Genomic DNA, 54,520 nt, shown 5'->3' with positions numbered 1-54,520 from the left:
TCCACCGTCACCGACTTGGCCAGGTTGCGCGGCTTGTCCACGTCGGTGCCGCGCGCCAGCGCGGCGTGGTACGCCAGCAGCTGCACCGGGATGGTATGCACGATCGGCGACAGGATGCCGACGTGGCGCGGGGTGCGGATCACGTTGACTTGCTCGGATTCGCCGAAGCGGCTGTCGGCGTCGGCGAACACGTACATCTGGCCGCCGCGCGCGCGCACTTCCTGGATGTTGGACTTCACCTTTTCCAGCAGGCTGTCGTTGGGCGCGATCACCACCACCGGCATGTCGGCGTCGACCAGCGCCAGCGGGCCGTGCTTGAGCTCGCCCGCCGGGTACGCCTCGGCGTGGATGTAGGAGATTTCCTTGAGCTTCAGTGCCCCTTCCAGGGCAATGGGGTAATGCACGCCGCGGCCGAGGAACAGCGCATGCTCCCTGGCCGCGAACTGCTCGGCCCAGATCGCGATCTGCGGTTCCAGGTTGAGCGCGTGCTGGACGTTGCCGGGCAGGTGCCGCAGCGCTTCCAGCAGGGCGGCTTGCTGGTCCTCGGGCAGGCGGCCGCGCAGCTTGGCCAGGGTGGCGGCCAGGGTGAACAGCGCCACCAATTGCGTGGTGAAGGCCTTGGTCGAAGCCACGCCGATCTCGGCGCCGGCGCGGGTGTAGTGCACCAGCCGGCTGGCGCGCGGGATCGCGCTTTCGGGCACGTTGCAGATCGCCAGCGTGCGCTCCTGGCCCAGTGACTTGGCGTACTTGAGCGCCTCCATCGTGTCCAGGGTTTCGCCCGACTGCGAAATCGTGACCATCAACTGCCTGGGGTTGGCGACCACGCTGCGGTAGCGGTACTCGCTGGCGATGTCGACCGCGCACGGGATCCCGGCCAGTGCCTCGATCCAGTAGCGCGCGGTCAGGCCGGCGTAGTAGCTGGTGCCGCAGGCCAGGATCTGCACCGCCTCGATGTCGCCCAGCACGGCGCCATCGCGGTCGTTGAACAGCTCCGGCCCGAACGCGCCGTTGTCGATCAGCGCCTCGATGCTGTCGGCGATCGCGCGCGGCTGCTCGTGGATTTCCTTCTGCATGAAGTGCCGGTACGGGCCCAGCTCCAGCGACGCCAGCGACACATCGGAGACGTGCACCTCGCGCTGCACCTGGCTGCCGTCGGCGGCGTACACCTGCACGGCGTCGCGGCGCAGGTCGACGGTGTCGCCTTCCTCGAGGAAGATCACGCGCCGGGTCGACGACACGATCGCCGACACGTCCGAGGCGACGAAGTTCTCGCCCTCGCCCAGGCCGACCAGCAACGGGCAGCCCATGCGCGCGGCGACCATGCGCCCGGGCTCCTTGCGGCTGACCACGGCCAGCGCGTAGGCGCCGTGCAACTCGCCTACGGTGCGCTGCAGGGCATGCAGCAGGTCGTCGCCTGCCTGCAGGTGGTGATGGATCAGGTGGGCGATGACTTCGGTGTCGGTCTGCGACTCGAACACGTAACCCAGCGCGGCCAGGCGTTCGCGCTGGGCCTCGTGGTTCTCGATGATGCCGTTGTGCACCAGCGCCACGCCGTGGCTGGTGTGCGGGTGCGCGTTGCCTTCGGTGACGCCGCCGTGGGTGGCCCAGCGGGTGTGGCCGATGCCCAGTTGCCCGTGGAAGCCTTCGGCCTGCGCGGCGGCCTCCATTTCCGCGACGCGTCCGGTGCGGCGCACGCGGCGCACGTCGTCGCCGACCACGACCGCGATCCCGGCCGAGTCGTAACCGCGGTATTCGAGCCGCTTCAGGCCCTCGATCAGGACCGGGACCACATCGCGATCCGCGATCGCGCCGACGATGCCGCACATGGCAGGGAGTTCCTTGCAGGGATGGGCCAGTGTAGCGGCTGGCCGCGGCGTCCGGCCGTCCGGCGGACGTGGCCGGCGCGTCCGCCGGACGCCCAGCGCCGCCGCTTTCCCTTTACTGATCAATCGCTTGCAGGTTGGCACGCGATCTGCTTTGGAACCACTGACAAAGTCAATCGAGCCCCGCTGCATGAGCATCCGCGATACCTCCGCCCAGGACCGCCCGGTCGCCACCCCCGCGTCGCAACGCGCCGGCAAGCGCCGCGGCTGGCTGTTGGCCGGCGGCATCGGCGCGGCGCTGCTGTTGCTGGCGGCGTGGCTGCTGTCGGGCTGGAGCGCCGGCAGCCGCTCGATCGACGTCGCGCGCGTGCGCATCGCCGAAGTGAAGCGCGGCGACCTGGTGCGCGACATCTCCGCCGATGGCCGCGTGATCGCCGCCAACAGCCCGACCCTGTACGCGATCGCCGGCGGCACGGTAACGCTGCACGTGGTCGCCGGCGACGTGGTCAAGCAGGGCCAGGCGCTGGCCGAGATCGACAGCCCGGAACTGCGCAGCCGGCTGGCGCAGGAAGAGGCGACCCTGGCCAGCGTCGAGGCCGAGGCCAGCCGCGCCGCGCTCGACGCGCAACTCACCCGCTCCAGCGCGCGCAAGCTGCTCGACCAGGCGCAGATCGAACGCCAGGCCGCGCTGCGCGACCTGGAACGCAACCAGCGCGGCTTCGACGGCGGCGCGGTGCCGCAGGTCGAGGTCGCGCGCGCGCAGGACGACCTGAAGAAGGCCGAGATCGGCCTCGCCCACGCGCGCGAGGATTACGGCCTGCAGGGCGCCGGCGCCGGGCTGGACACCCGCAACAAGCGCCTGCTCGCCGACCGCCAGCGCGCGGTCGTGGCCGAGATGCAACGCCAGGTCGACGCCCTGACCCTGCGCGCGCCGTTCGACGGCCAGGTCGGGCAGGTGCAGGTCGCGCAGCGCGCCAACGTCGCCGCCAACGCGCCACTGCTGGGCGTGGTCGACCTGTCCAAGTTCGAAGTCGAGATCAAGGTGCCGGAGAGCTTCGCCCGCGACCTCGCCATCGGCATGCCGGCGCAGCTGACCAGCGGCAGCGGCCAGCCCTTCCCCGGCGAGGTTTCGGCGGTGTCGCCGGAAGTGGTCAACGGCGAAGTCGTCGCGCGCCTGCGCTTCAAGGACAAGCAGCCGCCGGGCCTGCGCCAGAACCAGAGGCTGTCGGCGCGGATCCTGCTCGACACCCGCCACGACGTGCTGATGGTCGATCGCGGCCCGTTCCTGGAACAGGGCGGCGGCACCAGCGCCTACGTGATGGATGGCGACAGCGCGGTCAAGCGCCAGATCCGCACCGGCGCCAGCAGCCTGGGCGCGGTGGAAATCCTGGAAGGCGCGCAGGAAGGCGACCGCATCGTGGTCTCCGGCAGCGACCAGTTCGGCGACGCCGAGCGCGTGGTCATCAACTAATCCGCAATAGAAGACAACCGAGGAAGCCCCCATGCTCGAGATGCAACAGGTCAGCAAGGTCTATCGCACCGAACTCGTCGAAACCCACGCCCTGCGCGCACTCGACCTGCACGTGCGCGAAGGCGAGTTCGTGGCCGTCACCGGGCCCTCGGGTTCGGGCAAGACCACCTTCCTCAACATCGCGGGCTTGCTGGAAACCTATACCGGCGGCACCTACCTGCTCGACGGCCAGGACGTCAGTGGCCTCTCCGACGATGCCCGCAGCAAGCTGCGCAACCACAAGATCGGCTTCATCTTCCAGAGCTTCAACCTGATCCCGGACCTCAACCTGTTCGACAACTGCGACGTGCCGCTGCGCTACCGCGGCATGGCCGCGGCCGAGCGCAAGCGCAGGATCGAGGAAGCGCTGGGCCAGGTCGGCCTGGCCTCGCGCATGAAGCACTATCCCGCCGAGCTGTCCGGCGGCCAGCAGCAGCGCGCCGCGATCGCGCGCGCGCTCGCCGGCAGCCCGCGCCTGCTGCTGGCCGACGAGCCCACCGGCAACCTGGACTCGCAGATGGCGCGCGGCGTGCTCGAGCTGCTGGAGGACATCAACGCCCGCGGCACCACCATCGTCATGGTCACCCACGACCCGGAGCTGGCGGCGCGTGCGCAGCGCAACGTGCACATCGTCGACGGCATGGCCACCGACCTGAGCGTGGAGCCGAGCCTGCACCGGCTGGCAACCGCGTCGCTGGCCGAAGCGCAAGGTTGAGGAGGCCGCCATGTTCGCTTACTACTTCGACCTGGCGCTGCGCAGCTTCCGCCGCAACAAGGTCCTGACCGCACTGATGGTGCTGGCGATCGCGCTGGGCATCGGCGCCAGCATGACCACGCTGACGATCTTCCACGTGCTCTCCGGCGATCCGCTCCCGCAGAAGAGCGACCAGCTGTTCTTCGTGCAGCTCGACGCCGCGAACATGGATGGCTACAACCCCGGCGAGGAACCGGAGGAACAGGTGACCCGGTTCGACGCCGAGGAACTGCTGCGGCAGAAGCGCGGCGACCGCCAGGCGATGATGACCGGCGGCAGCGTCGCCATCGAGCCGCAGAAGCAGGGCCTGGATCCGTTCTACGCCGACGCCCGCTACACCAGCGCCGACTTCTTCCCGATGTTCGACATCCCGTTCCTGCACGGTGGCGGCTGGAGCGCCGAGCAGGATGCGCGCCACGCGCGCGTCGCCGTGATCTCCAAGGCGCTCAACGACAAGCTGTTCGGCGGCGGCAACAGCGTCGGCAAGCCGGTGCGTTTCGGCGGCACCGAGTTCCAGGTGGTCGGCGTGCTCGACGAGTGGCGCCCGGTGCCGCGCTTCTTCGACCTCAACTCGGACCGTTACGGCGAGGCCGAGCAGGCATACGTGCCGTTCTCCACCTCGCGCGACCTGAAGATGGACCGCAACGGCAGCATGAACTGCTGGCAGTCCGGCGCCGACAGCACCGATCCGGAAGGCGAAACCGGCGTCAACGCACCCTGCGTCTGGATCCAGTACTGGGTCGAACTGGGCAGCCCGGCCAAGGTCGCCGACTACCGCCAGTACCTGGTCAACTATTCCGACCAGCAGCGCGCGGCGGGACGCTTCCTGCGGCCGACCAACGTGCGCCTGCGCAGCCTGATGGAATGGCTGGACTTCAAGCGCGTGGTGCCCAACGACGTGCGCATGCAGGTGTGGCTGGCGTTCGGCTTCCTGCTGGTGTGCCTGCTCAACACCGTTGGCCTGCTGCTGGCCAAGTTCATGCGCCGCGCCAGCGAGATCGGCGTGCGCCGCGCGCTGGGCGCGTCGCGCCGGGCGATCTTCGCGCAGTGCCTGGTGGAGGCCGGCACCGTCGGCCTGGCCGGCGGCATCCTCGGCCTGGGCCTGGCCGAGCTCGGGCTGTGGGCGGTGCGGCAGCAGCCCACCGGCTTCTCCGAGCTCATCCACCTGGACCTGGCGATGCTGGCCACCACCTTCGTGATCGCGATCGTCGCCAGCGTGCTCGCGGGCCTGCTGCCGGCCTGGCACGCCTGCCAGGTCACGCCCGCCATCCAGCTCAAGTCGCAGTAATCACCGGAGAACCGACATGGAACTGCGCCCCATCCTTTCCACCCTGCGCCGGCACAAGACCGCCGCCGCGCTGATCGTGCTCGAGATCGCACTGAGCTGCGCGATCATCTGCAATGCGATGTTCCTGATCGGCGGCCGCCTGGAGCGGATGGACCGCCCCAGCGGCGCCGCCGAGGACGAGATCGTCCGCATCCAGATCGCCGGCATCGGCCAGAGCGACAACGCCGCGGCGCTGACCAGTTCCGACCTGGCTGCGCTGCGCGCGATCCCCGGCGTGAAGTCGGCCAGCGTCACCAACGAGGTGAACTTCGGCAACAGCTCCTGGAACAGCGGCGTCACCCTGGCCCCGGAGCAGCGGCAGTCCTCGCTCAACGCGACCACCTACCTCGGCGACGAGACACTGCCCACGACCATGGGCTTGACCCTGGTCGCCGGGCGCTACTTCAACGCCGACGAGATGGTGGACTGGGATGCGTTCAACAACCCGGGCGCCAACCTCGCGGTGCCGGTGGCGATCATCACCAAAGACATGGCCGACAAGTTGTGGCCGGGGCAGGACGCGCTGGGCAAGACCTTCTACAGCTGGGGCGAGGGCGGCACCCGCGTGGTCGGCGTGGTCGACAAGCTGGCGCGCCCCAACGAGCAGGGTGGCCCGGAGGCCTACTACTACTCGATGCTGCTGCCGCTGCGGGTGCCGTTCAACGTCGGCGGCAACTACCTGCTGCGCACTTCGCCTGAGCGTCGCGCCGAAGTGCTGGAGGCGGCGGTGGAGGCGTTGGAGCGCAACGGTCCCAGCCGGATCATCCTCAAGCAGCAGACGCTCGAGGAAATGCGCCACGATTTCTACCGCCAGGACCGCGCGATGTCGTGGATGCTGGTGATCGTCAGCGTGCTGCTGCTGGTGGTGACCGCGCTGGGCATCGTCGGCCTGGCCAGCTTCTGGGTCGCGCAGCGCACCAAGCAGATCGGCGTGCGCCGGGCGCTCGGCGCCACCCGCGGCCAGGTGCTGCGCTACTTCCAGCTCGAGAACTTCGTGCTGGCCACGGCCGGCATCATCATCGGCATGCTGCTGGCGTACGCGCTCAACCAGATGATGATGTCGAAGGCGGAACTGCCGCGATTGCCGGCGGTGTACCTGCCGGTCGGCGCCCTGGTGCTGTGGCTGCTGGGCCAGCTGTCGGTGCTCGGCCCGGCGCGGCGCGCGGCGGCGGTGCCGCCGGCCGTGGCCACGCGCAGCGTGTGACGAGGCGACCCGCATGGACGACCTGCCGAACCTCCTGCTGGTGCTGCTGCTGGGGCCCTTGCTCGCGCCGGGGCGGATCGACGCCCTCCTGCGCGCGGGCTGAGCGCCAACCCGGAACGGGCGCTGCACGGCGCCCGCCCGGAACGGTATAAGGACGCCATGCCCACCATCCTGGTCATCGACGACAACCCCGCGGTCGCGACCGCGCTGGAAACGCTGTTCTCGCTGCACGACATCGATACCCGCGCCGCGAGCGACCCGGAGGCCGGGCTCGCGATGCTGGAGCGCGAGCCGATCGACCTGGTGGTGCAGGACATGAACTTCCGCGCCGACACCACCTCGGGCGAGGAAGGCGTGGCGCTGTTCGGCCAGATCCGCGCGCGCCACCCCGACCTGCCGGTGATCCTACTGACCGCCTGGACGCACCTGGAATCGGCGGTCGACCTGGTCCGCGCCGGCGCCGCCGACTACCTCGCCAAGCCCTGGGACGACCGCAAGCTGCTGGCCGCCGTCAACAACCTGCTGGAGCTGTCGGAAACGCGGCGCGAACTCGCCCGCCATCGCGAAGGCGCGCAGCGCCGCCGCAGCGCGCTGGAACGCGACCACGACCTGCGTGGCTACGTGTTCGCCGATGCCGCCAGCGAGCGCGTGCTGGCGCTGGCCTGCCAGGTGGCGCGTTCGGAACTGCCGGTGCTGGTCACCGGACCCAATGGCGCCGGCAAGGAGAAGATCGCCGAGATCGTGCACGCCAATTCGCTGGTCAAGGACGGGCCGTTCGTCGCGCTCAACTGCGGCGCGCTGCCCGGCGAACTGATCGAGGCCGAGCTGTTCGGCGCCGAAGCCGGCGCCTACACCGGCGCGCAGCGCGCGCGCGAGGGCAAGTTCGAGGCGGCCGATGGCGGCACGCTGTTCCTGGACGAGATCGGCACGCTGCCCGCCGCCGGCCAGGTCAAGCTGCTGCGCGTGCTCGAGAGCGGCCGCTTCCAGCGCCTGGGCAGCAACAAGGAGCGCCAGGTCAAGGTGCGCGTCGTCAGCGCCACCAACGCCGACCTGCCGGCGCTGATCCGCGCCGGGCAGTTCCGCGAGGACCTCTATTACCGGCTCAACGCGATCGAGCTGGCATTGCCGCCGCTGGCCGAACGCCCGGACGACATCCTGCCGCTGGCGCGCCATTTCCTGCCGCCCGGCAAGCAGTTCGGCGACGACGCAGTGCGCGCGCTGCTGGCGCATCGCTGGCCCGGCAACGTGCGCGAACTGCGCAATGCCGTGCAACGCGCCGCCCTGCTGGCGAAGACCGCGACCCTGGGTGCGGGCGACCTGGGCCTGCCGGCGTCGGCAGCGGCTGGCACGGCTCCGCTCGCCGGCGGCGACGAACCCGACCGCGCCACGATCGAAGCCGCGCTGGCACGCAACGGCGGCATCCTGGCCCAGGCGGCAGCGGAGCTCGGGCTGTCGCGGCAGGCGCTGTACCGTCGCCTCGACCGCCTCGGGATCGCGCGCCCGTGAACCTGCGCAATGCGACGCCCGCGCACATCCGGCCCGGCCACCGCCAATGATGCGCTGGCGCCAGCGCCTGCCGTTGAGCCTGGTGTTCGCCGCGCTGGCGCTGGTGTACGCCGCGCTCGCGGAGGCGCTGTCGCTGCTGCTGTCGCGCTGGCTCGAAGGCGCATGGGCCGCGCTACTGTCGGTCGCGTTGCTGGCGCCATTGCTCCTGTACCACGTGCGGCGCGCGTTCGCACCGATGAATTCGCTGTTCCGCGCGCTCGCCGGCAGTGTCGCCAGCTATCGCGACGGCGACTTCGGCTTCGGCCTGGCCTGGAGCGGACGCGGCGAACTCGGCGAACTGGTCGCCAGCCACAACGCGCTCGCCGAGACGCTGCGCGAACAACGGCTCGCGCTGGTGCAGCGCGAGCTGCTGCTCGACACCATGGTGCAGAACACGCCCGTGGCGATGCTGCTGGTGGATCCCTCGCGACGGGTGGTCCACGCCAACCTCGCCGCGCGCAAGCTGCTCGGCGACGGCCGCAAGCTCGAAGGCCAGTCCTTCGACGCGCTGCTGGCGAACACCCCGGAAGCGGTGCGCGAGGCCTTCGAGCGCGGCGGCGACGGCATGTTCACCCTCGGCGACGAGAACGACGTCGACAACGGCAACGAGGACATCTACCACCTCGCCCGGCGCCACTTCCGCCTCAATGGCCGCCGCCACGAGCTGGTGCTGCTGCGGCAGCTGACCGCGGAACTGCGCCGGCAGGAAGTGCAGACCTGGAAGAAGGTGATCCGGGTGATCAGCCACGAGCTCAACAACTCGCTGGCGCCGATCGCCTCGCTGGCGCATTCGGGCGCCGAGCTGCTGCGGCGCGGGCAGCTGGAGCGGCTGCCCACCGCGCTGGCCACGATCGAGGAGCGCGCGCGCCACCTGGAAGGCTTCATCCGCGACTACGCGCGCTTTGCGAAGCTGCCGGCACCGCGGCTGGAATCGGTGCCCTGGGATCGGTTCCTGGCGCAGCTGCGCACGCAGGTGGAATTCGTCGCCGAGGGCAGCTTCGCCGACCACATCGGCCGCTTCGACGTCGCCCAGCTGGAACAGGGCCTGTTGAACCTGCTCAAGAACGCGCACGAATCCGGATCGCCAGCGCATGAAGTCAGGCTGGCCCTGCGCCGGGCGTCCGGCGGCTGGCGCATCGACGTGCTGGACCGCGGCCAGGGCATGAACGAAGCGGTGCTGGCCAACGCGCTGCTGCCGTTCTATTCGACCAAGCGCAACGGCACCGGGCTGGGCCTGGCGCTGGCGCGCGAGATCGCCGAAGCCCACGGCGGCCGCATCGCACTGCTCAACCGCGACGGCGGCGGCTTGTGCGTGTCGCTGGTGCTGCCCGACTGACGACGGCCGCGGCGCGCGGTGCGCCCCACGCGCATCAACCGAAGTGGGCGGGACCGACCGCGGCCGGCTGCGGCTGAATGAAGTATTCGTGCAGGTATTTCTCGCCTTCGTCGCAGAACGCGGTGACCACGGTCGCCAGCTCCTTGAACCGCTCGCGCACGCGTTTGGCGGCCAGCAGGTGCGCGCCCGAACTCGGGCCGCACAGCAGGCCGTGGGCGCGCGCGAGGTGGCGCATCGATGCGATCGCATCGTCGCTGGACACGGTCAGCACCTCGTCCACCAGCCCGGCGTTGCGCTGGAAGATGCCGGGCACGAAGCCGTCGGAGATGCCCTCGATGTCGTGGGTGCCGATCTCGCCGCACAGGATCGTGCTCGACTCGCTCGGCTCCATCGCGAACAACCGTACCCGCGGATTGACCGCGCGGAACGCCTGCCCGACCCCGACCAGGGTGCCGCCGGTGCCGACCCCGAGCACCAGCGCGTCCGGCAGCCGGCCATCGGGCAGCTGGCGCAGGATTTCCTGCCCCAGGACCTGCCGGTTCTCCTCGATGTTCCACTCCGACTCGAACTGGCTGGGACAGAAATGGCCCGGTTGCCGGCCCAGCTCGCGCGCCCGGTCGAGCGCGGCGTTGACGTGGAAGTTGCCGCAGAACAGCACCTCCGCCCCGAATGCGCGCGAGATCGCCACGCGCTCGCTCGACAACCCTTCCGGCATCACCACCAGCATCCGGTAACCCTTGACCGCGGCAACCATCGCCAGCGCGTTGCCGGTGTTGCCGCTGGTGGCCTCGACGATCGTGTCGCCGGGCCTGAGCATGCCCGCCTGTTCGGCGCGTTCGATCATGTAGCGGGCGATGCGCGCCTTGATCGAGCCGGAAGGATTGAGGAACTCGAGCTTGGCGAACACGCCTTCGACTTCCAGCAACGGGGTGTCGCCGATGGCATCGAGGATCGAGGATGAAACGCCCTGGTAACGCACGGGTTGCATGGCTGTGCTCCGTAGGTTCAGGTCGCGGGCGTGGGGTGCGCGTGCTGCATGGCGTCCAGCGCCAGCGCCGAATGCGCGTAGGCGCCGCCGGCGCGCATTTCCGCCGCGACCCAGATGGCTTCCATGACCTGCTGCGCGGTCGCACCGTGCCTGATCGCCGCCCGCGTATGGCCCTTGATGCAGTACGGGCACTGGGTCACATGCGCCACCGCCACCGCGATCAGTTGCTTGGTGACGGTCGGCAGCGCGCCTTCGGCGAACACGGCGGCGCTGAAGGCCGCGAAGGCCTGCTGCGGACCGGGCGCAAGTTCGGCGCGCCGGCGCGCGATCTCCGGCGTGGCCTGCGGATAGACGGGATGGTGTTCCACTGCACTGCTCCTCTGCGGGCGCGGGCGATCGCTGCCGGGCCCGCGGCGCGCGGCGCCTGCGTCGTGGTTCGTGTCGATCCCGCGGTAACGGCTCCCCGCACTATCCGCCTGGCGCGTCGCGGCCGTCCTGACGTGGATCAAGCGCGTGGCGCGCCGCCAGCGTGTCCGACGCAGCGACGCGACGGCGCCGTGCCTACTTCCTTTGCGGGCGTCGCCAGCCGGCCAGTGTTTCCTGGCGCCCGCGCGCGATCGTCAGCTTGCCTTCCGGCGCGTCCTTGGTGATCACCGAGCCGGCGCCGATGGTGGCGTCGCTGCCGATCGTGACCGGCGCCACCAGCGACGAGTTGGAGCCGATGAAGGCGCCGTCGCCGATCGTGGTGCGCGACTTGTTGACGCCGTCGTAGTTGCAGGTGATGGTGCCGGCGCCGATATTGACCTTGCCGCCGACCTGCGCATCGCCGAGATAGGCGAGGTGGTTGGCCTTGCTGCCGGTGCCGAGCACCGCGTTCTTGGTCTCGACGAAGTTGCCGACGTGGACGCCGTCGGCGAGCACCGTCCCGGGCCGCAGGCGCGCGAACGGCCCGATCGTCGCCGCGCCTTCGGTGCGCGCACCCTCCAGGTCGCAATGCGCGCGCAGCAGCGTGCCCGCGGCCAGCGCCACGTCGCGCAGGCGGCAGAACGGGCCGATGCGGACGTTGTCGCCGAGCGCGACCTGGCCTTCCAGGACCACGTCGACATCGATCTCGACGTCGCGCCCGACGCTGACCGTGCCGCGGATGTCGACGCGCGCCGGATCGGCGAAGCGCACGCCCTGCGTGCAGAGCACGCGCACGGCGCGCAACTGGAATGCGCGTTCCAGCTGCGCCAGCTGCCAGGGATCGTTGGCGCCCTCGGTTTCCATGGCGTCGTCGACGATCACGATCTCGGCCGGGCTGAACTCCGCGGCCGCCTGCGCGAACACGTCGGTGAGGTAGTACTCGCCCTGGGCGTTGTCGTTGCGCAGCGCCGCCAGCCAGCGGCGCAGGGCCGCGGCATCGGCGACGATCACGCCGGTGTTGGTGATGCGGATCGCGAGTTCGTCGTCGCTGGCATCCTTCTGCTCGACGATGCGGGCGACGTGGCCCTCGGCGTCACGGACGATGCGGCCGTAGCCGGCCGGATCGGCCGGTTCGGCGGCAAGCACCGCCAGCGCGCCGGGTGCGGCCAGCAGCCGCTGCAAGGTCGCGGGAGTGATCAGCGGCACGTCGCCGTACAGCACCAGCACGCGGGCGTCGTCCGGCACCGACGGCAACGCCTGCTGCACGGCATGGCCGGTGCCCTGCTGTCGTGCCTGCAGCGCCCACTGCAGGTCCGCCTGCCCGGCGAAGGCCGCGCGCACCTGTTCGCCGCCGTGGCCGTGGACGACATGGATGGCGGCCGGTCGCAGCATTCGCGCCACCCCGATCACGTGCGCCAGCATCGGCCGCGCCGCGATCGGCTGCAGCACCTTGGGCAACGACGACTTCATCCGCTTGCCTTCGCCGGCGGCGAGGATCACGACATGCAGGGGAGCGGGCATCGGCATTCCAGCGGCAACGATAGCGGGATTCTAACGGCGGCCGCTGCTACGATGCGGGCACCCGCCCAGACCGGCCCCGCGATGCCCGACGCCGCCCACCCGACCCCGCGCGAGCGGTACGCGCCATGAGCCTGGGCCGGCATGCGCGGCACTACCTGCTGATCGGCGGCGTGCAGTGGCTGGTGGACTGGGGCGTGCTGGTGCTGCTCAGCCACTGGGGCATGGCGGTGGAACCGGCCAACGTCGCCGGCCGCATCGCCGGCGCGCTGCTGGGCTACTGGCTCAACGGCAAGCTCACCTTCGCCGGCGACGACACCGCCATCGGCCGCACCCAGCTACAACGCTTCGTGCTGATGTGGCTGGGCACGACCGCGATCAGCACCTGGTCGATGGGCACGATCGACGCCTTCGCCGGGCTCAAGTGGGCATGGCTGGCGAAGCCGGGCGTGGAGTTCGTGCTCGGGGTGATCGGCTTCGTGCTGTCGCGGCACTGGGTGTACCGGAAGTAAGCCAGCCCGGGGGGCGACGGCTGGGTGCGGCGAAGCCATGGTGAAGGGTGCCGCGTTTCTCCGGACGTGCATCCGCTGCAGGCGCACGCATATGCCCGCAACAAAGAAAACGCCAGCACGAGGCCGGCGTTTCCAGTCGGGCGAGTCGCGCGCGAACCTCAGTGTTTGAGGTTCTTGCGCAGCCGCTCCAGCGCCTGCAGTTGCGCGGTCACCTCGGCCAGGCGCTGTTGCGCCTCGGCCACTTCCATCGCCTCGCCGCGGTGGGCGAGGATGCGTTCGGCTTCGGCCTTGGCCGCCAGCACCGACGCTTCGTCGATGTCCTGGGCACGGATCGCGGTGTCCGCCAGCACCGTCACCACCTGCGGTTGCACCTCGAGGATGCCGCCGGAGATCGCGAAGTCCAGTTTCTCGCCGCCCGGCAGCGTGACCACGACCTTGCCCGGCTTGAGCCGGGTGATCAGCGGCGCGTGCTTGGGCGCGATGCCGAGTTCGCCGAGTTCGCCGGTGGCCACGACCATCTCGGCCTCGCCGTGGAAGATCTCGGCCTCGGCGCTGACGATGTCGCAACGGATGGTGGATGCCATAGGTAAACGCCTTTCAACCGTGTACCCCTCTCCCGCTTGCGGGAGAGGGCAGGGGTGAGGGTGGGGATCCGGCGAAAAGCCGGACCCTCACCCTGACCCTCTCCCGCAAGCGGGAGAGGGAACAAGACTCAGCCGGTGATCTTCTTGGCCTTCTCGATCGCCTCTTCGATGCTGCCGACCATGTAGAAGGCCTGCTCCGGCAGGTGGTCGCATTCGCCGTCGACGATCATCTTGAAGCCGCGGATGGTGTCCTTCAGCGGCACGTACTTGCCCGGCGAGCCGGTGAACACTTCGGCGACGTGGAACGGCTGGCTGAAGAAGCGCTCGATCTTGCGCGCGCGCGAGACCGCCTGCTTGTCCTCTTCCGAGAGTTCGTCCATGCCCAGGATCGCGATGATGTCCTTGAGCTCCTTGTACTTCTGCAGCGTCGACTGCACGCGGCGCGCGGTGTCGTAGTGCTCGTTGCCGATCACGTTCGGATCCAGCTGGCGCGAGGTCGAGTCGAGCGGGTCGACCGCCGGGTAGATGCCCAGCGAGGCGATGTTGCGCGACAGCACTACGGTGGCGTCGAGGTGGGCGAAGGTGGTCGCCGGCGACGGGTCGGTGAGGTCGTCCGCGGGTACGTACACGGCCTGGATCGAGGTGATCGAACCGGTCTTGGTCGAGGTGATGCGCTCCTGCAGCACGCCCATTTCCTCGGCCAGCGTCGGCTGGTAGCCCACCGCCGACGGCATGCGGCCGAGCAGCGCCGACACTTCGGTGCCGGCCAGGGTGTAACGGTAGATGTTGTCGACGAACAGCAGCACGTCCTTGCCCTTGCCGGACGCGTCCTTCTCGTCGCGGAAGTACTCGGCCATGGTCAGCCCGGTCAGCGCGACGCGCAGGCGGTTGCCCGGCGGCTCGTTCATCTGGCCGTACACCATCGCGACCTTGTCGAGGACGTTGGAGTCCTTCATCTCGTGGTAGAAGTCGTTGCCCTCGCGGGTACGCTCGCCCACGCCGGCGAACACGGACAGGCCGCTGTGCGCCTTGGCGATGTTGTTGATGAGCTCCATCATGTTGACGGTCTTGCCGACGCCGGCGCCGCCGAACAGGCCGACCTTGCCGCCCTTGGCGAACGGGCACATCAGGTCGATCACCTTGATGCCCGTTTCCAGCAGCTCGTTGGCCGCGGCCTGGTCCTCGTAGGACGGCGCGGCGCGGTGGATCTCCCAGTGGTCGGAGGCCTGCACCGGGCCGGCTTCGTCGATCGGCCGGCCGAGCACGTCCATGATCCGGCCCAGCGTGCCTTCGCCCACCGGCACCGAGATCGCGCGGCCGGTGTTGTCGGCCACCAGGTTGCGCTTGAGGCCGTCGGTGGAACCCAGCGCGATCGTGCGCACGATGCCGTCGCCCAGCTGCTGCTGGACCTCCAGCGTGATCGCGGTGTCCTGCACCTTCAGCGCGTCGTACACGCGCGGCACGCTCTCGCGCGGGAACTCGACGTCGACGACGGCGCCGATGATCTGGACGATCTTGCCCTGGTTGTTGGTCATCGCACTATCCTCAAGAACCGATGTTTTTCATTTGGAAGCCCGTACACGGATGTGCGGGCTCTTGCGGAGGGATCCGCATAACGTTCAGACCGCCGCGGCGCCGCCGACGATCTCGGAGATTTCCTGGGTGATCGCCGCCTGCCGGGCCTTGTTGTAGACCAGGTTCAGGGTGTCGATCAGCTTGTTGGCGTTGTCGCTGGCCGCCTTCATCGCCACCATGCGCGCGGCATGCTCGGAGGCGATGTTCTCCAGCACCGACTGGTACACCAGCGACTCGATGTAGCGGGTCAGCACGTGCTCGAGCACGGTCTGCGCATCGGGTTCGTAGATGTAGTCCCAGTCGTGGCGCGCGACCGCGGTTTCCGACGGCGCCAGCGGCAGCAACTGGTCGAAGGTCGCGCGCTGGGTCATGGTGTTGACGAAGTCGTTGTAGCTCAGGAACACCTTGTCGATCGAGCCGGCGCTGTAGGCGTCGAGCATCACCTTGATCACGCCCACCAGCTGCTCGACCCGCGGCTGGTCCCCCAGGTGGGTCACCGAAGCCAGCATCTCGACCTTGATCCGGCGGAAGAACACCGACGCCTTCTGGCCGATGGTGACGACATCGACCTCCACGCCCTGCTCCTGCCACTTGCGGATCTCGCCCAGCAGCTTGCGGAACAGGTTGTTGTTGAGGCCGCCGGCCAGGCCGCGGTCGGAGGAGACGATGATGTAGCCGACGCGGCGGATCTGCTCGCGCTCGACCAGGTACGGATGCTGGTATTCGGAGTTCGCCTGGGCGAGGTGGCCGATCACCTGCTTCATCGCGCGCGCGTACGGGCGCGAGGACTTCATCCGGTCCTGCGCCTTGCGGATCTTGGAGGCGGAGACCATCTCGAGCGCGCGCGTCACCTTGCGGGTGTTCTGCACGCTCTTGATCTTGGTTTTGATTTCGCGTCCGCCTGCCATCTCTCTTCTCTTCGTTCGTCATCCCCGCATCGGCGGGAATCCAGCGACTTCGCTGTCCAACGTCCATGGACTCCCGCTTGCGCGGGAGCGACGGGGCCGCCTTACCAGCTGCCGGTGGCCTTGAACTCTTCGATGCCCTTCTTGAACGCGGCCTCGATGTCGTCGTTCCAGTCGCCGCTCGCGGCGACCTTGCCCATCAGCTCGCCGGCGGTGTTGGCCATGTGCGCGTGCAGGCCCTGTTCGAACGCGCCGATCTTGGCGATCGCCACGTCGTCCATGTAGCCCTTGTCGACCGCGTAGATCGACAGCGCCTGTTCGGCCACCGACATCGGCGCGTACTGCTTCTGCTTCATCAGCTCGGTGACGCGCTGTCCGCGCTCGAGCTGCTTGCGGGTGGCGTCGTCCAGGTCGGAGGCGAACTGGGCGAAGGCCGCCAGTTCGCGGTACTGCGCCAGGGCGATGCGGATGCCGCCCGACAGCTTCTTCATGATCTTGGTCTGCGCCGCGCCACCCACGCGCGACACCGAGATGCCGGCGTTCACCGCCGGGCGGATGCCGGCGTTGAACAGGTCGGTCTCGAGGAAGATCTGGCCGTCGGTGATCGAGATCACGTTGGTCGGCACGAACGCCGACACGTCGCCGGCCTGGGTCTCGATGATCGGCAGCGCGGTCAGCGAACCGGTCTTGCCCTTGACGGCGCCGTTGGTGAACTGCTCGACGTACGCCTCGGACACGCGCGCGGCGCGCTCCAGCAGGCGGCTGTGCAGGTAGAACACGTCGCCCGGGTAGGCTTCACGGCCCGGCGGGCGGCGCAGCAGCAGCGAGATCTGGCGGTAGGCGACGGCCTGCTTGGACAGGTCGTCGTAGATGATCAGCGCGTCTTCGCCGCGGTCGCGGTAGTACTCGCCCATGGTGCAGCCCGAATACGCGGCGATGTACTGCATCGCGGCCGACTCGGAAGCCGACGCGGCGACCACCGTGGTGTAGGCCATCGCGCCGAACTCTTCCAGCTTGCGCACGATGTTGGCGATCGTGCTGTTCTTCTGGCCGATCGCCACGTAGACGCACCTGATGCCGGAATTCTTCTGGTTGATGATGGCGTCGATGGCGAGCGCGGTCTTGCCGGTCTGGCGGTCGCCGATGATCAGCTCGCGCTGGCCGCGGCCGATCGGGATCATGCTGTCGACGGACTTGTAGCCGGTCTGCACCGGCTGGCTCACCGACTTGCGCCAGATCACGCCCGGGGCGATGGTTTCCACCGGCGAGCTGGTCTTGGCGTCGATCGGGCCCTTGCCGTCGATCGGCTCGCCCAGCGCGTTGACCACGCGCCCGAGCAGTTCCGGGCCGGTCGGCACTTCCAGGATGCGGCCGGTGGTCTTGGCGACGTCGCCCTCGCGCAGGTGCTCGTAATCGCCCAGCACCACCGCGCCGACCGAATCGCGCTCCAGGTTCAGCGCCAGCGCGAAGGTCGCCGCGCCGCTCTCGGACACGGGCAGTTCGATCATTTCGCCCTGCATCACGTCGGCAAGCCCGAAGATGCGCACGATGCCGTCGGACACGCTGGTCACGGTGCCTTCGTTGCGCGACTCGGCGGCCAGGCCGACCTTCTCGATGCGGGTCTTGATCAGTTCGCTGATTTCGGACGGGTTGAGCGTGGTGGTAGCCATCGGTGTTTCCCTTGTGCCGGCGTTGCCACCGGCGTTGCGTAAGTTGTTAGTTGGCCAGCGCCGCTTGCAGGCGCTCGAGCTTGCCCTTGAGCGATCCGTCGATGACGACGTCGCCGGCGTCGATCACGGCGCCGCCGATCAGCGACGCATCGACCGCGGTCTCGACCTCGACCTCGCGGCCGAAGCGCCGCTTCAGCGCGGCCTTGATGCCGTCGAGCGCGGACGCCGGCAGCACCGTCGCCGAGGTCACCGTCGCCTTGACCACGCGCTCGGCCTCGCTGCGCAGTTCCTCGTACAGGCCGGCGATCTCCGGCAGCAGCGCGAGCCGGCGGTTGTCGGCCAGCAGCGCGAGGAAGCGCGCGAACGGCGCGCCCGCCGCGTCGCCCTGGCCCGCGGCCGGCGACAGCAGCGCGACCGCATCGGCGTCCGCCAGCTTGGGGTCGCCGAGCAGGTGCGCGACCCGCGGGTCGGCCGCAACCTGCGCGGCGAAACCCAGCGCCTGCGACCACGGCGCGAACGCGCCCTCGTCGCGGGCGATGCCGAAGGCGGCGCGCGCGTAGGGACGGGCGAGGGTCAGTGCCTGCGACATCGGTCAGCCCGCCTCGGCCGAAAGCTGCGCGGCCAGCTCGTCGAGCAGCGCCTTGTGCGCGCTGGCGTCGATCTCGCGCCGGAGCAGCTTCTCGGCGCCGGTCACCGCGAGCACGGACACCTGCCTGCGCAGGTCCTCGCGGGCGCGGTTGGCGGCGGCGTCGATCTCCGACTGCGCCAGCGCCTTCTGCCGGTTGGCCTCGGCGACGGCGTCGTTCTTGGCCGTGTCGATGATCTGGTTGGCGCGCTGGTGGGCCTGGTCGATGATCTCGTTGGCCTTGACCCGCGCGTCCTTCAGCGCCTCGTTGACCTTGTCCTGCGCCTGCGCAAGGTCCTTCTGGCTGCGATCGGCGGCGGCCAGGCCTTCGGCGATCTTCTGCTGGCGTTCCTCGATCGCACCGATGATGTGCGGCCAGCCGAATTTCATCACCAGCCACGCCACCGCGAAGAACGCGAGGCCCTGAATGACGAGAGTGAGGTTGGGTAGCATTTGCGCTTGCTCCTGGTGCCGGCGGCGTGGCCGCCGGCGATGCCTGAACCTGTTGCGGACGGCTGCGGCGGGATCAGCCGGCCAGCGAGCCCAGCAGCGGGTTGGCGAACAGCAGCAGCAGCGCGATCGCGACGCCGATCATCGGCACGGCGTCGAGCAGGCCGGCGACGATGAACATCTTGGTCTGCAGCATCGGGGTCAGCTCCGGCTGGCGCGCGGCGCCCTCGAGGAACTTGCCGCCGAGGATGGCGAAACCGATCGCGGTGCCGAGGGCGCCGAGGCCGATCAGCAGGCCGGCCGCGATGACGGTGAACTTCAACACTTCAGCGATGAGGGCTGCGTTTTCCATGGTGTACTCCGGTGAAATCGAATGGCTGGTGCTACGGGTGGATGGGAAGAACGAAAGCGGATTCCGGTGGCGGCGCGTCAGTGGCTCTCGGCCGACATGCTCAGGTAGACGATGGTGAGCATCATGAAGATGAAGGCCTGCAGGGTGATGATCAGCACGTGGAACGCGGTCCACATGAAGCCGGCCACCAGCTGCATCGGCGCCATCGCCCAGGTCAGGCCGCTGGACAGCGATGCGCCCAAGGTCATCAGCGCGATCAGGATGAAGATCAGCTCGCCGGCGTACATGTTGCCGAACAGTCGCAGCGACAGGCTGAGCGGGCGCACGCCTTCCTCGATCATGCGCAGCAGGAAGTTGGCAGGCGCCAGCGCGATCTTGCCGACGGTGCCCTCGGCATGGAACGGCGCGGTGAAGATTTCCTTGGTGAAGCCGGCGACGCCCTTGTGGCCGATGCCGAACACCTGGATCAGCAGGAACACCGCCAGCGACAGGCCGAAGGTGGTGTTGAGGTCGGCGGTGGGCACCACGCGCAGGTAGGCGTGGGCCGGATCGTGGCCGGCCGCGACATGCCCGCTGGCCCATGCCCAGGGCAGGAAGTCCACCGGCAGCATGTCCATGAAGTTCATCAGGAACACGAGGCAGAAGATCGTGATCGACAGCGGCGCGATCAGCTTGCTGCGGCCGTGGAAGGTCTCGCGCACCAGGCCGTCGACGAAGCCGACGATGATCTCGACCAGCGCCTGGAACTTGCCCGGAACGCCGGCGGTGGCCTTGCGCGCGGAACGGATGAAGAAGAACAGGAACAGCAGCGACAGCACCAGGGTGAAGAACAGGGTGTCGACGTTCAAGGTCATGAACGCGCCATCGCCCACGCTTACCTGCAGGTGGTGCAGGTGGTGGTTGATGTATTCGGTCGAACCGCCCGTTGCCGGTTCGGACGCCGCAGTGATGGATTCAGTCGGGTTCAACGCTGCCGCCTCTGTGTATTCATTTGCACCGCCAGCAGGTAGGCGAGCATTCCCGCCGCCAGTCCCGCCAGGAGCGGAAGCGGTGGCAGCCGCAAGGGCCCCAGCGCTACCACGACCACTACCAATGCCACGACCCACTTGCCCAGCGTGCCGAGCAGCAACCGCGCGAACGCGGCCCCTGCCGGCTGGATCCCGCCACCCAGCGCCACCGCGGCCGCCAGGCCGTTACCGACCAGCATCGCGATGCCCCCCACCGCCGCCGCCAGCCCCTGCCTCGGACCAGCCGCAGCCAGCGCCAGCAGCGCGACCAGCAGCGTCACGACGGCCTGGATGGCTACCGCGCGCATTGCTGCGCGGCGACCCGTGGCGATGGGATCGTGCACGCGCGTCTCGTTGGGCTGAGGAGGTTGGCACCGGTGGCCGCGTCAAAACGGCTCCGCTAAGCCGCAAAATTATAGCAGGCAGGGAAATTGGGCGGCAACCGCCGCCAGGCTGCCGGTGCCGGCGTGCATGCGCCCGGCGATCGGCCCCTGGAGCCCTGCCCGGCACCGAGGCCAATGCCGCGGAACCTTTGCCGGATCGGCCTGTCCATCCTTGCCGAGGCCTGCTACTCCTTCCTCGTCGAACTCGCAGCAGGTCCCCAGGAGCCCCGGTCGCAAGGCCGGGGCTTCGCCTTTCCGGCTCCCGCCTGGTCGCGCCCGGGCGCGCGGCCTGCCGGGCGCCCCGGGGCTGGTCGCTGTCCGTCGCGCGGATTGCCCGCGGCGGCCGCTACGGCTTGCGCGGAATGTAGAGGTCGGTGATCGTGCCCTCGAACGCCTCGGCCGCCATTCCCACCGATTCCGACAGGGTCGGATGCGGATGGATGGTGTGGCCGATGTCGGCGGCCTCGCAGCCCATCTCGATCGCCAACGCAATCTCGGCGATCAACTCGCCCGCGTGCACGCCGACGATGCCGCCGCCGATGATCCGGTGGCTCTGCGCGTCGAACAGCAGCTTGGTGGAGCCCTCGGTGCGGCCCAGCCCGATCGCGCGGCCCGATGCGGCCCACGGGAACCTGCCCACTTCGATCGCCAGGCCCTTGGCCCTGGCTTCGGCCTCGGTGACGCCGACCCAGGCGATCTCGGGATCGGTGTAGGCCACCGACGGGATCACGCGCGCGACCCACTCGCGCTTCAGGCCGGCGGCGACTTCCGCGGCCAGGTGGGCTTCGTGCGTGGCCTTGTGCGCGAGCATCGGCTGGCCGACGAGGTCGCCGATGGCGTAGATGTGCGGCACGTTGGTGCGCATCTGCGCGTCGACCCCGATGAAGCCGCGCTCGTCCACGGCGACGCCGGCCTGTTGCGCGTCGAGCTTGCCGCCGTTCGGCGCGCGGCCGACGGCGACCAGCACGCGGTCGTAGGTGTTCGCGGCGGGGATGCTGGCGCCCTCGAACGCGCATTCGATGCCCGGCTTCGTCGCCTTCGCGGCGACAACCTTCGTCTTCAGATGCACGGCGACGCCCTGCTTCTTCAGGCGATCGGCGAGCGGCTTGACCAGGTCCGCGTCGGCGCCCGGCATCAGCTGGTCCATGAACTCGACCACCGTCACCTGGCTGCCGAGCGCGCGGTACACCGTCGCCATCTCGAGGCCGATGATGCCGCCGCCCACGACCAGCAGCGACTTCGGCACGTCGGCGAGCTCGAGCGCGCCGGTCGAATCGATGACGCGCGCGTCGTCCCACGGGAACATCGGCAGGCGCACGGCCTGGGAACCGGCGGCGATGATGCACTGGGTGAAGCGCAGCAACTGGGTCTTGCCGCCTTCGACGGCGACCTCCAGCTCGTTGGCGGACACGAATTTCGCCGTGCCCCGCACCACGCGCACCTTGCGCTGCCTGGCCATGCCGGACAGGCCCTTCGTGAGTTGCCCCACGACCTTGTCCTTGTACGCGCGCAGCTTGTCGAGCGCGATCTTCGGCTTGCCGAACTCGACGCCGTAGTCGCCCGCATGCGCGGCCTGCTCGATCACGTCGGCCGCGTGCAGCAGCGCCTTCGACGGGATGCAGCCGACGTTGAGGCAGACGCCGCCCAGCGCGGGGTAGCGTTCGACCAGCACCGTGTCGAGGCCGAGGTCCGCGGCGCGGAACGCGGCGCTGTAACCGCCGGGGCCGGCGCCGATCACGACCATGGCGCATTCGATGTCGGCCTTGCGGCCGCTTGCGGCCGCAGCCTGCGGCGCGGGGATCGCGGCTGCACTGGTGGCCGGTTGCGCGGCGGGCACCGCGCTGGACACAGGCTTCGCGGGCGTGGCCGGAGCGGTGTCTGCCGCATTCGCCTTCCCCGGCGCGGGCTGCGCGGCTGCCGGCTTCCCGGCCGGTGCCTGCGCCGATGCCCCTGCGGCCTCGAGCACCGCGATCACGCTGCCCTCCGACACCGCGTCGCCGGGCTTGACCTTCAGTTCGCGGACCACGCCGGCGTCCGGCGACGGCACTTCCATGGTCGCCTTGTCCGATTCCAGCGTGACCAGGCCCTGGTCCCTGGCCACCGTGTCGCCGACGGCGACCAGCACTTCGATCACCGGCACGTCGTCGTAGCCGCCGATGTCCGGGACCTTGACTTCAATCGCGGATTTTCCAGTTGCGCTTGCCATCGCCGCGCCGCCTTACAGCATCGCCCGGCGCAGGTCGCCGAGCAGCTGCGCGAGGTGGGCGGTGAAGCGCGCCGCGGCGGCGCCGTCGATCACGCGGTGGTCGTAGCTCAGCGACAACGGCAGCATGAGGCGCGGCATGAATTCCTTGCCGTTCCACACCGGCTTCGGCGCCGACTTCGACACGCCCAGGATCGCGACTTCGGGTGCATTGACGATCGGGGTGAAAGCGGTGCCGCCGATCCCGCCCAGCGAACTGATGGTGAAGCAGCCGCCCTGCATCTCCGCCGGCCCCAGCTTGCCTTCGCGCGCCTTGGCCGCGAGTTCGGCCGTCTCGGCGGCGATCTCCATCACGCCCTTGCGCTCGCAAGCACGCACTACCGGCACGACCAGGCCGGTCGGGGTGTCTGCGGCGAAGCCGATGTTGAAATACTTCTTCAGCACCAGGCGCTCGCCATCGGGTTCGAGCGAGCTGTTGAAATCCGGGTACTTCTGCAGCGCGGCGACGCAGGCCTTGATGATGAAGGCGAGCATCGTCAGCTTGGCGCCGTTGCCCTTGGCGATCGCCCTGGCGTTCTCGTCGTTGAGGGCGACGCGCAGCGCCTCGAGCTCGGTGATGTCGGCATCGTCGTGCTGGGTGACGTGCGGGATCATCGCCCAGTTGCGCGACAGGTTCGCGCCGGAAATCTTCTGGATGCGGGTCAGCTGGCGGGTCTCGATCTCGCCGAATTTGGTGAAATCGACCTTCGGCCACGGCAGCAGGTCCAGCCCGCCACCGCCCGCGACCGCGCCGGCCCCGGCGCCGCCCTGCAGCGCGGATTTGACGAACTTCTGCACGTCCTCCTTCGAGATCCGGCCGCCGCGCCCGCTGCCCTGCACGCGCGCCAGCTCCACGCCGAGCTCGCGCGCGAACAGCCGCACCGCGGGGCTGGCGTAGGGCACCTTGTCCGGCAGCACGGCCTCGGCATCGAAGCGCACCGGGGGCGCCGAGGGGCCGGCCGCGGCGATCGACGCCTGGGCCAGCCTGTCTGCCTGCGCAGGGACCTGGACCGGCGGCACCTGGGTGCCGGTTTCGGCGGCGGGAGTCTCCCGCGCGGGCGCCACGGGTTCGGCCCGCGGCGGCTCGGCGGCGCCGCCCTTGGCCGGCGACGCGGCCGCGGCCGGCTGCTCGCCGGCGGCGGCCTCGGCCGGCTCGATCAGGGCCACCACGCCGCCTTCGGAGAGGCTGTCGCCGACCTTGACCTTGAGTTCGCGGACCACGCCGGCGAAGGGCGCCGGCACCTCCATCGTCGCCTTGTCCGATTCCAGCGTGACCAGGCCCTGGTCGGCCGCGACCGTATCGCCAACCGCGACCAGCACCTCGATCACCGGGACGTCGTCGTAGCCGCCGATGTCGGGGACGCGGGCTTCCTTCAACTCGGCCATGGCGGACGGGACCTCGATGCGATGGGCCGACTATTGTGGCCGGGTCGGGCGGACGACGCCAACGCGCGCGCCGCCGTGGTCCGCGGCGGGATTGCTGCCCAAGTTGCCGCACGACGCGGTTCCGGCGCCCGTCCGCGGCAGCGAATGCGATCACAGATCGGGATATCGGCCGGTCACAGATCCGGAATGCGCCTTCCGCGGGACGCTCCGGCCATCACAGTTCGACGACTTCGCGCTGGCACATCCTCCCCGGAAACCGATGATGGAATCGTTTCCAGCAGCCATGGGAGGGCTCTGGCATGAAGACCTCGATGAAGGTGTCTTCCATCCTCGGCAGCGGCCTGCTGGGCCTGCTGCTGGCGACCCCGGCCGGAGTAGCCACGGCCGAGACGGCGCAGGCCAGCTTCGGCGCACACGCCCGGGTGCTGGTGGCCAACCAGCCCGGACTCAGCGCCACCCTGCCCCTGCCCGTGCCCGGCCACCTGCTGCAGGACGATGCCCGTGGCCGGCATTACGTGTTCGAAGGCGCGCTCGACAACGCGCGTGCGTTCTACCGCCAGCGGATGGACGTGCTGGGCTACGAACTGGTGGCCGAGACTGGGGCCGGCGCCACTGCCGTGGACATGCATTTCCGCCGCGGCAACGACGAGCTGACGCTCGTCACCCTGCGCGCAGCGATCGGCTCGGCGCCGACCCGGGTCGACCTGCGCGCGATGCGGCGTTGAGCCCGCGCCGGTCTGATCAGCGCGCCGGTCCGATCAGAACGTCACCGAGACATTGATGCTGTCGCTGTAGCTGCCGAACGCCGCATCCAGTCCCGGCGCGATGCGCCCGTAGAGCGGGACCCGCGCCTGGAATTCGCCGCCACCAATGGGCGAGGTGGATCCCGCGCCGGCCTGCGTCCCGCCGCTGCCATTGCCGAAGACGATGCTGCGCCCCGGATCCAGGTAGAGGTTGTAGGCCAGGACCTGGCTGCCGGACTGCATCTGCCGCGGCAGGTACGAACCCCCGGCGCCGCGATCCAGTTCGACCCGGACCGCCACATTGTTCTTGTCGCAGATGACGTCGATGCGGCCGGCCGCGTCCAGCGGCAGCGCGCTCAGCGGATCGTAGGTGCCGAAGGCGATCTGGGCGGCCGAGGTATCGACGCGGCAATCCGCATCTCTGGCCGCCCTCGCGGGCCACGCCGGCGCCAACGCGCATGCGGCCAGCAGCAATGCAGGCGCGAGCGGGCCCGGCCAGCGGCGGTCGTGGCCGGCGCCTGGTATCCCGGCGCGTTGGCTCACGACAATGGCTGTCGTGTTCATGGCTCCTCCGTGCACACGACCGGCTGCAGCCGGGTCACGCCAGGCGCCAGCACCGGCACCTGCAACGTGCAGCGCGCGCGCGCGCCGGCATCCAGTTCGACCTCCAGCGCGTACGCGCCCGGCTCCACGTCCTCGATGTAGTAGCGGGCGCTGGTGCCGATCCGGGTCGCGTAGTCGTGCACCGCGCCGCGCAGGTGCAGGGTGGCGGCGCCCGCCTGCGGCAGGCGCAGGCTGCCGGCGATCGCGCGCAACGGCCGTGCCTGGAACGCCACCACCGCGCCGCCGTGGCGCGGCACCGCGACGGTCATCGCGTCGGGGCCGGTGTTCCAGTCGGCCGGCACGTCCTGGTCGTCGTAGCCGATGCGGTTGGGGTAGTACGGCAGCAGGTCGCGCACCAGCAGTTCGCCAGCATCGTCGGTGATGCCGACCGGCAGGTTCTCGCGCCGCACCTGCACCCCGGCCAGGCCCGGCACGCGCACCAGCGCGAAGCCGTTGTCGACCGGCGGCGTGGCGAACGCGCGCCCGCCGATCGCGACCAGCGCGCCGCCCAGCAGCAGGCTGGCCTCGCTGTCGCCGTCGGCATCCTGCACGCTCAGCGCGTAGCGCCCGTGGCGCCCCTGGTATTCGCCGCGCGCAAAGGCGTACTGCGCGCCGTCGCGATGATCCAGGCTGGCGCTGTAGCCGAAGCCGGTGGCGGTCGGGCGCGAGCGGTTGGCGTCGATGCCGTAACCCCAGCCACTGGCGTCATGGCGGCTGCCGATGTTGAGGTTGTCGCGCCCCAGCGCGAGGCTGACGCCCAGCTGCGCGACGGTGTCGCGGCCGGCATCGCCGTCGTTGCGGGCAACGGCGAAGTACATGCGCGCACCGACGCCCAGGCGCAGGCTGGCGTCGAGGCCGTAGCGGGTGTCGTCGCCGGCATCGAACCAGCGGTTGCGGTTCCAGTGCAACTGCAGCGACAGGCGCGCGTTGGGCGACCAGCCGATCGCGGCGAAGGCATCGCCACGCGGCTGCCGCAAGCGGCCGATCGTGTCGCCGACGAGGTTGTCGCCCAGGCGGCGATAACCGCGGTCGTAGCGACGCACGCCCAGCGACCAGCCGGCGACGCGGTTGCTGTAGCGGTAATCGAACGCGGCCGCGCCACCGCCGTCACCGAACCCCGGGCCGTCGCTGCGCGCCAGCGAGGCCGACAATTCACCCACGGGCAACCGCAGCGCCGCCTGCGCGCCGAGGTTGCGCAGCTCGCGGTCGGACTCGGCGCGGACGCCGACCGTCACCGCCTGGTTGAGGCCATGGCGCCAATAGCCGGCCAGCACCGCATCGTCGCGATAGCGGTCCTCCAGCGGCGACGGCCGCATGCGACCCAGTCGCAAGGCGTATTCCGACAGCCCCGGCGCCAGCAAACCGGAGGCGCTGTAGTACGAGGCGCTGGACAGTTCGCGGGTGCCCCCGAACGGATCGCGCAGCACCAGTTCCACGTCGTTGCGCCCGGGGCTCAGGCCCAGGCCCTGCAGCGAGAACGGCCCCGCCTGCAACGGCTGGCGCCCGACCAGCACGCCGTTGGCGTAGATCTCGACCGTGCCCGGCGCCTGCAGCACGCCGTCCAGGTATGGCTGCGGGAAGGTGATCAGGAATGGATCCAGGTCGAACGCACGCGCCACGCCGACCCCGCCGAGCAGCGCACTGCCGCCGAGCGGGTCCGGGCTCAGCGCGTACTGGTCGCCGAACGTCCACCGCCGCAGCGTGTGCGGCTGGTCGAATTCCAGCCGGGTGAGCCCGCGCCGCCAGCCGCCGTCGCCCCGCCACTGGCCATCGCCGCGCAGCGCCCACGGCCCGCGGCTGAGCGCGCCATCGACGAACAGGTTGCGGGCGTCGCGGCGGCTGCCGATGTTGGCGGCGTAATCCAGCACCGCGCTCCAGTCGCGCATGCCGTCGACCTGCGGCGGCGGCGCATGGAAATCCGCGCGCTGCAGCGGCAGGGCGCTGGCCGGGCGCTGGATGTCCAGGCGCAACAGGGCGCGGTCGATGGCGACCCGGGTGCCGTGGCCGATGGCATCGGCAGGGACGAAATCGCGGCCGTCGATCCGCTGCGTGGCGACGCCCGCATCCAGCTGCACGCCGGCCTTGCGCAGCGCCGCGCTTTCCACCAGCACCTGCGGACCGCGCACCAGCACCACGGCGATGCCGTCGCAGGCGTCGTCGACGCAGACGTCCAGCAGCAGCGTTTCGGTGTCCGCCGACGCCTGTCCGGAGGGAGCCTGGCCGCGGGAGGATTGCGGCGGGGACGATTGCGCCGGCGAGGGCCCGGCCAGCAACATGCCGAGCGCGAGCGCCAGCGGCCGCTTCACGGCGTGCAGTGCCCCGGCTGCAGCGGCAGGCGCAGCTCGCTGCCGGTCTCGTCCAGGTGCATCGCCAGGGTCGCCGTGCGCACGCACAATGCCGACGCCGCGTGCACCCGCAGCGGCAGGTTGGCGCCGGCCAGCACGTAGTTGCCCTGCAGCTGCTGGCGCAGCAACACGCTGCCGTCGGCCGCCAGCAAGCGCAGCGACAACGACTGCGGCGGCAGGAAGGTGGCGCCGTCGTTGCGTAGCGAGAACGCAAGCGCGTCGCCCTGCCACTGTGCGGCCTGCAATGCCGGGGCCGGCGTGCCGGCGTCGCTGCCCGCGACGAATACCGGCAGGCTGATCCTGGTGAGCATGCGCACGCCGCTGCCGGCGGCGGCCGCGGTCGCCGATGGCTGCTCCTGCAGCTCGATGCGGTACGCGGCTTCGCCCGGTTCGGTCGGGGGAACCAGCAATCCCACCCGCAGGCGCGCCTTGCTGTTCGGGGCGATCTCCAGCAGCAGCGGATGCACCACCAGGTCGTCGCTGGGTTGCAGCTGCCAGCCGCCGTCGTCGCCCATCCGCCAGCGCGAGACCGTCACTTCGAACTGCAGCGGAGAGGCGCCACTGTTGCCGACCTGCATCGTATCGACCAGGTGCCGTGCATCCAGGCGCACCCGGGTCGGGCTGAGTTCGAATTCGGCGGCGCGCGCGGGCAACGCGAAGACGAGCAACGCGAAGGCGAACGACAACAGGCGCATGGACGTGACCGGATCGGTGGCTGCGACATCGCACGGCGGGCGGCGACGCAGTCGCCGCCCGCCGTGGACCGGGCTCAGAACGTGACCGAAACCTGGACCACGTCGCTGAAGTCGGCACCGAGGCCGACGTCCTGGCCGGCCGGGATGCGGCCGTAGGTGGTCAACACGGTGTCGGCGTTGGACGCGGCGGCGGTGAACTCGACGTCGTTGCCGGCATCGCAGCCCCAGGCGCTGGCATGGCCGCTGTCGGAGTAGATCTCGTAAGCCAGCAGTTCGTTGCTGGTGGCTTCCTTCATCGCCCGCGCCGGGGCGGCGCAGGTGCCGCTGCCGTTCTGGCCCTGGTCGAGGGCCACCTTGGCGGCAATGCCCTTGACGCAACGCACCGAAACGCTGCCGTTCTGGTCCAGCGGAGTGCTGGCGTTGACGTCGGCCGGATCGTAGGTGCCGAAGGCGATGTCGCTGGTCGAGGTGACGCGGCAGCTGCCCTGCACGTTGGCGGTGACGTTGAAACTGCCGGGGGCCGGCGAATTGGCGGCGGCGGCGGTACCGGCGGCGAACAGGCCGGTGGCGGCGATCGCGACGGCGACCGCAAGCGAGGTCTTACGCATGGATCATTTCCCCGAGGATTGGTTGGCGATGTCGAGAACGACGAACGCCCCACGACAGCGGGATTTCGGATCTCGAGCGGTCGCGGACGCTACCCACCGCAATGGGCGTTGTCGATGCTGAATGCGGGCCACGCGTGCGATCGGTCACAACTTCATGCGATTTTGCGATTGCCGTCACGTTTGTGACCGCCAACCCGGTAGCCATCGGGCTGTGACAAGGCGTGTGAAACACGCCTCCGGCTTGCCAACGCGCGGCCATTAGTGCCGTGTTCCGTCGCTGGCCGCGACCGCCGCGCGCGCCAAGGCATGCCGCGGGCGCGTCCTGATGCACCGGCAAGGGCTCGTTGCCGCCGCGCCACCGCCGCAGCACCCGTCGCGGCCATGACCATCGTCATCCCCACCGGATGCACTGCAACCCCGGCGTGCATGCGCGCATCTTTTCCAGCGTGGGCAGCCCCCGATGCCCCCGGAGAACCGTCATGCGATGCCTGGACCATGTCTTCCTGCGCGGCGCGATGGCCGTGGCGCTGCTGGGCTTCGGCGGCACCGGGGCGTTGCTCCTCCCAGAGCCCGAGCCGCCGGCGTGCCAAACCGAGGTCACCACCTTGCCGCGACCGATGGCGTCCTTCGACGCGCTGCACGTCGAGCGGGTGCAACCGGTGCTGGCGCCCGCCCACCAGGCCCGCTGCTGAGCCCGTCCGGCAGCCGGGTTCCAGCCTGCTGCCATGGCCTCACCACCATCGGCTGCGGATCACGGGCGCGCACGCCACGCCCTTGGCCCGAGCGCGCCAGCGCGCGTGGGCTCCCTGCCATTGTCCGATCTTGCCGACCGCCAGCAGCGGCAGCCCTGCCGGTTCTTCCAGGAGTCAGCGGGGTGGATGCGGGGTGAAGCACGGGGGCCTTGAACGCGCCCTGGCGTCACGAAACCCGATGGAAAGTTCCCGCCAGTCAGGTTGCATGGGCGCAGGCGTTCATCGCGCCGGCGCTAGGGTGTCGACGCCCTACTCCCCAGGGCCCACAAGACCTAACGAGGAGAACCCCATGCAATCCTTCCGCACCCCCCGCCGCCTGCTGCTGTCGGCAATGGGCATCGCCATCGCCACCAGCTTCGCCACGGCGCCGGTCTTCGCCCAGGACGCCGGCACCACGGCCGGCAAGCACTTCGCGATCGTCGGCGGGTACGCCCACCAGGAACCGACCGGCAACGCCGACATCAACGGCAGCGAAGCCGATTTCGACGGCTCCGGCGCCGGCACGCTCTCGGCCAGCTATTACATCAACGACAACGTCGCGATCGAGGGCTGGGGCGCGATCAACAAGTTCGACCACCGCGTCACCACGGCCGCGGACGGCAAGATCGCCACCGTCAGCTCGCAGCCTTACGCGCTGAGCGCGCAGTACCACTTCCGCGAGGCCGACGCGACCGTGCGTCCGTTCGTGGGCCTGGGCTACTTCCAGTCCAACATCAGCGACGAGGACCAGGACAACATCGGCCCGTACGCGGACCACCACATCGGCGTGAGCACCCCCAAGGGCGCGATCGGCACGGTCGGGGTGGACCTCAATTTCACCCCGAACGTGTTCGCACGCGCCGATGCCCGCTTCCTCAAGGGCAGCTCGGACATCGCCGTCGACGGCACCAAGGCCGGCGAGGCGGACATGGACCCGGTGGTGGTCGGGGTCGGGGTCGGCGCGCGCTTCTAAGTCGCGCGTCGCTTCCAGGCTCCACCGCGGGAGCCGGGCTTGCCCGGCTCCCGCTTTGTCTTGGGGCGCGGTCTTGCCGGCGTGGCTTCACGGCACGGTCGCTGTTGCGGCCCTAGCGTGCGGGCATGCCCGAAGGCCCATCCATCGTCATCCTCAGGGAGCAGGCTGCAAAGTTCGCCGGCCGGGCGGTGCGCGAGGTATCGGGCAACAGCCGCCAGGACCTGGCGCGGATGCAGGGCCGCCGACTGCGGGCGGCGTGCAGCTGGGGCAAGCATTTCCTGCTCGACTTCGACGACTTCGCGCTGCGCGTGCACCTGCTGCTGTTCGGCAGCTATCGCATCGACGACCCGAAGCCTGGCACACCGCCGCGGCTGCACCTGGGTTTCGACAACGGCCGGCTCGACCTCTATGCCTGCTCCCTGCGCTTCCTGGAAGGCGCGCTCGACGCGCATTACGACTGGAGCGTGGACGTGATGGCCGACGCCTGGGACCCGGCGCAGGCGCGCCGCCGCCTGCGCGCCAGCCCCGCGGTGATCGCGGCCGACGCCCTGCTCGACCAGGAGCGCTTTGCCGGGGTCGGCAACATCATCAAGAACGAGGTGTTGTGGCGGATCCGGGTGCATCCGGAAAGCGAGGTCGGCGCGCTGCCGCCGCGCAAGCTCGGCGAGCTGGTGAAGCAGGCGCGCGAATACAGCTTCGACTTCCTGGCCTGGAAGAAGGCCTTCGTGCTCAGGAAGCACTATCAGGTCCATACCAAGACGACCTGCCCGCGCGACGGCACCCGCCTGACCTACCGCAAGGAACTGGGATGCGCGCGCCGTCGCGCCTTCTTCTGCGAACACTGCCAGAAACGCTATCGCCTGTAGCGCCGCGTGCGCCTAGAGCGGCGGCGTCGCCCGGGCGCGGTTGCCTTCGCGGCGCAGCAGGTACAGGCCGCTGGCGACGATGATGCCCGCGCCCAGCCAGGTCACGGCGTCGGGCAACACGCCCCACAGGGTCGCGTCCAGCAGCACGCCCCAGAGCAGCGCGGTGTATTCCAGCGGCGCCAGCAGCGAGGCCTCGCCGAGCCGGAACGCCTCGGTGATCGCCCACTGGCCAAAGGCCCCGGCGATCCCCAGGCCGAGGATCAGCCAGGCGTGTTCCAGCCGCAGCGGCACCCACTGCGGCCACGCCAGCAGGCCCGCGCCCAACGCCATCAGCGTCATCAGCCACACCACCATCGCCTGGGTGGAATCGGTGCGGGCCAGCACCCGCACGGTGATCGCCGACACCGCATAGCCCAGCGCCGCCAGCAGCACCGCCAGTCCCGCCGTCGTGAGCACGCCCGTGCTGGTCGGGCGCAGCACCACCAGCACGCCGGAAAAGCCGATCGCGATCGCGGTCCAGCGCCGCGGGCCGACGTGCTCGCCCAGGAACGGCACCGACAACGCGGTGATCAACAGCGGCGCGACGAAGAAGATCGAATAGGCGGTCGACAGCGGCAAAGTGCGCAATGCGTACACGAACGCCGCCATCATGGTGATGCCGAGCACGCCGCGCAGCAGGTGCAACGGCCAGCGCACCCGCAGCAGCGGACCGATCCCGGTGCTGAGCAGCGCCCACGCCAGCAGCCACGGCAACGACGACGCCCCGCGCAGGGCCGCCACCTGGAACGGCGGGTAATGCGCCGACAGCGTCTTCAGCACCGCGTCCATCAGCGAAAACACCGCCACGCACGCCAGCATCAGCGCGATCGCGCGCCAGCGGCGCGCGGCGCCGGCCCTGTCGCGGGCATGGTCGGGAGCATCATCCATGGCGCCAGCATGGGGCAATCGCGCCAGCGAAGCGATACCCGGCCGCGCCCGCCTGCGCTACCCTGCCGGTCCCCGATTGGTCCGATACCCGCGCCGCCATGCCTTCCTTCGATATCGTCTCCGAAGTCGACACCCACGAACTCACCAACGCCGTCGACCAGGCCAACCGCGAACTTTCCACGCGCTTCGACTTCAAGGGCGTGGATGCCTCGTTCACCCGCGAGGACGACGCCATCGCGCTGGCCGCGCCGAGCGAGTTCCAGCTGCAACAGATGACCGACATCCTGCGCGCGCGGCTGGTGGCGCGGAAGATCGATGCGCGCTGCCTGGAACCGGGCACGGTGGAGACCAACCTCGCCGGCGCGCGGCAGAAGATCGCGGTCAAGCAGGGTATCGAGCGCGAATTGGCCAAGAAGATCCAGTCGGCACTGAAGGACGCCAAGCTCAAGGTCGACAGCCAGATCAACGGCGACAAGCTGCGCGTCACCGGCAAGAAGCGCGACGACCTGCAGGCGGCCATGGCGCTGCTGCGCGCGGCCGACTACGAGCGGCCGCTGCAGTTCGACAATTTCCGCGATTGAGCCTGCGACTGCTGTTCCGCATCGCGCCCGTACCTGCAGCAGCGGCGTCGGCCACCACTGCAGGACCCGGAAAACGGTCGCGACCGAAGTCGCTCCTACAAGGTTGATCCATGACCGCCGAAGCCGACATCGACCCGATCGCCACCACGCGGCAATGGCTGGAGCGCGCCGTCATCGGCCTGAACCTGTGCCCGTTCGCCAAGGCGGTCCACGCCAGGGGCCAGGTCCGTTACGTGCTGAGCGAGGCGACGACGACGCAGGCGCTGCTGGAACAACTCGGCGAGGAACTGCTGCTGCTGCGCGACACCCCGGCTGACGACGTCGACACCACCCTGCTGGTGCACCCCCTGGTGCTGGCCGATTTCCTCGACTACAACGATTTCCTCGACGACGCCGACGCTCTGGTCGAAGCGCTCGGACTGGAAGGCGAGCTGCAGGTCGCCAGCTTCCATCCCGACTATCGCTTCGCCGGCACCGACGCCGACGACATCGGCAACTGCAGCAACCGCGCGCCGTACCCGACCCTGCACCTGCTGCGCGAGGACAGCGTCGCACGCGCGGTGGCGGCGTTCCCGGACCCCGACGCGATCGTCGAGCGCAACCTCGAGACGTTGCGCAAACTGGGCGCCGAAGGCTGGCGCCGGCTGTTTTCGTAGGCGCGCCTTGCAGGCGCGAGCGCTTCGCGACGATATCGCGGCCCGGCCGAAAAGCTCGCGCCTGCAAGGCGCTCCTACGACGAGCCTGCGAACAGCGCCTCGATATCGGCAGCGTCCAGCTCCCGCCACGCCCCCGGCGCGAGCTCGCCCAGGCCGAGCCCGCCGATGCGGCTGCGATGCAGTGCCTGGACATGGTTGCCGACGGCCGCGAACATCCGCCGCACCTGGTGGTAGCGGCCCTCGGTCAGCGCCAGCCGCGCGTGGCGCGGGTCGACGACTTCGAGGATCGCCGGCGCGAGCGGGGTGTCCTCCGACTCCAGCAACAGCGTGCCGCTGGCGAAGATCGCGGCCTCGTCGCCGCGCAGGTCCTGCGCCAGCGTCGCTTCGTACACCTTCGACAGCTTGGCCTTGGGCGACACGATCCGGTGCAGCAGCGCGCCGTCGTCGGTCAACAGCAGCGCGCCGCTGGTGTCGCGGTCCAGGCGCCCGACCGTGGACAGCAGCGGCGCGCGCAGGCGGAAACGCGGCGGCAGCAGGTCATGGGCGATGCGGCCGGGATCGCGGGTCGAGCAGGTGTAGCCGACCGGCTTGTGCAGCAGCAGCACCAGGCCCTGCGGCGGATCCAGCGGTTCGCCATCGACCCGGACCTCGGCGTGGGCGACGCGGTCGTCGGCGTACAGCACCTCGCCGGCCGCATCGGTGATGCGGCCTTCGCGGAACATCCGCGCCACTTCCCGGCGACTGCCATAACCCAGATTGGCGATCAGCTTCACCAGCTTGGTCGTATCGGGCTTCATCGCGCGCGCAATGCCTCGATCACCTTGAAGCCGTCGCGCTGCGCGACCGTGCGCACGCTGCCGAAGCTGGCATCGAGCACCGCTTCGTACGGCAGGTGGCGATTGGCGACCAGCCAGAGGCGGCCGCCAGGTTGCAGCGCGGCCGCGGCCGCGGCGATGAAGGCGCGGCCGAGGTCGGGGCGCGGGTCGCCGCCCAGCGCATGGAACGGCGGGTTGCTGACGATGGCGTCGTAGCGCCGCGGCAGGCCGGTGGCGACATCGTGCCAATGGAACTCGAGCGGCACGCGCGGGGCCTGCGCCCGCAGGTTCGCGCGGGCCAGTTCGAGCGCGCGCGCATCGGCCTCGTACAGGTCGAGCGCGGTCACGCCCGGGCAATGCGCCAGCACCTGCATGGCCAGGTAGCCCCAGCCGGCGCCGAGGTCGGCGACCTGCCCGCGCAGGTCGCCGGGCAGGTGCTCGACCAGCAGCGCCGAGGCCGCATCGATCCGGTCCCAGGCGAACACCCCCGGGCGGCTGGTGAATCCGCCACCCGGCACGCGCGCGTCGGCGATCCGGCGCGGTGCATCGAGCGTGCGCCAGTGCGCGGCCAACGCCGGGTCGGCGGGCCCGGACAACGCTTGCGTCCAGAACACCCGGCAATGGTGCTTGGACAGCACCTGCAGCGGCCCGGCCAGGCGCGCGAGGTCGGCTTGGCCGGACTTCGCGCCTTCGCGGTTGGGCATGCAGGCGACCACGATCCCGCCCGGCGCAACGCAGTCGAGGGCGCGCGCGAACAGGGCGCGCGCCTGTTCGCGCTGGCGCGGCGGCAACAGCAACACCAGCGGATGGCGAGGGCTGGTTTCGTCCTGCCTGCGCAGCACCAACCCGGCGCGCTCCAGGGCCTCGGCGGCGGGCCGGGAATCCTGTTCGCAGACCAGTCCTGGCAGCGGCTGGTGCTGCAGTGCCCAGCCCGCGCGCGCGCCCAGGAACAGCGCGCCCCCGGCCTGCGGCCAGGCCAGCGCGCCGTTGGCGAACGGCAGCAGCAGCGTGTCCAGCGCGGGGTCGGCGCCGGCGGTCATGATGGAAGGACGACGGAATGCATCGCGCGATTCTACGTGCGGCGCCCCTGGCACCGGCCCGTTTCCGGAACCCTAACGCCAGATTGATGGAAAGCGAACGCGGCAACCGCCACGATGGCCTCGATCCCCGATGACGGCGAAAGGAGCCTTATGCGTGCATTGTTCGTGGGCGGCATGGTCGACAACAGCGAGCTGGACCTGGAAGGGCGCGAACCGCCCGCGCACTACCCCGAGAACACCGGCGCCGGCCGCCCGCGCTACCAGTTGCACCACGTCGGCCGCAACGACGGCGACATCGCCTACGCGGTCTATGCCGCGCCCGGGCTGGCCGATGAAGAGGTCCGGCGGATTTCGGCCGAGCGCGATTACGCGCGGCGCTTCGACGCCAAGCCGGCGGCACCGGCCGGCTGACCGCGCGGCAGGCCGGGAACGGCGCGCGTCGAAGGCCATCCCACAACGCCCGCTATCGACGCTATCCGCGTGTCCGGGGCTATTCGTGCGTCGGCGCGTTCGGATCCGCGGGACGGATGCGCGAGCTTGGCTCCGGCGGCGACGGATTGGGCAAGCGCTCGACGCTATCGACCTGGTCCAGCCAGAGGTAGTGGTCGCCGCCGCCATGGGCGCGACCGTCGTCGAGGAAGCTTTCGATCCGCGCGACCGCGTTCATGCCCTCGCGGCCGTCGGCATCGTAGAAGGCCTGCACGGTCGGCATTGCGGCGACGATGCCGCGCAGCTCGCCACCGTCGACCAGGCGCACGCGGACCTGCGCGTCCTGTGGCAACTGCGTGGCGATGGCCTCCAGCCGGGCTATGGCGGCGGCGTCGACATGGATGCGGGGTGCGTCGCGCGACATGCTGCGTTCCTCCATCGGATCATCGCGGATCCGTCCGCCCTGCAGCTTGCGGCTGCGTTGCGTAAGCGCTGGTGAAACCTGCGTCCAATGCGGCTGCGCAATCGTCCGATCCGGCCCCACGCGCCTATCGCGCCGGCACCAGCCGCCACACGGCATTGCCGACGTCATCGGCCACCAGCAACGCGCCGCGCGTGTCGACCGCGACCCCGACCGGGCGCCCGCGCGCGTTGCCCTGCGCATCCAGGAAGCCGGTCAGCAGGTCTTCGGCCGCCCCCTCCGGCATGCCTGAGGCGAACGGGACGAACACCACCTTGTAGCCGCTGGCCGGGCGCCGGTTCCAGGAACCGTGCTGGCCGACGATGGCGCCACCGCGATAACGCGCCGGGAACAGCGCGCCGTCGTAGAACGCCAGCCCCAGCGACGCGGTGTGCGGCCCCAGGGCGTAATCGGGCTTGATCGCGCGCGCGACCAGGTCCGGCCGCGGCGGTTGCGGGCGCGCATCCACGTGCTGGCCGTAGTAGCTGTAGGGCCAACCGTAGAAGCCGCCCTCGCGTACCGAGGTCATGTAGTCGGGCACCAGGTCGCTGCCGAGTTCGTCGCGTTCGTTGACCGACACCCAGAGCGCGCCGCTGTCGGGCTGCCAGTCCATGCCGACCGGGTTGCGCAGCCCCGAGGCGAACACCCGCGTGGCGCCGGTGGCCGGATCGATTTCCAGGATCGCGGCGCGGTCGCGCTCGGCATCCATGCCGTTCTCGCCGATGTTGCTGTTGGAGCCGATGCCCGCGTACAGGCGGCTGCCATCGCGACTGGCGACCAGGCTCTTGGTCCAGTGGTGGTTGATCGGTCCCCCGGGCAGGCCGGCGACTTTCACCGGCGTCGCCGTGATCGCGGTGTCGCCGGTGCGGTACGGCACCCTGACCACCGCGTCGGCGTTGGCGACGTAGAAACTGTCGCCCACCAGCGCCATCCCGAACGGCGAATGCAGCCCCGCGAGGAACACGCTGCGGGTTTCGGCGATGCCGTCGCCGTCTGCATCGCGCAACAGCGTGATGCGATCGGCGCTGGGCGCGCCTGCGCCCGCCTTGCGCATCAGCAACCGCATGAAGAAGCCCTTGATGCCCCAGCCGTCCGCGGGCCTGGCCGGCGCGTTGGTCTCGGCGACCAGCACGTCGCCATTGGGCAATACGTACAGCCAGCGCGGGTGCGCCAGGCCGCTGGCATAGGCGTTGACCGCGAAGCCGGGCGCGGCCGCGGGGATCGCGCCCGCCGGCCAGCCGCGCGCCGGCGCGATGTTCACGGTCGGAAGCAGGCCCTGCCGCGGCGCCGGCAACTGCGGATCGGGGCCGATGCCGTCGCGCACGGCCAGGCGGGCGCTTTCGCCACAGCCAGCCAGGCACAGCAGCGCCAGCCAGACCAGCGGATGCAAGGGCTTCATCGCGGCGCCTCCACTGCAGGCGAGGCCGCGAGCGTGTCACCGCGTGCGTGAGCACGATGCGATCCGCGTGGTCGCCGCAGGCAATCCGGAACCCGGCCACCGCCGGCGACGGCCGCACGCGCGGCGAAGATTCAGGCCGTGCCGGGGCGGCCGCGCAGGCCCGGCTGCAGCCGCCCGAACGCCCACGACAGGCCGAGGCAGGCGCCCAGCGCCAGCGCCCAGTTGAACGCGGTGCCGCTGGCCGTCGCCGGCAGCAGCGCGGCAAACGCAGGCAACCACTGGCCGCCATACAGCGCCGCCGCGGCGATCGCGGACAAGCCCAGCAGGCCGGACAGCGCGCGCAGCAGCAGCAGTTCCAGGCGCCCGTCCGGCGACCCGGGCGTGGTCGCCAGGCTGACGGCGACCGCATGCGCGAAATCCGGCGGTGGCGCGGCGGTCGGCTGCTGCAGCGCGCGCGCTACCTGCCGGTATTGCGCCAGCAGCGGATCGTCGGCGCAGGCGACGCCGCTGCGCTGCTCGCGCAGGGCGCGTTCCTGCAGCTGCCATTCGTGCTCGTCGAAACGCGCACCGGGGGCGCGGGGACCGGTCTTCATGCGGCGACTCCCATCCGCGGCGCCAGCACCTCTCGCAGGCGCTTGCGGCTACGGAACAGATGGCTCTTGATGGTGCCTTCGGCGAGGCCGGTGATGCCGGCGATCTCGGCGATCGACACTTCCTCCAGGTGATACAGCGTCAGCAGCGTGCGTTGCAGCGGCGGCAGCGCCTCGATCGCGGCATGCAGGTTGCGCGCGCTCTCGTCGTCGACGGTCGCCGCCTCCAGGTCGAAGCCGTCGCCGATGTTGTCGACCAGCGATGCGCCGTCCCCGCCGACGGCCTCGGCCAGCGGGATGCGCCGGCGCTCCAGGTGGCGCTTGGCGACCGAATAGGCGACCTGCCCGATCCACGACTTCAGCGGCGCGTCGAAACGATACTGGTGCAGGTTGCGGTGCACCCGCAGGAATGCCTCCTGGCACAGCTCGCGGGTGTCTTCCGGGTGGCGGACCATGCGCTGGATGATGTGCCAGCACAGGCCCTGGTAGTCGCGCACGAGCTGCTCGAACGCGCCGGGCGCGTTGCCGAGCACGGCGTCGACCAGTGCGCGGCTGTCCTCCGGACCGCCGCTGTCATTCGGGGTGCTGTCCATCGCCTGCTGGGATACGCCGGGGGCCGCCAAGGTTGCAACTGATTTCGGACCCGGGCGGGCTGCAACCGACCGGCGGCAGGCCGTATCCCTTGCCGCGACCGTCCACTGCCGCCTGCCCGCAGCGCGGCCCACCACCGGAAACCGGAAAGAGGAGCACCACCATGAATTTCGAGATCCTGATCCCGATCACCCTGTTCGTCTGCATCGTCTATGCGATCAAGGCCGTGGTCGACGCCCGCGTGCGCAAGCAGATGGTCGATTCCAACGGCTCCCAGGACCTGGTCCGCTCGATGCTGGAAGGCGAGGAGATCCGCCGCCGCCACGGCTCGCTGCGCTGGGGCGTGACCCTGGTGGCGCTGGCGATCGGCTTCGGCCTGGTCCAGGCCAGCGGCTGGGACGAAGTCAACCCCGGCGTGATCGCGATCCTGGTCGGCGCCACCGGCCTCGGCAACCTCGCCTACTACCTGATGGCGCGCAAGCTCGGGTGAGCGCGAGGCGGTGCGGTCGCCCAGGCCTATGCCGCGGCGGCCGCCCCCGCGCGCGCGGCTTCGCCCGACAGCACCGCCGCGGCCGGCGCCGCCTGGCCGATCAGGTAGCCCTGGGCGTAACGCACGCCCAGTTCGCGCAGGCACTGCAGTTGTTCGCGGGTTTCCACGCCCTCGCACACCACCTCGGCGCCGATGCCGTGCGCCATCGCCACGATCGCCTGCACGATGGCCATCGCGCGCGGGCTGTCGAACATGTGCCGCGCGAAGGCCTGGTCGACCTTGACGAATTCGAAGTGCAGCTTGTGCAGGTGGGTCAGGTTGGAATACCCGGTACCGAAGTCGTCCAGCGCGAACGGCACGCCGTTGTCGCGGCAATGCTGCATCACCGCCGCCACCGGCGCGTAGTCGAGCATCCTGCTCTCGGTGACCTCGAGCTTGAGCACGCCGGGCGGGAGCTTGGCGCGCTGCGCGCGCGACACGATCTGCCGCGCCATGCCCGGCTCGACCAGTTGCTTGGCGGACAGGTTGACGGCGATGCCGTGCAGCGGATCGATGCCGGCGTCGCGCAGCCCGGTGAGCACGCCGATGACGCGGTCGAGCACATATTCGCCCACCGGCACGATCAGCGAGGTTTCCTCGGCGAGCTTGATGAACTCGGCCGGCGACACCGGGCCGCGGTCGGGCAGCTCCCAGCGCACCAGCGCTTCGTAGCTGGCCACGCGTCCTTCGTGGATGTCGTAGATCGGCTGGTAGCGCACTTCCAGGGTATTGCCGTGGAGCGCATCGTGCAGCCGCGCCTCCAGCCGGATCTTGTCGATGCCGCTGCGCTCCTCGGGATCGTCGCAGGCGACGTCCTCGGCCGGCAGCGCCGCATCCATCGGCAGGCTGGCGATGATGCTGCGGGTGCGCTGCAGCAGGCTGTCGACCAGGGTGCGCACGATCGGGTCGCCGGCGTCGAGGCGTTCCAGGAACTGGTCGTGGTCGATGGCCAGCAGCGCGGTTTCGCCGCGGGCGGTGGCGGTGGCGCTGCGCGGCGCGCCGTCGAGCATGCCCAGTTCGCCGATCAGTTCGCCGGGGCCGAGCACGCCGTGGTTGATGGTGCGCCTGCCCTGCACCGAGACCAGTTCGATCGCGCCGTGCTCCACCAGCCACGCGCAATCGGACGGATCGCCCTGCCGGTACAGCACTTCACCCGCGAACAGTTCGCGTCGGATCGTCATTCATCTCCCCCTGAAAGATGGCGGGGCAGCGCCCGCGCGTGCAGTTTAGCCAGCGCCGCGCCGGGCTGCGCAAGCCGGCCGGTCAATTCCGCCGCGCGGCGCGGACCCGGCACGCAGGATGCCGGGGCACCGCATGCAGCAGCCGGCGGGTGACGCCGTTGGTCCAGCCGAATCCGTCCTGCAGCGGATACTCGCCGCCGTCGCCGCCGCGCGCCCCGTCGGGTGCGTGCTGCAGCGCGTATTTCTCGACCAGCTTGCCCTCGCGCCGGTACAGGCTGCCGACCGTGGCCAGCCAGCGCTCGCGGATGTCGTCGGCCAGGGCCTGCAGGCCGTAGCGCGCGCAGCCCACGATCGCCAGCCACTGCAGCGGCGCCCAGCCGTTGGGCCGGTCCCATTGCTCGCCGCTGGCGATGCCGGTGGTGGCGAGGCCGCCCTGCTGCAGCAGTTGCGCGGCGAGCGCGGCGGCGGTGCCATGCGCCTGTCCGGGGGTTGCCAGGCCGACGTACAGCGGCGCCGCCGCGGCGGCGCAGGGCGCGACCCGCGGGCGATCATGCAGCAGGTCGTAATCCAGGTAAGTGCCGGCGGCGGGATTCCACAACCAGCGCTCGACCGCGCGCGCCCTCGCCCGCGCGCGCCGGCGGAAATCCGCGGCGGCGGCCTCGTCGCCGCCGTCGGCGCTCAGCCGGGCCACCTGCACTTCGAGCTTGTGCAGGAACGCATTGAGGTCGACCGGCACGATCGTGGTGGTGCGGGTGGTTTCCAGCCCGCCGCCCTCCTCGCACCAGCGCGAGCTGAAGTCCCAGCCCGAGGCGGCGGCGGCGCGCAGCTCGCGGTAGACCACGGCCGCGGGGCGCGCGTGCTGGCGCGCCGCGGTGGCCACGTCCTCGGCCCAGGCTTCCTCGCGCGGGATGTCGCGCGCGTCCCAGTAACGGTTGAGCAGCGCGCCGTCGTCCATGCGCACGCAGTGGCCGCCGGCTTCGCCGCGGCGCAGGTCGGCGCTGCCCTGCATCCAGAAATCGTACTCGCGCCGCAGCCGCGGCAGGTAGCGCAGCGCGTCGCGCACGCCGTCGCGCTCGAACAGCTCCACCATCAGCGCGAACACCGGCGGCTGCGAGCGGCTCAGGTAGTAGCTGCGGTTGCCGTTGGGGACATGGCCGTAGGTGTCGATCAGGTAGGCGAAATTGTCGGCCATGTCGCGCAGCAGGTCGTGGCGCCCGCTCGCGGCCAGGCCAAGCATGGTGAAGTACGAATCCCAGTAGTACATCTCGCCGAATCGCCCGCCCGGCACCACGTAGGGATTGGGCAGCGGCAGCAGCGAGGAGCGCCCCGGGTGCTCGCGCGGTTGCCGCGTCAGCACATCCCAGAGGCCGTCGATGTGCGCCACCAGGGTCTGTTCCGGATCCGAGACGTAGTGGCTGGCGGGCGGATGCTCGGCGCGGAAATGCGCGCGCACGAAACCGGCCAGGTCGAACCCGGGTCGGGCTTTCCGGTCCTGCCAGGCGGCGACGATGTCGTCGGGGTCGCCCAGCGGTGCGCAGTCGACGAAGGTCTTGCTGTCGGCGAACACGCGCGCGGACTGCACCGCGACAAACAGGTCGCCGTAGCGATCGGCCGGCCCCAGCGGGTCGGCCGCGGCGACGGCGGCGGCGCGGGCGTTGTTCTCGTCGTCGTCGCGCCTGGCGGCGTCGCGCAGGTCGCTCATCGTGCCGGCAACTGCTGCATGGGCCCGCCAGTCTAGGACCGGCGCCGTCAATGGCGTGCAAGCGGTGATCCGCATCACTGCCGCTGGCGGCGGGCGATGGCAAGATGCGAGGCCGCACGATCGCGTCGCTACCCCGGAACCAGCGCATGCCCGCATTGACCGAAGACCAGGCCCGCGACTACATGCACAAGCTGCTCGCGGCGATGGCCAAGGCCGGTGGCTCGGACCTGTTCATCGCCCATGACTTCCCGCCGAGCATGAAGTCGCACGGGCAGATGACCCCGTTGACGCGGCAGAAGCTCAGCGGCGAGGTCACCGCGCAACTGGCCCAGGCGCTGATGAACCCGAAGCAGCGCGACGAGTTCGCGCGGGAAATGGAGTGCAACTTCGCCATTTCCCTGCCCGGGGTCTCGCGTTTCCGGGTCAACGTGTTCGTGCAGCAGGGCCACGTCGGCATGGTGCTGCGCACGATCGCCGCCGAGATCCCCAGCTTCGAGAAGCTGCGCCTGCCCGAGGTGCTCAAGGACGTGGTGATGAACAAGCGCGGGCTGGTGCTGCTGGTCGGCGGCACCGGCTCGGGCAAGTCGACCTCGCTGGCGGCGATGGTCGACCACCGCAACAGCACCTCCCCCGGGCACATCATCACCATCGAGGACCCGGTCGAATACGCGCACGCCTCCAAGCAGTCGCTGGTCACGCACCGCGAGGTCGGCGTCGACACCCATTCCTGGCACCACGCGCTGAAGAACACCCTGCGCCAGGCGCCCGACGTGATCCTGGTCGGCGAGATCCGCGACGCCGAGACCATGGAGCACGCGATCGCGTTTTCCGAAACCGGCCACCTGTGCCTGTCGACGCTGCACGCCAACAGCGCCTCGCAGACCATGGAGCGGATCATCAACTTCTTCCCCGAGGAGCGCCGCACCCAGCTGCTGATGGACCTGTCGGCGAACCTGCGCGCGATCGTCTCGCAGCGGCTGGTGCGCACGCAGGACGGCAAGGGCCGGGTGGCGGCGATCGAGATCCTGCTCAATACCCCAACCATCGCCGAGAAGATCTTCAAGGGCGAATTCGGCGAACTCAAGGGCGTGATGAACAAGTCGCGCGAACTGGGCATGCGGACCTTCGACTGGGCGCTCTTCGAGCTCTACAACGAAGGCCTGATCTCCTACGACGAAGCGATCCGCAACGCCGATTCGGCCAACGAACTGCGCCTGAACATCAAGCTCAAGAGCCAGCGCGGCGAACCCGAAAGCGCGGCCGCGATGGCCCTGGAGCTGCACGACGCGCCGACCCCGGAACAGGTCGAGGCGATCCGCAGGGAGGAGTTGCGCAAGCAGCAGGAAAAGCGCGAGGAGCTGGAGCTGGCGCGGCTGCAGGCGGCCAAGCAGGCGCAATCGGCGGGCAGCCCAGGCTGAACGCGGCGGGGCTGTGCCACGCCGCAACGCCGGGCGGCCGCGCCGGTTTCGCTTTTCCCGCGCCAGCGGGGCATAGTGGGGCCAGCCGTCGCCCGCGCGACGCCCGCATCGCCCGCGATGCACCCACACGGATGGGGCTTCCATGGCACGTGCCAGAAAAGGCAGCGACAGCGGCAAGGCCGGCAAGGGTCCGCCGGCAGGCAGCGTGGACAACCTGCACAAGCGGATCGAGAGCGAGCAGATCTCCGACCACATCGCCGCGTTCGAGAAGTCCGGCGGCCGCGTCGAGAAGCTCGGCGTGACCCGGATGCTGCACAAGATCGCGCCGGAGCCCAAGCCCGAACCGAAACCGAAGACCAGGGCCGCGGGCGAGGCGAAGCCGGCCGCGGCCGCGCCTGCGACCGCGAAGCCGCGCGGGCGGCCACCCAAGCGCTGACCGCGCTGCCTGGCGGCTGCCGCGCGCCGTTGGCTTATCCTATGCGGCCTCCGTGGCCTCCCGCGCCACGCCGACCGATGCCGCACCCATGACGACCACCTTCCCCGACCGCCTGTCGTTGGATCCGCGCAGCCCCTTCCATGACGCCGCCCTGCTGGAACGCGGCGTCGGCATCCGCTTCAACGGCACCGAGCGCACCAACGTCGAGGAATACTGCATCAGCGAGGGCTGGATCCGGGTCGTGGCCGGCAGGTCGCTTGACCGCCGCGGCAACCCGATGACGATGAAGCTCAAGGGCAACGTCGAACCGTTCCTGCTGGATGCGGGCGACGCCGGGCAGAACGGCGACTGACGCCGCCAGCGCAACGCGCGTGGCCGTCTACGTCGACGACGCCGTCACCCTCTGGCGCGGCCGTCGCTGGGCCCACCTGATGGCCGATACCCTGCCTGAGCTGCATGCAATGGCCGCGCAGCTGGGCATCCCGCGGCACGCGTTCCAGGACAAGACCAGCGGCGCGCATTACGACGTGCCGGCCGCGCTGCGCGATGCCGCGATCGCGGCCGGCGCGATCGCGATCTCGCGGCACCGCGATCGCGCGTTGCTGCGCGCGGTGATCGCCATTGCCAAGGCCCAGGGCCGGCGCGAACGCGAGTGACCTGCCGCGGCGCGGGCGACGCCGCCTAGTCGCAGGCCGCCGCGCGGCCGAGCAGCAGTTCGCGCTCGCGCGCATTGCGGGCCAGCGCCGCGGCGCGCGCGAATTCGGCGCGGGCCTCGTCGCTGCGGCCCAGCTTCGCCAGCAGGTCGGCGCGCACGCTCGGCAGCAGGTGGTAGGCCTGGAGCACGGGGTCGGCGGCGATCGCCTCGACGATCGCCAGCCCGGCCGCCGGCCCCGATGCCATCGATACCGCGACCGCGCGGTTGAGCTCCACCACCGGCGACGGCGCCAGCCGCGCCAGCGCGGCGTAGAGCGCGGCGATCCGCGGCCAGTCGGTGTCCCCTGGCGCCAGCGCGCGCGCATGGCAGGCGGCGATCGCGGCCTGCAGGGCGTAGGGCCCAGCGCCGCCGCCGAGCTGCTGGGCGCGCTCGAGCGCGGCGAGCCCGCGCCGGATCAGCAGCCGGTCCCAGCGCGCGCGGTCCTGGTCGAGCAGCAGCACCGGTTCGCCCGCAGGGCCGGTGCGCGCGTGGATGCGCGAGGCCTGGATTTCCATCAGCGCGAGCAGGCCATGGACTTCGGCCGTGCGTGGCATCAGCCCGGCGAGGATCCGTCCCAGGCGCATGGCCTCCTCGCACAGTTGCGGCCGCATCCAGTCGTCCCCGGCGGTGGCCGCGTAGCCTTCGTTGAAAACCAGGTACAGCACCGCCAGCACCGCGCCGAGGCGGGCGTCGAGTTGCTCGCCGCGCGGCACCTCGAACGGGACCCGGGCCTGGGCCAGCGTGCGCTTGGCGCGGACGATGCGCTGGGCGATGGTGGCCTCCGGCACCAGGAACGCGCGCGCGATCTCGGCGGTGGTGAGGCCGCCGAGCAGCCGCAGCGTCAGCGCCACCTGCGCCTCGGTCGACAGGAGCGGATGGCAGGCGATGAACAGCAGCCGCAGCAGGTCGTCGCCGATGCCGCCGTCGAGTTCGGCGTCGCGCGCCGATTCCGCGCGCGCGGCGGCGTCGGACTGCTCGTCTTCCAGCTCATGGGCGAGCTGCTCGTGCTTGCGCTGCAGCAGCTTGCCGCGGCGCAGGCGGTCGATCGCGCGGTGCTTGGCGGTGGCCATCAGCCAGGCGCCGGGGTTGTCCGGCACGCCGTCGCGCGGCCACCGCTCCAGCGCGCTCACCAGGGCGTCCTGCGCCAGTTCCTCGGCCAGGTCGATGTCGCGCACCATGCGCACCAGGCCGGCGACCACGCGCGCGGACTCGATCCGCCAGACCGCGTCGATGGCGCGGTGGACGTCGTGCCGGGACGCCTGTGGCGGATCGGGGGCCGTCATGGCCCCCATTACAGCAGCATTCCCGGCCGCCCCGCTGCGTCGGCTACCGGGCGCGTCGGGTCAGCATCAATGCTTGGCGGCGAGCTGCGCCCGCAGGCGCTCTTCGCGTTCGCGCAGTTCCGGCGTGAATTCCTCGCCGAAATCCCCGGCCTCGAACACCTGGCGGATCTCCAGTTCGGACTCGCCGTGCTCGAACGGGTTCGGGCAGCGCCTGGCCCACTCGATCGCCTCGTCCAGCGAACGCAGCTCCCAGAGCCAGAAGCCGGCCACCAGTTCCCTGGTCTCGGCGAACGGGCCGTCGACCACGCTGCGCCGGCTGCCGTCGAACCTGACCCGTGCGCCCCTGGCGCTGGGCTGCAGGCCCTCGCCGGCCAGCATCACGCCCGCCTTGACCAGCTCCTCGTTGAACTTGCCCATCGCCTCCAACAGCGCCTGGCTGGGCATCACGCCGGCTTCCGATTCCGCGGTCGCCTTCACCATCACCATGAATCGCATCCTCGTCTCCTCCGATCGTTGCGGGAACGCCGACCCGGCTGCCCAGGGCCCGGGCCAGGGCGCTTGCCGATACGACGAACCGGTGCGGCGCGGATCGACATCGGCACGTGGGCCCGGAGCCCCTGCCGGGGCGGCGGCCGGACATTTGCGCAGCTGCGGCGGCCGCGCGCTGCCGGATCCGGCTGCATACTGGCCGCTTGCCGATCGCGGATGACCGCCATGCAATTCCTGCTGCTGATCTACAACGATCCCGAGCTTGCCCAGGCGCTGCCCGAGGGCCGCTACGACGCGATGATGCACGACTGCTTCGTGCACGCCGACGAACTGCGCGCCAGCGGCCACCTGCTGCAGTCGCAGCAGCTCGAGCACGGCGGCGGGGCGAAGTCGGTGCGCATCCGCGGCGGCCGCACCACGGTGGTCGACGGGCCGTTCGCCGAGACCAAGGAAATCCTCGGCGGCTTCAACCTGATCGAGGCCGCGGACATCGACGAGGCGGTGCGCATCGCCGCGGAGTTCCCGTGGGCGGCGACCGGCTGCGTCGAAGTGCGGCAGGTCCACGACATCGACGCCGAGCGCCGTCGCGTCGGCGCCTGATATCGCGAGCGGGCCTGGCCGGCCGGGCGGCGCTCAGGCCGGGCGCCCGGCCGCTGGGGGGACGCCCCTGCGTTCGACCAGACGCCGGGCATGCACCCGGTGGTGCGCCGCCGGGGACGACCACCTGACCCCCTCCAGGAGCCCGCCATGTCCAGAACGATTTTCCTTCCCGCCGCACTGGCCGTTGGCCTTGCCTGCGCGTTGCCCGCAGTTGCCGGCGACCCGGTGCAGGGCATGGCCGCGGCCCCGGCCGCACCTTCGGCCGCCGACCGGCAACTGATCGACAGCGCAATGCGCGCCGCGCCCGACAAGGTCGGCGCCAACGCCAGCATCGTCGCCCTGCAGGCCGACGGCAGCATGCGGACGCTGCGTGCCGGCGACAACGGCTTCACCTGCATGGCCGACAACCCCGCCACTCCTGGTCCCGATCCGATGTGCATGGACGCGGCGGCGATGGAATGGGTCGGCGCGTGGGTCGGCCACAAGGACCCCGCCGGGGGCAAGGTCGGCTTCATGTACATGCTCGCGGGCGGTACCGATGCCAGCAACACCGATCCGCATGCGGCCCGGCCCGATGCCGGCAACCACTGGGTCACCACCGGACCGCACGTGATGGTGGTCGGCGCCGACCCGGCCTTCTACGACCAGTACCCGAAGGGCGCCGATCCCGACACGGCGGTACCGTACGTGATGTGGGCGGGCACCCCATACCAGCACCTGATGATCCCGGTCAGGTAGCCCGCAGCGCGGATCCGCACAGGGCCGGTGCCCGGGCACCGGCCCGCGTCGCTACGCCTTCAGCTTCCAGCCGCTGCGGAAGATCCACCACACCACCGCCAGACACAGCGCCAAGAAGCCGAGGATCGCGGCGACGCTGACCGCGACGTTGACGTCGGCGACGCCGTAGAAACTCCAGCGGAAACCGCTGATCAGGTAGACCACCGGGTTGAACAGCGTGATCTTCTGCCACACCGGCGGCAGCATGTCGATCGAATAGAACGCGCCACCGAGGAAGGTCAGTGGCGTCATCACCATCAGCGGGATCACCTGCAGCTTCTGGAAGTCGTCGGCCCAGAGGCCGATGATGAAGCCGAACAGGCAGAAGCTGATCGCGGTCAGCAGCAGGAACGCCAGCATCCACAGCGGGTGCGCGATCTCGTAGGGCACGAACAGCCGCGCGGTGGCCAGGATCAGCAGCCCCAGCAGCACCGACTTGGTCACCGCTGCGCCGACATAGCCCAACAGTACTTCGATGAACGACACCGGCGCCGACAGCAGTTCGTAGATCGTGCCCGCCCACTTGGGCATGTAGATGCCGAAAGAGGCGTTGGAGATGCTCTCGTTGAGCAGCGACAGCATGACCAGCCCGGGAATGATGAAGGCGCCGTAGCTGACCCCGCCGACCTCGCCCATGCGCGCGCCGATCGCGGCGCCGAACACCACGAAGTACAGCGACGTCGACAGCACCGGCGAGGCGATGCTCTCGCCAAGGGTGCGGAAGGTGCGCGCCATCTCGAAGCGGTAGATGGCGCGGATCGCGTGCAGGTTGAGGCTCACGGCTTGCCCCGCACCAGGCTGACGAAGATGTCTTCCAGCGAGCTCTCGCTGGAATGCAGGTCCCGGAAGTCGATGCCGTGCTCGGCCAGCCGCCGCAGCAGCGCGGCGATCCCGGTCGCCTCGCCCTGCGCGTCGAAGGTATAGACCAGCGCGTTGCCGCCGTCGGCCAATTCCAGCGGCAAGCCGGCCAGCGCTCCGGGAATCTCCGCGATCGGCTCCTGCAGCTGCAGCGTCAGCTGCTTCTTGCCGAGCTTGCGCATCAGCACGGCCTTGTCCTCGACCAGGATCAGCTCGCCCTTGTGGATCACGCCGATGCGGTCGGCCATTTCCTCGGCCTCCTCGATGTAGTGCGTGGTCAGGATGATGGTGACGCCGCTTTCGCGCAGCCGCCGCACCATCTGCCACATGTCGTGGCGCAACTCGACGTCGACGCCGGCGGTGGGTTCGTCCAGGAACAGGATCCGCGGCTCGTGCGCCAGCGCCTTGGCGATCAGCACCCGGCGCTTCATCCCGCCCGACAGCGCCAGGATCCTGCTGTCGCGCTTGTCCCACAGCGACAGCTCGCGCAACACCTTCTCCAGGTGCGCGGGATCGGGCGGCTTGCCGTACAGGCCGCGGCTGAACCTGACCGTCGCCCACACAGTCTCGAAGGCATCGGTCGACAACTCCTGCGGCACCAGCCCGATCAGGGTACGCGCGGCGCGGAAGTCGCGGACGATGTCGTGGCCGGCGGCGGTGACCGTTCCCGACGAGGCGTTGACGATGCCGCAGACGATGCTGATCAGCGTGGTCTTGCCGGCGCCGTTGGGTCCGAGCAGGGCGAAGATCTCGCCGCGCCGGATCTCCAGGTCGATCGACTTCAACGCCTGGAATCCGGAGGCGTAGGTCTTGCCGAGGTTTTCGATGCGGATGATCGGCTGCACGCGCGGTCCTGGTTGCACGCGAGGGAGGGCAGCGGCCGGCGAGCCGGCCGAATGCGCGATCCTAGCGCAACGGTCGCGCATCGTGCGGACATCTCCTACCCGATGCAGCACCGTGCACCGACGCGGTGGATGCCGCTTCGCCGATGCCGCCAGCCGTGCGCGGCCGCCACGCTTGCAGCTCCCGACCGAAGGAGCCCCGCCATGCGCCCGCGCGCCAACCGCCTGCTGTTCTGCTGCCTGCTGCCGGGCCTCCTGGCGTCGTCGCCGCTGGCCGTGGCCGCGAACCCGCCTCCGGTGATGCTCGCCACCGTGTACCACGCCGGCCTCGACGTCACCGGCTACTACGTCAGCGAGAAGCTCGATGGCGTACGCGGGCGCTGGGATGGGCAGCGCCTGCATACCCGCGGCGGCCTGCCGATCGAGGCCCCCGCCTGGTTCACCGCGCGCTGGCCGAGGCAACCGATGGACGGCGAACTGTGGCTTGGCCGCGGCCGCTTCGACGATACCAGCGCGCTGGTGCGCGCCGGCGATGGCGACGACAGCGCATGGCACGACGTTCGCTTCATGGTGTTCGACCTGCCGGCCGACGCCGGCCCGTTCTCGGCACGCGTTCGCCGCATGCGGGCGCTGCTCGACGACACCGGAATCGCGTCGCTGCACCGCGTCCGGCAATTCCGCGTCGACGACGCCGCCGAGCTCGACGCATGGCTGCAACGGATCGTCGCCGCTGGCGGCGAAGGGCTGGTGCTGCAGCACCGCGACGCGCACTACCGCGTTGGCCGCAGCGAGGACCTGCTCAAGTACAAGCCCTACGACGACGCCGAGGCGCGCGTGATCGGCTACACCGCCGGACAGGGCCAGTACGCCGGCGTGCTCGGCGCGTTGATCGTCGAACGCCCCGACGGCCTGCGCTTCCGCATCGGCGGCGGCTTCAGCAACGCGCAGCGCGCACGCCCGCCCGCGATCGGCAGCCAGGTCACGTATCGCTACAACGGCCTGACCGACAGCGGCACGCCGCGCTTCGCGCGCTTCCTTCGCGAGCGCGCGCTGGTGCCGCCACCCGATCCGCGATAGGCGCGTTGGCGGCCCAGGCCGCCACTTTTGCAACGGCGGTCACACTGGATCCGCACGCCCCGACCGCCGGTCGCGGGCTTTGTGACCGTCCGCGCAATCCCGCCGGCGGGCGATGCGGACACTGGCGCCCGTTCGCCCTGCCCCCGCAGGGCGGGATCCCAGCCACATGTCACGCACACAATTCCGGTCCGCGACCGCCACCGCGGCCCTCGGCCTGCTCGCCGTCCTGGTGGTACAGGCAACGCCGCGAACGCCCAACCGCGCGCCCACTGCCAGCATCGCCGCCCCGACAGCCGGTGCCACGTTCACCGCCGGTACCGGCATCGCCATTACCGCGACCGCAAGCAATGCCGATGGCAGCATCGCGCGGGTGGATTTCTACGTCGACGGCATCCGCATCGGCCGCGACACCAGCGCGCCGTATGGCATCACCTGGAGCAACGCAGGCGTCGGGACGCATGCGTTGAAGGCCGTGGCGACCGACAACCGCAGGGCCACCGGCAGCTCGGCGACGGTGTCGGTTGGCGTGGTTGCGACCAGCGACGCCATCGCCCCGGGCGTGCCCACCGGGCTGGCCACCAGCGCCCGCTCCGATGCCAGCATCTCGCTGCGCTGGAACGCATCCAGCGACAACGTCGGCGGCAGTGGCATCGCCGGCTACGACGTCTACCGCAACGGCAGCATCGCCGGCAGCACCACGTCCGCCAGCTATACCGACACCGGCCTGGCCGCCGCCACCGGTTACAGCTACACCGTGCGCGCGCGCGACAAGGCCGGCAACGCCTCGGCCCAGGGCGCGGCGCTGGTGGCGGCCACCACCGCAAGCAGCGCGACCACGAAGCGCGTGCTCGGCTATTTCACCCAGTGGGGCATCTACAACGCGCAACCGTATTCGGTGCGCACGCTCGACGCGCAGGGCACGGCCGGACGCCTGACCCACCTGGCCTACGCCTTCGGCAACGTGCGCAACAACAAATGCGAAGTCGGCGTGCTGAAGGCGGTCGACCCCGACACCGGCGAGGGCGGCGACGCCTATGCCGACTACTCGCGCAGCTTCAGCGCCGCCGAAAGCGTCGATGGCGTCGGCGATACCTGGGGCGCGCCGCTGCGCGGCAACTGGAACCAGCTGAAGAAGCTGAAGAAGAAGCACCCGAACCTCAAGGTGCTGATCTCGCTCGGGGGCTGGACCCTGTCGCGCGGCTTCGCCAGCGCCGCGCGGCCGGAAAACCGCGCCGCTTTCGTCGCCTCCTGCATCGACGCCTACATCACCGGCAACCTGCCGCTGTTCGATTCGGCCGGCGGCGCAGGCGCGGCGGCCGGCGTGTTCGACGGCTTCGACATCGACTGGGAATATCCCGCCGCCTGCGGCCTGGCTTGCGGCAGCAGCGCCGACACCGACAACTTCACCGGCCTGCTGGCCGAGTTCCGGCGCCAGCTCGATGCCGTGCGCCCGGGCCTGCAGCTCACGGTTGCGGTCGGTGCCGGGATCGACAAGATCCGGGTCACCCGCCCGGACCTGTACCACCCGTATGTCGACGCCATCAACGTCATGACCTACGACTTCCATGGCGCCTGGGATGCGAAGACCAACTTCCATTCGGCGCTGTTCAATTCGCCCAACGACCCGGCCAGCGGCGACGCGCGCTACTACAACAGCAACGACGCGATCCAGGCCTTCCTCGACCGCGGCGTGCCGGCGGCCAAGCTCAACCTGGGCATGGCCAGCTACGGCCGCGGCTGGAGCAGCGTCGCCAGCAGCAACAACGGCCTGTACCAGGCCGGCGTCGCCGCCAGCGGCAGCGACGAGCCCGGGGTCGAGACCTATCGCGTGCTGAAGGCGCTGTCATGGCCAAAGTACACGGATGCCTACAGCAAGGCGCGCTGGATCTACGACGGCAAGACCTTCTGGAGCTTCGACGACCCGGCGACGATCACCGACAAGATGGCCTATGTGCAGGTGCAGGGCCTGGGCGGGGCGTTCCTCTGGGACTTCAGCGGCGACGACGCGCAGGGCTCGCTGCTGGCCGCGATCAGCGCCGGGCTGCAATAACCGGCGCACGCACCACGGCGATCGCGGCGCGTGCCGAACGCGGCACCACAACCGGCATGATCGTTGCTTGCGCCTTGCGCGCGACGCCCTCGCCAGGGGCGTCGACATCGCGCTAACGCCAGCCGTGCCTGGATGGCCGCGCGCAGCCGTCGCGCCGGCGAACCCGCGGAGGCATCCCGATGAATCTCGTCTACACCCACAGCCATGCCAGCGCGCACGACTTCGCCCAGCACAACGACCTCGCGCCCGGCGACTGGAAATGGATCAGCGACAAGGACGTGATCGCGCAATTCCCGCGCGCCGACGTCTACCTGGGGCCCGGCTGGCAGCACCATCCGCACCGCGGCGAGATCGACGAGGCGCTGGAACACGCGCGCCACGAGCACCGGCTCGGCACCATCTTCGACCTGGGCTCCACCCTCGGCACGCTGGGCGTCTCCAGCGACTGAGCGCGCGCTACGCAACCGGTCGCGCGCGGCACCGCCGCGGCCGGCGGCGCGTCAGCGCTTCACCAGCTCCACCCGCCGGTTCTGCGCGCGGCCGGCCTCGCTGGCGTTGTCGGCCAGCGGCTGGTCCTGGCCATGGCCGCTGGACTGCAGCCGCGACGGCTCCACGCCCAATCCGACCAGCGCCCCGAGCACGCTGCGCGCACGCGCGGTCGACAGCACCTGGTTGTGGGCGGGGCTGCCGGTGTTGTCGGTATGGCCCTCGATCGACAACTGCAGCGCCGGGTCGGCGGCCAGCAGCTTGCCGATCTCGTCGATGACCGGCTGCGCGTCGGGCCGCAGCGTGGCCTTGTCGGTATCGAAGTTGACGTGCAGCGCGACACGGCCATCCCTGTCGAGCGCCTGCTGCATCGCCGCGGCATCGAGGAAGGCGACGGACTGCTGCATCGGCTTGCGCTCCAGTACCACCACGTAGCCGTGCAGCGGGATCGCGCCGGTGCTGACGTCGATCCAGTATTCGCGGTCGGCGCTGCGCAGCAGGTAACTGTCGTGGCGGTAGTCCGGTACCGCGACCGCGCCGTAATGGTGCTTCTCGATCACGTCGCGGCCCCCCACGGCCTCGGCCACCGCGCGCGTGTACTGCACGGTGTTGATCTTGCGGCCGCCGAGCGCGGCGATCGCGTTCTCGTAGTTGCGGTGGAATTCGAGTTCGGTATAGGGGCGCTGCTCGCGCGTGAGCGCGAAGCGGTCGCGGAAGATGCGGCCCTCGACCAGCACCGGCTTGTCACCGGCAAGGAAGTACTGGCCGTCGTAGGGGATGTCGCGCTCCTTGTCGCCGTACGTGCTTTCCAGCCCTTCGGGCACCGCGAAGAACGGGAACGGAGGCAGGTTCGCCTCGGTGACCGGCACGCTGGCCGGATCGAAGCCGGTGGCGGCGGCCGGGGCGGCGGCGGCCGGGGTGTCGGCGGACGCAGGTGCGTCCAGC

The 54,520-nt window shown here is 70.3% G+C and carries 56 protein-coding genes and 1 pseudogene (2 of these 57 cut by a window edge); 24 read left to right on the top strand and 33 right to left on the bottom strand.

Annotated elements, in window-relative coordinates; all coding sequences use genetic code 11:
* A protein-coding gene (gene glmS, locus MQC88_RS11855; protein ID WP_243322312.1) for a glutamine--fructose-6-phosphate transaminase (isomerizing) crosses the window boundary here: on the bottom strand, positions 1–1,826 show its 5' portion. 4 nt of this gene lie to the left of the window's left edge; the window shows 1,826 of its 1,830 coding nt (coding positions 1–1,826); its start codon is at positions 1,824–1,826; its stop codon lies beyond the left edge, outside the window.
* 187 nt (positions 1,827–2,013) lie between these two features.
* On the opposite strand from glmS, the gene MQC88_RS11850 reads away from it, so the two are divergent.
* From MQC88_RS11850 to MQC88_RS11820, 6 genes are all read left to right on the top strand, one after another.
* Complete coding sequence (locus MQC88_RS11850) at positions 2,014–3,294, top strand: efflux RND transporter periplasmic adaptor subunit (RefSeq protein ID WP_243322309.1); 1,281 nt, start codon at positions 2,014–2,016, stop codon at positions 3,292–3,294.
* A 31-nt stretch (positions 3,295–3,325) separates the two neighbouring features.
* Positions 3,326–4,048 (top strand): ABC transporter ATP-binding protein, encoded by a 723-nt coding sequence (locus MQC88_RS11845; protein WP_243322306.1) that lies wholly within the window; start codon positions 3,326–3,328, stop codon positions 4,046–4,048.
* Positions 4,049–4,058: 10 nt separating this feature from the next.
* A complete protein-coding gene (locus MQC88_RS11840; RefSeq protein WP_243322305.1) occupies positions 4,059–5,375 on the top strand; it encodes an ABC transporter permease in 1,317 nt (438 codons plus the stop codon).
* Positions 5,376–5,391: 16 nt separating this feature from the next.
* Positions 5,392–6,618 (top strand): ABC transporter permease, encoded by a 1,227-nt coding sequence (locus tag MQC88_RS11835; protein WP_243322303.1) that lies wholly within the window; start codon positions 5,392–5,394, stop codon positions 6,616–6,618.
* A 159-nt stretch (positions 6,619–6,777) separates the two neighbouring features.
* A complete protein-coding gene (locus MQC88_RS11830; protein ID WP_425491628.1) occupies positions 6,778–8,124 on the top strand; it encodes a sigma-54-dependent transcriptional regulator in 1,347 nt (448 codons plus the stop codon).
* Positions 8,125–8,173: 49 nt separating this feature from the next.
* Positions 8,174–9,499 carry a sensor histidine kinase gene (locus MQC88_RS11820; RefSeq protein WP_243322300.1) on the top strand — a complete coding sequence of 442 codons (1,326 nt, stop codon included), beginning with the start codon at positions 8,174–8,176 and terminating at the stop codon, positions 9,497–9,499.
* A 34-nt stretch (positions 9,500–9,533) separates the two neighbouring features.
* On the opposite strand, the gene MQC88_RS11815 is transcribed toward MQC88_RS11820, so the two are convergent.
* From MQC88_RS11815 to glmU, 3 genes are all read right to left on the bottom strand, one after another.
* Positions 9,534–10,487: a PLP-dependent cysteine synthase family protein gene (locus tag MQC88_RS11815; RefSeq protein ID WP_243322299.1), complete on the bottom strand. Its 954-nt coding sequence runs from the start codon at positions 10,485–10,487 to the stop codon at positions 9,534–9,536.
* Positions 10,488–10,504: 17 nt separating this feature from the next.
* Entirely contained in the window at positions 10,505–10,855 is a 351-nt protein-coding gene (locus MQC88_RS11810; protein WP_243322297.1) for a carboxymuconolactone decarboxylase family protein, read from the bottom strand.
* 193 nt (positions 10,856–11,048) lie between these two features.
* Positions 11,049–12,413 (bottom strand): bifunctional UDP-N-acetylglucosamine diphosphorylase/glucosamine-1-phosphate N-acetyltransferase GlmU, encoded by a 1,365-nt coding sequence (gene glmU, locus MQC88_RS11805; RefSeq protein WP_243322295.1) that lies wholly within the window; start codon positions 12,411–12,413, stop codon positions 11,049–11,051.
* A gap of 125 nt (positions 12,414–12,538) precedes the next feature.
* Between glmU and MQC88_RS11800 the strand changes: the two genes are divergently transcribed.
* Positions 12,539–12,922 carry a GtrA family protein gene (locus MQC88_RS11800; RefSeq protein WP_243322293.1) on the top strand — a complete coding sequence of 128 codons (384 nt, stop codon included), beginning with the start codon at positions 12,539–12,541 and terminating at the stop codon, positions 12,920–12,922.
* A gap of 158 nt (positions 12,923–13,080) precedes the next feature.
* Here the strand turns inward: MQC88_RS11800 and MQC88_RS11795 are convergent, their stop codons facing one another.
* From MQC88_RS11795 to MQC88_RS11745, 11 genes are all read right to left on the bottom strand, one after another.
* Entirely contained in the window at positions 13,081–13,506 is a 426-nt protein-coding gene (locus MQC88_RS11795; RefSeq protein WP_243322290.1) for a F0F1 ATP synthase subunit epsilon, read from the bottom strand.
* 128 nt (positions 13,507–13,634) lie between these two features.
* The gene (atpD, locus tag MQC88_RS11790) at positions 13,635–15,041 is read right to left on the bottom strand and encodes a F0F1 ATP synthase subunit beta (protein ID WP_243322288.1); all 1,407 of its coding nucleotides are present in this window, start codon (positions 15,039–15,041) and stop codon (positions 13,635–13,637) included.
* An 84-nt stretch (positions 15,042–15,125) separates the two neighbouring features.
* Complete coding sequence (gene atpG / locus MQC88_RS11785; RefSeq protein ID WP_243322286.1) at positions 15,126–15,989, bottom strand: F0F1 ATP synthase subunit gamma; 864 nt, start codon at positions 15,987–15,989, stop codon at positions 15,126–15,128.
* Between the two features lie 101 nt (positions 15,990–16,090).
* Positions 16,091–17,656, bottom strand: a complete 1,566-nt coding sequence (gene atpA, locus MQC88_RS11780) for a F0F1 ATP synthase subunit alpha (RefSeq protein WP_243322285.1) — start codon at positions 17,654–17,656, stop codon at positions 16,091–16,093.
* A 46-nt stretch (positions 17,657–17,702) separates the two neighbouring features.
* Complete coding sequence (locus tag MQC88_RS11775; RefSeq protein WP_243322283.1) at positions 17,703–18,245, bottom strand: F0F1 ATP synthase subunit delta; 543 nt, start codon at positions 18,243–18,245, stop codon at positions 17,703–17,705.
* A gap of 3 nt (positions 18,246–18,248) precedes the next feature.
* Positions 18,249–18,734 carry a F0F1 ATP synthase subunit B gene (locus MQC88_RS11770; RefSeq protein ID WP_243322281.1) on the bottom strand — a complete coding sequence of 162 codons (486 nt, stop codon included), beginning with the start codon at positions 18,732–18,734 and terminating at the stop codon, positions 18,249–18,251.
* A gap of 73 nt (positions 18,735–18,807) precedes the next feature.
* Positions 18,808–19,083 carry a F0F1 ATP synthase subunit C gene (atpE, locus tag MQC88_RS11765; RefSeq protein WP_243322279.1) on the bottom strand — a complete coding sequence of 92 codons (276 nt, stop codon included), beginning with the start codon at positions 19,081–19,083 and terminating at the stop codon, positions 18,808–18,810.
* Positions 19,084–19,160: 77 nt separating this feature from the next.
* Positions 19,161–20,051 (bottom strand): F0F1 ATP synthase subunit A, encoded by an 891-nt coding sequence (gene atpB, locus MQC88_RS11760; RefSeq protein ID WP_243322277.1) that lies wholly within the window; start codon positions 20,049–20,051, stop codon positions 19,161–19,163.
* The gene (locus tag MQC88_RS11755) at positions 20,048–20,434 is read right to left on the bottom strand and encodes an ATP synthase subunit I (RefSeq protein WP_243322276.1); all 387 of its coding nucleotides are present in this window, start codon (positions 20,432–20,434) and stop codon (positions 20,048–20,050) included. The genes atpB and MQC88_RS11755 overlap by 4 nt, the downstream gene beginning before the upstream one ends.
* A gap of 385 nt (positions 20,435–20,819) precedes the next feature.
* The gene (gene lpdA, locus MQC88_RS11750) at positions 20,820–22,679 is read right to left on the bottom strand and encodes a dihydrolipoyl dehydrogenase (RefSeq protein WP_243322275.1); all 1,860 of its coding nucleotides are present in this window, start codon (positions 22,677–22,679) and stop codon (positions 20,820–20,822) included.
* Positions 22,680–22,691: 12 nt separating this feature from the next.
* Positions 22,692–24,101: a dihydrolipoyllysine-residue acetyltransferase gene (locus MQC88_RS11745; protein ID WP_243322274.1), complete on the bottom strand. Its 1,410-nt coding sequence runs from the start codon at positions 24,099–24,101 to the stop codon at positions 22,692–22,694.
* Between the two features lie 299 nt (positions 24,102–24,400).
* Between MQC88_RS11745 and MQC88_RS11740 the strand changes: the two genes are divergently transcribed.
* Positions 24,401–24,826 (top strand): hypothetical protein, encoded by a 426-nt coding sequence (locus MQC88_RS11740; RefSeq protein ID WP_243322273.1) that lies wholly within the window; start codon positions 24,401–24,403, stop codon positions 24,824–24,826.
* Positions 24,827–24,859: 33 nt separating this feature from the next.
* On the opposite strand, the gene MQC88_RS11735 is transcribed toward MQC88_RS11740, so the two are convergent.
* From MQC88_RS11735 to MQC88_RS11720, 4 genes are all read right to left on the bottom strand, one after another.
* Positions 24,860–25,408 (bottom strand): Csu type fimbrial protein, encoded by a 549-nt coding sequence (locus MQC88_RS11735; protein WP_243322272.1) that lies wholly within the window; start codon positions 25,406–25,408, stop codon positions 24,860–24,862.
* Complete coding sequence (locus MQC88_RS11730) at positions 25,405–27,753, bottom strand: fimbria/pilus outer membrane usher protein (protein WP_243322270.1); 2,349 nt, start codon at positions 27,751–27,753, stop codon at positions 25,405–25,407. Before MQC88_RS11730 ends, MQC88_RS11735 begins: the two co-directional genes overlap by 4 nt.
* Positions 27,750–28,487, bottom strand: coding sequence for a fimbrial biogenesis chaperone (locus MQC88_RS11725; protein ID WP_243322267.1), 738 nt, complete (start codon positions 28,485–28,487; stop codon positions 27,750–27,752). The genes MQC88_RS11730 and MQC88_RS11725 overlap by 4 nt, the downstream gene beginning before the upstream one ends.
* Before the next feature lie 74 nt (positions 28,488–28,561).
* Positions 28,562–29,095, bottom strand: a complete 534-nt coding sequence (locus MQC88_RS11720) for a Csu type fimbrial protein (protein ID WP_243322265.1) — start codon at positions 29,093–29,095, stop codon at positions 28,562–28,564.
* A 479-nt stretch (positions 29,096–29,574) separates the two neighbouring features.
* On the opposite strand from MQC88_RS11720, the gene MQC88_RS11715 reads away from it, so the two are divergent.
* The 3 genes from MQC88_RS11715 (at position 29,575) to MQC88_RS11705 (ending at position 31,665) form a co-directional block, all read left to right on the top strand.
* Positions 29,575–29,787, top strand: coding sequence for a hypothetical protein (locus tag MQC88_RS11715; protein WP_243322262.1), 213 nt, complete (start codon positions 29,575–29,577; stop codon positions 29,785–29,787).
* Between the two features lie 349 nt (positions 29,788–30,136).
* Positions 30,137–30,799 (top strand): OmpW/AlkL family protein, encoded by a 663-nt coding sequence (locus MQC88_RS11710; RefSeq protein WP_243322260.1) that lies wholly within the window; start codon positions 30,137–30,139, stop codon positions 30,797–30,799.
* Between the two features lie 125 nt (positions 30,800–30,924).
* Positions 30,925–31,665, top strand: a complete 741-nt coding sequence (locus MQC88_RS11705; RefSeq protein ID WP_243322258.1) for a DNA-formamidopyrimidine glycosylase family protein — start codon at positions 30,925–30,927, stop codon at positions 31,663–31,665.
* Positions 31,666–31,677: 12 nt separating this feature from the next.
* Here MQC88_RS11705 and MQC88_RS11700 read toward each other — a convergent pair whose 3' ends face one another.
* Positions 31,678–32,523, bottom strand: a complete 846-nt coding sequence (locus tag MQC88_RS11700) for a DMT family transporter (protein WP_243322361.1) — start codon at positions 32,521–32,523, stop codon at positions 31,678–31,680.
* Positions 32,524–32,690: 167 nt separating this feature from the next.
* On the opposite strand from MQC88_RS11700, the gene MQC88_RS11695 reads away from it, so the two are divergent.
* Entirely contained in the window at positions 32,691–33,173 is a 483-nt protein-coding gene (locus MQC88_RS11695) for a YajQ family cyclic di-GMP-binding protein (protein ID WP_243322256.1), read from the top strand.
* A 110-nt stretch (positions 33,174–33,283) separates the two neighbouring features.
* Positions 33,284–33,829 carry a DUF1415 domain-containing protein gene (locus MQC88_RS11690; protein WP_243322254.1) on the top strand — a complete coding sequence of 182 codons (546 nt, stop codon included), beginning with the start codon at positions 33,284–33,286 and terminating at the stop codon, positions 33,827–33,829.
* A 74-nt stretch (positions 33,830–33,903) separates the two neighbouring features.
* Here the strand turns inward: MQC88_RS11690 and MQC88_RS11685 are convergent, their stop codons facing one another.
* Complete coding sequence (locus MQC88_RS11685; RefSeq protein WP_243322252.1) at positions 33,904–34,626, bottom strand: pseudouridine synthase; 723 nt, start codon at positions 34,624–34,626, stop codon at positions 33,904–33,906.
* Entirely contained in the window at positions 34,623–35,684 is a 1,062-nt protein-coding gene (locus MQC88_RS11680) for a class I SAM-dependent methyltransferase (protein ID WP_243322250.1), read from the bottom strand. Before MQC88_RS11680 ends, MQC88_RS11685 begins: the two co-directional genes overlap by 4 nt.
* A 150-nt stretch (positions 35,685–35,834) precedes the next feature.
* On the opposite strand from MQC88_RS11680, the gene MQC88_RS11675 reads away from it, so the two are divergent.
* The gene (locus tag MQC88_RS11675; RefSeq protein WP_243322249.1) at positions 35,835–36,095 is read left to right on the top strand and encodes a hypothetical protein; all 261 of its coding nucleotides are present in this window, start codon (positions 35,835–35,837) and stop codon (positions 36,093–36,095) included.
* A 79-nt stretch (positions 36,096–36,174) separates the two neighbouring features.
* Here the strand turns inward: MQC88_RS11675 and MQC88_RS11670 are convergent, their stop codons facing one another.
* The 4 genes from MQC88_RS11670 to MQC88_RS11655 all read right to left on the bottom strand — a co-directional run bounded on the left by MQC88_RS11670 (position 36,175) and on the right by MQC88_RS11655 (position 39,155).
* Complete coding sequence (locus tag MQC88_RS11670; protein WP_243322247.1) at positions 36,175–36,537, bottom strand: DUF3247 family protein; 363 nt, start codon at positions 36,535–36,537, stop codon at positions 36,175–36,177.
* Positions 36,538–36,661: 124 nt separating this feature from the next.
* Complete coding sequence (locus MQC88_RS11665; RefSeq protein WP_243322246.1) at positions 36,662–37,972, bottom strand: PQQ-dependent sugar dehydrogenase; 1,311 nt, start codon at positions 37,970–37,972, stop codon at positions 36,662–36,664.
* Between the two features lie 131 nt (positions 37,973–38,103).
* Entirely contained in the window at positions 38,104–38,565 is a 462-nt protein-coding gene (locus MQC88_RS11660) for a hypothetical protein (RefSeq protein ID WP_243322245.1), read from the bottom strand.
* Complete coding sequence (locus tag MQC88_RS11655) at positions 38,562–39,155, bottom strand: RNA polymerase sigma factor (RefSeq protein ID WP_243322243.1); 594 nt, start codon at positions 39,153–39,155, stop codon at positions 38,562–38,564. The genes MQC88_RS11660 and MQC88_RS11655 overlap by 4 nt, the downstream gene beginning before the upstream one ends.
* Positions 39,156–39,316: 161 nt before the next feature.
* On the opposite strand from MQC88_RS11655, the gene MQC88_RS11650 reads away from it, so the two are divergent.
* Entirely contained in the window at positions 39,317–39,643 is a 327-nt protein-coding gene (locus tag MQC88_RS11650; protein WP_243322241.1) for a DUF6249 domain-containing protein, read from the top strand.
* A gap of 26 nt (positions 39,644–39,669) precedes the next feature.
* On the opposite strand, the gene MQC88_RS11645 is transcribed toward MQC88_RS11650, so the two are convergent.
* The gene (locus MQC88_RS11645) at positions 39,670–40,863 is read right to left on the bottom strand and encodes an EAL domain-containing protein (RefSeq protein ID WP_243322238.1); all 1,194 of its coding nucleotides are present in this window, start codon (positions 40,861–40,863) and stop codon (positions 39,670–39,672) included.
* An 82-nt stretch (positions 40,864–40,945) separates the two neighbouring features.
* Complete coding sequence (gene treF / locus MQC88_RS11640) at positions 40,946–42,565, bottom strand: alpha,alpha-trehalase TreF (protein WP_243322235.1); 1,620 nt, start codon at positions 42,563–42,565, stop codon at positions 40,946–40,948.
* A gap of 146 nt (positions 42,566–42,711) precedes the next feature.
* Between treF and MQC88_RS11635 the strand changes: the two are divergent.
* From MQC88_RS11635 to MQC88_RS11620, 4 genes and pseudogenes are all read left to right on the top strand, one after another.
* A pseudogene (locus MQC88_RS11635) lies at positions 42,712–43,821 on the top strand (PilT/PilU family type 4a pilus ATPase); the annotation flags it as partial.
* A gap of 304 nt (positions 43,822–44,125) precedes the next feature.
* On the top strand, positions 44,126–44,419 hold the full coding sequence (locus MQC88_RS11630; protein ID WP_243322234.1) for a hypothetical protein: 294 nt from the start codon (positions 44,126–44,128) through the stop codon (positions 44,417–44,419).
* Between the two features lie 88 nt (positions 44,420–44,507).
* Positions 44,508–44,771, top strand: coding sequence for a DUF3297 family protein (locus MQC88_RS11625; protein ID WP_243322232.1), 264 nt, complete (start codon positions 44,508–44,510; stop codon positions 44,769–44,771).
* 19 nt (positions 44,772–44,790) lie between these two features.
* Positions 44,791–45,075, top strand: coding sequence for a DUF4031 domain-containing protein (locus tag MQC88_RS11620; RefSeq protein WP_243322230.1), 285 nt, complete (start codon positions 44,791–44,793; stop codon positions 45,073–45,075).
* A gap of 25 nt (positions 45,076–45,100) precedes the next feature.
* Here MQC88_RS11620 and MQC88_RS11615 read toward each other — a convergent pair whose 3' ends face one another.
* The gene (locus tag MQC88_RS11615; protein ID WP_243322228.1) at positions 45,101–46,396 is read right to left on the bottom strand and encodes an RNA polymerase sigma factor; all 1,296 of its coding nucleotides are present in this window, start codon (positions 46,394–46,396) and stop codon (positions 45,101–45,103) included.
* A gap of 66 nt (positions 46,397–46,462) precedes the next feature.
* Positions 46,463–46,891, bottom strand: a complete 429-nt coding sequence (locus MQC88_RS11610) for a YciI family protein (protein WP_243322226.1) — start codon at positions 46,889–46,891, stop codon at positions 46,463–46,465.
* A 219-nt stretch (positions 46,892–47,110) separates the two neighbouring features.
* Here MQC88_RS11610 and MQC88_RS11605 point away from each other — a divergent pair, with 219 nt between their 5' ends.
* Positions 47,111–47,485 carry a YciI family protein gene (locus tag MQC88_RS11605; protein ID WP_243322224.1) on the top strand — a complete coding sequence of 125 codons (375 nt, stop codon included), beginning with the start codon at positions 47,111–47,113 and terminating at the stop codon, positions 47,483–47,485.
* A 147-nt stretch (positions 47,486–47,632) separates the two neighbouring features.
* Positions 47,633–48,223 (top strand): hypothetical protein, encoded by a 591-nt coding sequence (locus MQC88_RS11600; protein ID WP_243322222.1) that lies wholly within the window; start codon positions 47,633–47,635, stop codon positions 48,221–48,223.
* Between the two features lie 51 nt (positions 48,224–48,274).
* On the opposite strand, the gene MQC88_RS11595 is transcribed toward MQC88_RS11600, so the two are convergent.
* Positions 48,275–49,042, bottom strand: a complete 768-nt coding sequence (locus MQC88_RS11595; RefSeq protein ID WP_315857099.1) for an ABC transporter permease — start codon at positions 49,040–49,042, stop codon at positions 48,275–48,277.
* A complete protein-coding gene (locus tag MQC88_RS11590; RefSeq protein WP_243322221.1) occupies positions 49,039–49,965 on the bottom strand; it encodes an ABC transporter ATP-binding protein in 927 nt (308 codons plus the stop codon). The genes MQC88_RS11595 and MQC88_RS11590 overlap by 4 nt, the downstream gene beginning before the upstream one ends.
* 201 nt (positions 49,966–50,166) lie before the next feature.
* Between MQC88_RS11590 and MQC88_RS11585 the strand changes: the two genes are divergently transcribed.
* The 3 genes from MQC88_RS11585 to MQC88_RS11575 all read left to right on the top strand — a co-directional run bounded on the left by MQC88_RS11585 (position 50,167) and on the right by MQC88_RS11575 (position 53,538).
* The gene (locus MQC88_RS11585) at positions 50,167–51,039 is read left to right on the top strand and encodes a DNA ligase (RefSeq protein ID WP_243322218.1); all 873 of its coding nucleotides are present in this window, start codon (positions 50,167–50,169) and stop codon (positions 51,037–51,039) included.
* A gap of 166 nt (positions 51,040–51,205) precedes the next feature.
* Complete coding sequence (locus tag MQC88_RS11580) at positions 51,206–53,089, top strand: glycosyl hydrolase family 18 protein (RefSeq protein WP_243322216.1); 1,884 nt, start codon at positions 51,206–51,208, stop codon at positions 53,087–53,089.
* Positions 53,090–53,268: 179 nt separating this feature from the next.
* Complete coding sequence (locus MQC88_RS11575; RefSeq protein WP_243322214.1) at positions 53,269–53,538, top strand: hypothetical protein; 270 nt, start codon at positions 53,269–53,271, stop codon at positions 53,536–53,538.
* A gap of 51 nt (positions 53,539–53,589) precedes the next feature.
* Here MQC88_RS11575 and MQC88_RS11570 read toward each other — a convergent pair whose 3' ends face one another.
* On the bottom strand, positions 53,590–54,520 hold the 3' portion of the coding sequence (locus MQC88_RS11570; protein ID WP_243322212.1) for an OmpA family protein. Its footprint extends 149 nt past the window's final position; only the last 931 of its 1,080 coding nucleotides appear in the window; its start codon lies beyond the right edge, outside the window; its stop codon occupies positions 53,590–53,592.

Origin of the sequence: Cognatiluteimonas sedimenti (assembly GCF_022808325.1) — a bacterium.
GTDB classification, from domain to species: Bacteria; Pseudomonadota; Gammaproteobacteria; order Xanthomonadales; family Xanthomonadaceae; genus Cognatiluteimonas; species Cognatiluteimonas sedimenti.
This window is presented reverse-complemented; position numbering and strand designations above follow the sequence as displayed.

Excerpts from the sequence above, each read along its gene's own strand:
- MQC88_RS11850 (WP_243322309.1), top strand. The coding sequence starts at position 2,014 with ATGAGCATCCGCGATACCTCCGCCCAGGACCGCCCGGTCGCCACCCCC.
- MQC88_RS11845 (WP_243322306.1), top strand. The coding sequence starts at position 3,326 with ATGCTCGAGATGCAACAGGTCAGCAAGGTCTATCGCACCGAACTCGTC.
- MQC88_RS11840 (WP_243322305.1), top strand. The coding sequence starts at position 4,059 with ATGTTCGCTTACTACTTCGACCTGGCGCTGCGCAGCTTCCGCCGCAAC.
- MQC88_RS11835 (WP_243322303.1), top strand. The coding sequence starts at position 5,392 with ATGGAACTGCGCCCCATCCTTTCCACCCTGCGCCGGCACAAGACCGCC.
- MQC88_RS11830 (WP_425491628.1), top strand. The coding sequence starts at position 6,778 with ATGCCCACCATCCTGGTCATCGACGACAACCCCGCGGTCGCGACCGCG.
- MQC88_RS11820 (WP_243322300.1), top strand. The coding sequence starts at position 8,174 with ATGCGCTGGCGCCAGCGCCTGCCGTTGAGCCTGGTGTTCGCCGCGCTG.
- MQC88_RS11815 (WP_243322299.1), bottom strand. The coding sequence starts at position 10,487 with ATGCAACCCGTGCGTTACCAGGGCGTTTCATCCTCGATCCTCGATGCC.
- glmU (WP_243322295.1), bottom strand. The coding sequence starts at position 12,413 with ATGCCCGCTCCCCTGCATGTCGTGATCCTCGCCGCCGGCGAAGGCAAG.
- MQC88_RS11800 (WP_243322293.1), top strand. The coding sequence starts at position 12,539 with ATGAGCCTGGGCCGGCATGCGCGGCACTACCTGCTGATCGGCGGCGTG.
- MQC88_RS11795 (WP_243322290.1), bottom strand. The coding sequence starts at position 13,506 with ATGGCATCCACCATCCGTTGCGACATCGTCAGCGCCGAGGCCGAGATC.
- atpD (WP_243322288.1), bottom strand. The coding sequence starts at position 15,041 with ATGACCAACAACCAGGGCAAGATCGTCCAGATCATCGGCGCCGTCGTC.
- atpG (WP_243322286.1), bottom strand. The coding sequence starts at position 15,989 with ATGGCAGGCGGACGCGAAATCAAAACCAAGATCAAGAGCGTGCAGAAC.
- atpA (WP_243322285.1), bottom strand. The coding sequence starts at position 17,656 with ATGGCTACCACCACGCTCAACCCGTCCGAAATCAGCGAACTGATCAAG.
- MQC88_RS11775 (WP_243322283.1), bottom strand. The coding sequence starts at position 18,245 with ATGTCGCAGGCACTGACCCTCGCCCGTCCCTACGCGCGCGCCGCCTTC.
- MQC88_RS11770 (WP_243322281.1), bottom strand. The coding sequence starts at position 18,734 with ATGCTACCCAACCTCACTCTCGTCATTCAGGGCCTCGCGTTCTTCGCG.
- atpE (WP_243322279.1), bottom strand. The coding sequence starts at position 19,083 with ATGGAAAACGCAGCCCTCATCGCTGAAGTGTTGAAGTTCACCGTCATC.
- lpdA (WP_243322275.1), bottom strand. The coding sequence starts at position 22,679 with ATGGCAAGCGCAACTGGAAAATCCGCGATTGAAGTCAAGGTCCCGGAC.
- MQC88_RS11745 (WP_243322274.1), bottom strand. The coding sequence starts at position 24,101 with ATGGCCGAGTTGAAGGAAGCCCGCGTCCCCGACATCGGCGGCTACGAC.
- MQC88_RS11740 (WP_243322273.1), top strand. The coding sequence starts at position 24,401 with ATGAAGACCTCGATGAAGGTGTCTTCCATCCTCGGCAGCGGCCTGCTG.
- MQC88_RS11735 (WP_243322272.1), bottom strand. The coding sequence starts at position 25,408 with ATGAACACGACAGCCATTGTCGTGAGCCAACGCGCCGGGATACCAGGC.
- MQC88_RS11725 (WP_243322267.1), bottom strand. The coding sequence starts at position 28,487 with ATGCGCCTGTTGTCGTTCGCCTTCGCGTTGCTCGTCTTCGCGTTGCCC.
- MQC88_RS11720 (WP_243322265.1), bottom strand. The coding sequence starts at position 29,095 with ATGCGTAAGACCTCGCTTGCGGTCGCCGTCGCGATCGCCGCCACCGGC.
- MQC88_RS11715 (WP_243322262.1), top strand. The coding sequence starts at position 29,575 with ATGCGATGCCTGGACCATGTCTTCCTGCGCGGCGCGATGGCCGTGGCG.
- MQC88_RS11710 (WP_243322260.1), top strand. The coding sequence starts at position 30,137 with ATGCAATCCTTCCGCACCCCCCGCCGCCTGCTGCTGTCGGCAATGGGC.
- MQC88_RS11705 (WP_243322258.1), top strand. The coding sequence starts at position 30,925 with ATGCCCGAAGGCCCATCCATCGTCATCCTCAGGGAGCAGGCTGCAAAG.
- MQC88_RS11700 (WP_243322361.1), bottom strand. The coding sequence starts at position 32,523 with ATGCTGGCGTGCGTGGCGGTGTTTTCGCTGATGGACGCGGTGCTGAAG.
- MQC88_RS11695 (WP_243322256.1), top strand. The coding sequence starts at position 32,691 with ATGCCTTCCTTCGATATCGTCTCCGAAGTCGACACCCACGAACTCACC.
- MQC88_RS11690 (WP_243322254.1), top strand. The coding sequence starts at position 33,284 with ATGACCGCCGAAGCCGACATCGACCCGATCGCCACCACGCGGCAATGG.
- MQC88_RS11685 (WP_243322252.1), bottom strand. The coding sequence starts at position 34,626 with ATGAAGCCCGATACGACCAAGCTGGTGAAGCTGATCGCCAATCTGGGT.
- MQC88_RS11680 (WP_243322250.1), bottom strand. The coding sequence starts at position 35,684 with ATGACCGCCGGCGCCGACCCCGCGCTGGACACGCTGCTGCTGCCGTTC.
- MQC88_RS11675 (WP_243322249.1), top strand. The coding sequence starts at position 35,835 with ATGCGTGCATTGTTCGTGGGCGGCATGGTCGACAACAGCGAGCTGGAC.
- MQC88_RS11670 (WP_243322247.1), bottom strand. The coding sequence starts at position 36,537 with ATGTCGCGCGACGCACCCCGCATCCATGTCGACGCCGCCGCCATAGCC.
- MQC88_RS11665 (WP_243322246.1), bottom strand. The coding sequence starts at position 37,972 with ATGAAGCCCTTGCATCCGCTGGTCTGGCTGGCGCTGCTGTGCCTGGCT.
- MQC88_RS11660 (WP_243322245.1), bottom strand. The coding sequence starts at position 38,565 with ATGAAGACCGGTCCCCGCGCCCCCGGTGCGCGTTTCGACGAGCACGAA.
- MQC88_RS11655 (WP_243322243.1), bottom strand. The coding sequence starts at position 39,155 with ATGGACAGCACCCCGAATGACAGCGGCGGTCCGGAGGACAGCCGCGCA.
- MQC88_RS11650 (WP_243322241.1), top strand. The coding sequence starts at position 39,317 with ATGAATTTCGAGATCCTGATCCCGATCACCCTGTTCGTCTGCATCGTC.
- MQC88_RS11645 (WP_243322238.1), bottom strand. The coding sequence starts at position 40,863 with ATGACGATCCGACGCGAACTGTTCGCGGGTGAAGTGCTGTACCGGCAG.
- treF (WP_243322235.1), bottom strand. The coding sequence starts at position 42,565 with ATGAGCGACCTGCGCGACGCCGCCAGGCGCGACGACGACGAGAACAAC.
- MQC88_RS11630 (WP_243322234.1), top strand. The coding sequence starts at position 44,126 with ATGGCACGTGCCAGAAAAGGCAGCGACAGCGGCAAGGCCGGCAAGGGT.
- MQC88_RS11625 (WP_243322232.1), top strand. The coding sequence starts at position 44,508 with ATGACGACCACCTTCCCCGACCGCCTGTCGTTGGATCCGCGCAGCCCC.
- MQC88_RS11615 (WP_243322228.1), bottom strand. The coding sequence starts at position 46,396 with ATGACGGCCCCCGATCCGCCACAGGCGTCCCGGCACGACGTCCACCGC.
- MQC88_RS11610 (WP_243322226.1), bottom strand. The coding sequence starts at position 46,891 with ATGCGATTCATGGTGATGGTGAAGGCGACCGCGGAATCGGAAGCCGGC.
- MQC88_RS11605 (WP_243322224.1), top strand. The coding sequence starts at position 47,111 with ATGCAATTCCTGCTGCTGATCTACAACGATCCCGAGCTTGCCCAGGCG.
- MQC88_RS11600 (WP_243322222.1), top strand. The coding sequence starts at position 47,633 with ATGTCCAGAACGATTTTCCTTCCCGCCGCACTGGCCGTTGGCCTTGCC.
- MQC88_RS11585 (WP_243322218.1), top strand. The coding sequence starts at position 50,167 with ATGCGCCCGCGCGCCAACCGCCTGCTGTTCTGCTGCCTGCTGCCGGGC.
- MQC88_RS11580 (WP_243322216.1), top strand. The coding sequence starts at position 51,206 with ATGTCACGCACACAATTCCGGTCCGCGACCGCCACCGCGGCCCTCGGC.
- MQC88_RS11575 (WP_243322214.1), top strand. The coding sequence starts at position 53,269 with ATGAATCTCGTCTACACCCACAGCCATGCCAGCGCGCACGACTTCGCC.